Below are 57,503 nucleotides of genomic sequence, written 5' to 3'. Positions count from 1 at the left end.
ACCAATTTTTCGGAAGATGGAGGGAATCAGGTTTCTGACATTAACGAAACAAAGAATGGATTTGAAATCATCACGTCATTCCCCGATAGAGGATACTTTCAAAAAAAATACCTGATTACAAGCAATAAAAACGATTTTATTTTATTGAAAATTGAGACTGAAACTGAATCATGGCAAGATAGGTACACAGAGAAATGCAATCAGATCGTTAATTTTAATTTGAAAAGATCGACCGCGAAACTATTTGAAAAAATTGCTGAAACAAAAACTGATTGCACTAAAATAGCTGAAGCAGACTTAGAATAAAATACTCAGAATTTCGCGCTTAAACAGATCATAGATTGTTGCACAGTCATTATTTTGAAATTATGGAAATGTTAATCAAAGATTCCAGGTAAGTGGAAGGTTTCCTCGCTGAGCTTATTGTAAAGGTTTGGAAGCAAAAGAGTAGTATGCGGAGTAAAGATGTTTCAAAAAAAATTCCGAAACTAAATTAATACTGTATTACGATGGCTGTGAAATATCCCTGGAATTACAGAAAAATGATGATATGTTATAAGAGCGACACGTCAGAAGTATGGTTAAAGCTTGCGAAGAAAATAGCTTGTGGGTTTTGAAGAAGGATATTATTTTAAGCTAATTGTCGAAGAACTGGCATTTTCGTATACAATCCTAAAAAGCTTAATTGTTGCTTTGTCCACTTATTCGCTGCAATCCTCAATCTATTATAGAAGAAGTAGTTAAAATCACCAAAACAAAGTGACCAACCATGAAAATAACTTTACCATACAAAGTAAGCTACTATTATCAAAATGAGCGCGGACAGTGGATTTTTACGAAAGAAGAACTGATAAATACGCACTATGTGGAGTGAAATAATGTAAACACAGACTATGAAAGTTACAATTCCTTTGTTTTTAATCGTTGTTTTTTCAATGATCGCCTGTACGAAACCGAAGCTGCCTGTGCAAGCATCGTTGCCGACAGAAAATGCGCCGGCGCTCCAACTTAAGTTGGATGGTTTTACTGACGTTGACACTGCTTTTATAAAAAATGATCCACAGGTCGATTTCATTGTTTCCGGCTATCAACCCAAGGAGAGTAAATTTTTTGAATACTGGATTAAAGACAATAAATTGTCCGCAACCATCTCTTTTCCTATTTATGATACTAACTATCGCTGGTTACAGGACCTGGATGGAGATGGAAAATCCGAAATTATCCGGGCCCAGGGATTTGAGGATGGAATTGATTACAGCATTTCCAAATTTCAGGATGCGCAGCAGGTAGTGCTCTTGGTTTTTAATCCGGTACTGCGCGATCAAACCCGTCCGGGACAGTTCTTTTGGGGATATCCCTGGGATGTAAAAAATGTTGTAACTGATAAAGGTTATCAACTGTTGAGCTCGCTTGGCAATCCAGACGAAAGGGATGACAACTATTTTTTACCTGCCGGTCAAAAGCAATTACCCTATATATTATTTGAAGGGACAACCACGCAGCCTGATATGGTGGTTCAGGGAATTCAACCTTTTGAACACCGTACCTTAGCAACCATTTTGGAAGAGGTAATGTCAAAAAACTGGGATAAATCTATAAAAGAAGAAGCAACAAAACTTTTACTTTGGAAAGGAGCTTATAGTTGTAATTTTCTGCGGCTGCCCGAAGAACATGCTGATCCGCGCGCCTATGGTATGATCTATATTTTCATGCAGGAAAATATAGATCATTTAAATTGGATACCTACGTTGAAATTGTAGATAAAAAACTGGTCGTGGCGAATATAAATCAAAACACACTCTCGCTAATTGATCCGGCTGATGAATATTTTAAAATAATTATTGAGAAAAAAGCTGGACAATACAGGATGACCAGTTCGTGTATGAATAATTTGATGAAAAATTCAAACACATATGTTTTACAAAAAGAATAATGCCTCTCTATAATTTGAAAATGCGTATTGGACGAGTTATTCATCAAATCGTGCCATGTTATCTTACCCAAATTTTCGCGCGCAGCTGCAAGCACACAATTTGCACTTTGCCTAGCTGAAAAAAATGAAAAAAATTCTTCCCGTATTTTCCCTGTTACTTTTCATCTTTTCTCCTGCTCAACGCGACACTGTTTTTGTGTACGGCCCCGGCGGCCCTGCTCCCGCGATAAAAGAAATTGCCTCGCAATATAATAAGCAGCCTGCCTCCTTTGTGAAAGTAACTGCCGGACCTACCCCGCAATGGAAAAACCAGGCAATGCAGAACGCGCATGTGATTTACAGCGGCTCAGAACACATGATGACCGACTTTGCACAAATGATGACGCAAAACGTGTTGCAGATGCGTACGGTTTACTCTTTATATAAAAGACAACTGGGACTGCTCGTGCGCCCCGGAAATCCAAGAAAGATTAAAAAGATTCAAGACTTGGCGCAACCTGGTTTAAAGATTATGGTCGTGCAGGGTTCCGGCCTCACCGGCGCCTGGGGAGATATGCTTGGCCACCTGCCCATGAAAAGTTTTCGTGCGGTTCGCGCAAATATTACCGACTTTGCTGCCAACAGCGGTCTCGCCGAGAAGGAATGGGAAAATGGCAACGCTGATGTCTGGATTACCTGGAATATCTGGCAAACCCGAAACCGCGGCGCAGCTGATTTCGTTCATTTGCCAAAAAGACACCGTATTTATCGGGATACCGGCGCAGCGCTTACAGAACAGGGAGCAGATCATGCAGCAGCAAAACAGTTTTATGAATATCTGAAATCCGCTGAAGCAAAAGCCGTCTTTCTTAAGTGGGGCTGGGAATAATTTATAATAATCAGCATGATGAAAATAACTTTATTGCTCCTCTATGCCATCACTTTTTTATGGCTCGGTTCCTGTAAAAATGCGGTTGAACCAACTGCCGAGTTTTCGGTTGAAGCTGAGCCTATTCACACCGTTTCGGCGAATATAGCGGCTGCGGACAGCCTGCATTACAATACTGTTTTTTCGCTTGAAGACGGGAATGGGTTGTTTCGCATTTGGGTGAAATCAGGAGACCGCGACCGAAAATATTTTTATGCAGACTCAGTAAATGTATTAATTGCTGAAAATTATGGACGCATCAATGGTGCCTGGCGAAAACTCCGGCGGCAGATCCTAAATCGCGGTGAGTGGAACTATTTGAACATTGATTCGGCAAGCTTTAAAACTTTTAAACGAAAAGGTCAGACCTATTTTCTGTTTTCTGCCTTAAGTGCATTTCAGGGGAAAGCTATTCCGGACGAAAATATGTTTTTCTGGATGGTTAACACCGCCAATCCGCAGGAGGCATATTCCCTTTTATATAGTGGCTATCCAGATCCGATTTGTGATGGTTGCATTAAAGGCTCTTTTGCAGAAGATCCCGATTTGCCCGAATTCGCCCGAAAGGAATTATTGAAACTCGCTAAAAAATCAACATTTATTTATCAGCCGAGCGGCGCGGAGAAGAAGGTCTCCGACTATCGCAATTACCGTCAGAAATGGCAGGAAGACAACGCCAGAGATTCCAACTACGGTGCCGGCTACGAGGGCGAAATGGACACCATTTATTCAACCTATTATAAAGAAAACTTGTTCGCTCTTTCAAAAAGTACGGCCGAAGAGATTGAAAACGAGTATTATATAATCAAAAGTTTCTTCCGCGGTGAGCTGCTGGCGTACGATAAGAAAAAGAAGAAGTATTTCCCTGTCATCGTGGAATCTTGCGCACATTTCTGCAACAAGGAAGTTGATTTCGAAACGGATCATAGCATTAAAATCACCTACGAGGATAACCGCAGCTGGACTTTGGATTTGCGTCAGCTTATTTTTAATGAAAACTTCTAAAGTTAATTGCTGTTTTTTTTAAGGCATGTCCTTTGAAGCTTTGCTTCCTATGGCAGAACATAACGAAACGCTCAACAATAAGGTGCAGGTACGCGGTGCGCGCGAAAATAATCTGAAAGATATTAATGTTGATATCCCACGTGATGCGCTGGTAGTATTCACCGGCATTTCCGGCTCCGGAAAATCGTCACTCGCCTTTGGAACACTCTATGCCGAAGCGCAACGCCGGTATCTGGAATCGGTATCGCCTTACGCACGGCGTTTATTTCACCAGATGTCGGTCCCCGAAGTTGATATAATTAATGGTTTGCCGCCCGCGGTCGCCCTGCAGCAGCAGCGTGGGGGCGGGAGTACACGATCTTCGGTCGGCTCCGTAACTACTTTGTCCAATCTCCTGCGGATGCTTTATTCCCGTGCCGGAACTTATCCGCCCGGGCAGCCACTGCTGTACGCCGAGTCGTTTTCACCCAATACGCCGGAAGGTGCATGCCCGGAGTGTCATGGTCTGGGAAGAGTTTATGAAGTGACGGAAGAAACCATGGTTCCCAATCCGGATCTTTCCATTCGCGAGCGGGCAATTGCATCGTGGCCCACCGCCTGGCAGGGGCAAAACCTGCGCGATATTCTGGTTACGCTGGGTTATGACGTTGATGTTCCCTGGAAAGAACTACCCCAGAAAGACCGCGACTGGATTTTATATACCGATGAGCAGCCGCAGGTTCCGGTATACGCCGGCTTTACACCGCACCAAACGGCAAAGGCGCTTAAAGAGAAACGCGAACCAAGCTACATGGGAACGTACATGGGCGCCCGAAAATATGTATTGCACACTTTTGCGAATTCCCAAAGCGCTATGATGAAAAAGCGTGTTTCCCGTTATATGCGCGGTGCCGATTGTCCGCTTTGTCACGGTAAAAAACTGAAACCTGAATCGCTTTCTGTGCATTTCGCAGGCTTGGATATCGCGGGAATGTCGGCACAGCCGCTGAAAAATATGTATCAGATTTTTGAGCCGTATGCGGACGGAAGCGCACCTGAACTTCAACAATTAAAAGAGAAGCACGAAGAAAAAATCGTAGTGATTCAGCGTATTGCCGCTGATCTGCTGGCGCGACTTGATATTCTACTGGATTTGGGTTTAGGCTATCTCAGTCTGGACCGCACGACCCCTACCTTATCTCCCGGCGAGCATCAGCGGTTGCGGCTGGCAACGCAGGTTCGAAGCAATTTATTCGGAGTTGTGTATGTGCTCGACGAGCCTTCCGCCGGATTGCATGCCGCTGATACTTTGTCTTTATTAAAAGCACTGGACGGTTTAAAAGCCGCCGGCAATTCCCTTTTCGTCGTCGAGCACGACCTGGAAGTGATACGGAATGCCGACTGGATCGTGGATGTGGGACCGGACGCAGGAGAGGGTGGCGGTGAGATTTTGTACAGCGGCCCGCCGCGGGGATTACAGCAGGTCGAACGTTCGAGCACCCGCAAATATCTTTATGATCGTACGCTTCCGAATCAGCATACTTTGCGAAAACCAACCGGCTGGCTGGAACTGTCAAACGTTTCGGTCCATAATTTAAAAAACCTGGACGTGCAGATTCCCCTTGGTGTACTCACCAGCGTCACCGGAATTTCCGGTTCCGGCAAAAGCAGCCTCATCAGCAAAGCGTTGGTTGAACTGATGCGAAATTATTTGCAGCCGGATACTACGGCCTCAGCACAGGAGCTTGCCTCAGACCTGGAAAATGAAGAAACAGCTGTGGTTACCGGAACACTCAGTGGTGGTCAGCAGCATATAAAAAAGATGGTGTTGGTAGACCAAAAACCCATTGGGCGGACACCACGTTCCAACCTGGCGACTTATACCGGTCTTTTTGATCACGTCCGCAAACTCTTCGCTTCCACACCCCTGGCAAAAAAGAGAAAATACGATGCCGGCCGGTTCTCATTCAATGTGGGAAAGGGCAGGTGCCCTAACTGTGAAGGCGAAGGCTATGTGATGGTTGAATTGCTTTTCCTGCCGAGCGTCTATGCGCCATGCTCTGTTTGTAAAGGAACCCGCTACAAAGAATCAACCCTGGAAGTGACGTATCATGATCGTAATATTGCAGAAGTCCTGGCAATGACGGTGGATCAGGCCGCCGATTTCTTTATAGGAGAGCAGTCGGTGTACCGTGCCTTGAAGCTCCTCCTGGAAGTCGGCCTGGGTTATTTGCGGTTAGGCCAGCCGGCAACGGAACTCTCCGGCGGGGAAGCGCAGCGGATCAAACTGGCTACCGAGCTGCAGCGGCAGAGCCGGGGCCAGACTTTATTTATTCTGGACGAACCCACCACCGGTCTTCACCCCGCTGATGTGGAAAAACTGATGGCACAGCTTCAGGCACTCGTAGATCTTGGTAACACAGTGGTGCTTGTCGAGCATGATATGCGCGTGGTGGCCGCCAGCGATTATGTCATCGATATGGGCCCGGGCGCCGGCGATGAGGGCGGCAATATTGTGGTGCAGGGAACACCTGTAACAGTGGCCGCCTCTAAAAAAAGCCGTACCGCACCGTTTCTTAAAAATGTTTTAGACGTATAATAATTGCTGCGCAATACATGAAATAACGGGTTCAAATTTCGTAATATTTTAAAGAAGAAGGATTCGCCATTTAAGCTGTGCGAAAAATCACGTATCAGTCGTGCTTTTACTATCTTTAATGAATCAACAAACCGAAAACCTTCATGAAAAACTTTCTGTCGGGAATATTTTTTTTGTTCCTATCTACTTCTGTAAACGCGCAGACCACTTACCGGGTGCAAGACTTTTCCCCGAAATACTACGCCGAAGTTACCATTCCCGAAAACGGCGAAAATGATCTGATAACCCCAGGTGCCATCAATATTTATAATAAAAAAACGAACGCTCTTATACTCAGTCACGAATCCGAAGAATTGTCGCTTGATATTCAAAATCAGAATGTTGTGGCAAATGTAAAGCAACTGCCATATGGCGAACAAAGCGCCCTGATTTCGGAAGATTTTAATTTTGATGGGATGGCAGATCTGGCCTTACGCGACGGAAGTAACAGTTGCTATGGCGGACCCTCCTTCACCGTTTATCTGGCAACCCAAAACGGTTTCCGCAAAAGTCCTGAATTCACGGATCTTGCACAAAGTTATTGCGGGATGTTTTCTTTGGAGCCGGAAACTAAAACATTATCGACCATGACCAAAAGCGGCTGCTGCTGGCATCAGTTTTCCGAGTTTAAAGTCATCAATGATAAACCGGTGCCTATTTATATCACAGAAGAAGCAGTGGATGCCACCGGATTTACAGTCACCGTTACCGAGCAGAAAAGAGTGAACGGTAACATGCGGAAAAAGAGCCATCAGCTTTTACTGAAGGAGCAGCTTGAGCCCGTCTGCGAACTATCTTTTACCAATAAAAAAGAAATGGGACTGTATCAGTTTTCGAGAGATACAGCGGAGTTGCTGTATGTCTTTATGAATGCGGAAGGAGACGTAGAACTCATCTACGACGGATCTTTTATATTTAATCAGAAAAACCAAACGCTTTCTTTTAAAAATAAAGAAGTGACTTATACGCTAAAAGCAACTGGAATTTCAGTGCAGCTTCCTGCCCGCACGGTGAATATGTCGTCGACCGGAAAATGTTTTAAATGGAATAAAGAACAGTTTGGAAAGTTTTCTAATGTAACCGTACTGTAAATTTAATTACGTAGAATGAAATCCGCACACCATATGCTGAAAAGTGTACCTTTAATAAAATGATCATGCAAAAGATATTCTGCGTTAAAGCACCGGCAATTCTTATTTTAGTCTATTTCTTATTGACAGATTTACTGTTTGCGCAGCAACTACAAGTACGTTATACACTCACGTATCAGTTTGGAAACACAGACCGTAAAACGGATTATGTGCTGGATGTGCAAAATGAAACATCTGTATTCAGATCAGATATGCGGCGGGCATCTGATTCCATGGTCTGCCGGACCGGATTGGGACTTGGCTACAACCTGGATGCGGACTTTGAGTTGTATTTTATAAAAGACCATCAACAACAGCAGTACCGAAAAAGAATTGTTTTAGGAGCCGGGCGGGATGCGTACATGATCGTTATTGCAGAACCTTTACATTGGAAAATACTCCCTGAGAGACAGGAGGTAGGCGGCTATTCCTGTCAGAAAGCAACTGCCGACTACGGTGGCCGCCACTGGACCGCATGGTTTGCCTCGGATATTGCCGTTTCGGAAGGTCCTTATTACTTTCACGGGCTGCCTGGCTTGATTTTGAAAATAGAGGATGACACGAAATCCTATTCTTTCAGTGCTACTTCAGTTTCTGCAGTTTCTGACATGCCCTGCGTCTCCGCTCAAGGTCTTCAGGTAGACTGGCCGGCGTATCGACAGATATTCCTGGAGTTTTACTATAATCCATATCAATCAGTCAGAGCGAGAGGACAACGAGTGGTGCAGGATGACGGATCAGGCGGTTATCGCGATATAAATTATGCTGAACGTACGCGCGCCAACCAGCAACAGCTCCGAAAAAACTATAATCCGCTGGAAATTGCGGAAAAGGTGGAGTTAAAATAAATAATCGTAGCTGAGCAAGAGAAATCTATAAAATCAGCCATGAATAAATGCCGGAAAAGAGATGTATACAAACGCGCAAACTTGTCTCATGTAATTATAAAATAGACGAAAAACACACAATCGTATTCGGAAAAGTGCGACTATTATGAACTTCTCAATTCTTTTTCAGTGCTGATTCCTTGTGCGCTGCAATATGTTCGGTTTTGTCACTTTTGATTTCGTATTGTGGCTCATCCGGACTGGCGTGGTGCGTGTAGCCTTTGTACTGAAAATCTTTTGTGTGAACTTTAATAATGGTGCCGCTCACGTGGCCTGCTTCGGAGTTCCACGTTACGTGGTTTCCTTTTTTAAATTTGGTGCTCATGCCGGATTGCATGCAATTATGATGCAGAAAAGAAACGTAGACAAATTGCGATCATTTATGATTCTCGAAGTTCATCGGCACACAGTTAAATCAACTGGCACCTTGAACCCTGAACCCTGCACCCTGCATCTCGCATCTCAGCATCACCCCATTTTCAACTCCAACTTGCATGCGCGAATCGTTTCCACCGCCCGCCGATACAAATCCTTGTTACCGGATTTGATCACCGAAAGCAGCGTTTCCATTTCCCGCAGATATACCCGTGCAAAGTGTTTGTCGTGCGTTGTGATATCTACCGCGTTGCTGATGATATCTGCATATTTAATGGTTTGCGCCTTGGGTTCGGCCTTTGAAAGCCTTTCGTTTTCTTTATCTTTTCTCTGCCGCCGGTTCAGGTGAGGATACGCTTGCTTTGTGTACACATCGGTAAGGTCCACGGTAAGATTGAGGGTTTGTTTCGCCTCCGCTTGCGACATCAGTGGTTCCAGGAATACTGCAATGTCATGCTCCGTTACCGGCGTATCTTCCAGCACGTCGTGCAGCAAAGCAGCGGCTAGTACCGGCAATTCATCGGTGTATTCGCGGCAGATTTCCATTACTTCTTCCGGATGCACAATATACCGTTTTGGTTCATATTTACGCATTTGTTCGCCGTGCGCCTGATCTGCAAAGTCGCGCACTGCTTTTAAAATCTTATTCATTGATTCCATACATGTTGAATTTTTCTTCAAATGCTGCGCCATGTAATCGTTAGAGATTTAGAAGCAGGATTTGTATCTTCGGTAAAAATTCGCCCGTGTGTTATTTCGTTTCCAGCAAGCTTACCAATAACGATATTAAAAAAGTATTCAACGCAGAATATGAAAGCCCTGATTATAAAGGGAGCACCTTCATTAATGGTTTTGCCTTTCCGCAGCTGCTGGTGATTACAGATGAAAATCCGGATATAGCTGTCTTGGGTGACTGGGGTTTGGTTCCTCCCTGGAGTCGGGACGAGAATATCCGCAAGATGACGCTGAATGCGCGCGCCGAGACCATAACGGAGAAACCTGCTTTTAAAGCTTCTGTATCGCAACGGTGCCTGATTCTCGTTAACGGATTTTACGAGTGGAAATGGCTGGATCCGGCCGGTAAAAAGAAACAACGATATTATATTGAATTCAATAATGGACATCAGCCGTTTGCCATTGCCGGAATTTATAACCGCTGGCATAACCACGAAACAGGTCAGGATTTATTGTCGTTTTCATTGCTTACGACTAAAGCCAATGAATTAATGGCTGAAATTCATAATACCAAGCACCGCATGCCGCTTGTGCTTGGGCCTTCCGTACACAAAAGCTGGCTCGCGGGCAAAAGTGAAGAACTTTTTACCTTTCCGCATTATAACACCGAACTAATAGCAACGGAAGCATAATACATATAATAGCCGCTTTCCGATTTTTAAAATAGTTGTTTAGTACTACTGATGCGCTTATTTGTACCACTTTATAAGTAGTATGGGTCGTATTTTTGTGTACATCATGGAGGCAACAATACAAACCATTCTCGTTACGACCGATTTTTCGTCTAAATCTGATAATGCCGTAATTCTCGCGGCCCATATGGCAAAACGGCACCAGTCCCGCTTACTTTTGGCGCACAGCCAGCCATCGTATTATCTGATCGACCACGCCGGCAAACATCCGGTCGGCGGCACCCAACTGGAGGAAAATATCAAACAAACCCAGCAAAAACTGGAACAAATTTGCAGCGATTTGGTAACGAATTTTGGCATTATTGCTGAACCACGCCTGAGCACGCTTTCGTTACTTGAGATGGTGAATACTTTAATCAGACAGGAGGAAACAGATCTGGTTGTGGCGGGAACTTCGGGGCGCCAGACGATGAAAGAATTCGTCCTTGGTTCCAATTCCTATGCTTTACTGCAGCACAGTGCCTGCTCACTGATGCTCGTGCCGGAAGATTTCAACGGAACTGAATTTAAAAAGATTTTGTTTCCGGTGCGTTTCGAAGAAGGTCTACCCGAGAAAACTGAATTATCATTATTGATCGCCGCCCGAAACCAGGGAGAAATCAATGTGCTTGGCCTGGGGCGTACCGAGGATGTCATCCAGCTTCGCAAAGCGGTGCAGGAAACCCGCCGCCAACTTTTGCAGCAAGGCCATCCGACCGAAGGAGGATTTGCCGTGGGCACGGATAATGCTGCCATGATCGTACATCACGCCGGAGAAAGTGAGGCCGATATTGTACTGTTGGCCGATCAGGATGAAAATTCCTGGCGTTCCTTCCTGGGTGATAATTTCTTTAAAAAAATAATGAACGGAACCCGTGTGCCGCTGCTGGTCGTTAAATCACGGCTGTTGCGCGCGCATGATACCGAGCCGGACAATGATGCTGCCGGTTTCGATATGACCATGCCTGTACCGGGTTAATACCAAACAAACAATGATAAACATTACAACTTATTCTGAAAAGCAGCCGGCCGATGCCGCTGCTACCGATCATATTGTGTCTTTTTTGCACAAAAGCCTGGAGCAGTATGGCGATCCGGCCGATGACATCCGCAAAGCCATTTCTTACGCCTTTGGCGAAAACGGAAAAGCAGGTGGTGTCGTACTCACCGCTGAAAATGAAGAGGGACTCGTGGGTGCTGTGGTGGTCAACAAAACCGGCATGCAATCTTATATCCCTGAAAATATCCTGGTGTATATTGCCACAGATCCTGCCGTGCGCGGCCAGGGAGTCGGAAAAAAATTAATGCAGGCTGCGATTGCGCAAACAGAAGGCGCTGTCGCACTGCACTGTGAGCCGGATAATCCGGCGCGCCATTTATATGAAAAGCTGGGATTCACCAGTAAATATCTCGAGATGAGATTACAAAAATAATTATGTCTTATATTACTTTACATACCCGCAAACTTCGTCACAATTACCAGACACTGGACCGTTTATTCAGCGGCCACCAGATCGAGTGGGCAATTGTGGCCAAGATGCTGTGCGGAAACAAAACTTTTCTGCAGGAACTTCTGCAGGTAACCGACAAGGAAATTTGTGATTCGCGGCTGAGCAATCTGAAAATGATTAAGCAGCTTTCACCTGAAACACAAACTATTTATATTAAACCACCCGCGCAGCGTCTGGCCGCCAGCATTGTCCGGTACGCCGATGTTAGTTTTAATACGGAACTGGCCACGCTGGAAGTGCTGTCCCGGGAAGCCGTAAAGCAAAATAAAGTGCACCGTGTCGTGCTCATGGTGGAGATGGGCGAGCTTCGTGAAGGTATCATGGCGCGCAACCTGTTGCAGTTTTATGGCGAAGTGCTGCGGCTGTCTCATATTGAAGTGGTGGGATTGGGCACGAACCTTAAATGCCTGAACGGTATTTTGCCGGACGAGCGCAAACTTACCAAACTTAACCGTTTCAAAGAAATTGTCGAAGAGCACTCCGGGCGTCAGATTCCATACATCTCGGGCGGTTCCTCAGTCACCATACCGCTTTTGCTCCGAAATGAAATTCCGAATGAAATTAACCACTTCCGTATTGGCGAAACACTTTTCTTCGGAACAGATGTGTATGATAATTCCAGGCTGGAAGGAATGTATCATGACGTCTTCACACTCACAGCGGAGATTATTGAGATGCAGGAAAAACCCTGTGCGCCTTCCGGCAACTGCAGTACCAATCTGACCGGTGAAATGCCTGACTTTTCTGACCGGAACAAAAACGACTTTTCATTCCGTGCGATCGTGGATGTCGGCCTGCTGGATTTAGACCACCGCGATATCACCCCAATGCAGCCCGGCATGGAAATCATTGGTGCCAGTTCCGATATGCTGATCCTGGATCTTGCGGATAATCCCGCGGACTTGCAGGTGGGCGATACCGTAAAATTCGGAATGAATTATATGGCAGTCCTTCGCGCAATGAGTTCCGATTATATTGATAAGAACGTGGACGGTGATGAAGTAATAGTAGCCATTCAGCCCGATGGAATGTTTTCTTTAAATTAAGTATATAAACCCGCACTGACCATGCGGGTTTCATTTTGAATTATGTAAGTTTGTTTGCAAAGACAAGTGTTACCTCCAATTTTATAAAAACAGCGATGAATAGAAGTTTTCTAATATTTTTGATATTCGTAAGCAATTTTGCTTTTTCCCAATCTACTGATTTCAAAAACTATATTGAAACCTCTGACATTGATAGATTTTGGACTGCCTTTGATGCTGTTAAAAATTTAAAAGAAACAAACCATAAGTCAGAAGTTTTTAAGAAGATGTATGTTGACAATGCGTCAGAAGGTTTAAAAGATTTTATAAAAGCGAGAGAGTTAACACCCGGAGAATGGATTAAATCATTCGGAAAATATCCAAATTTCTGGACTTCAATTCGTTCGAAAACTGAAAATATTCACAAAGATTTTAAAAAGGTTGCAAAAATTTACAAAAAATTTAAAAGGGTTTATCCTGCATTTAATCCACCAAAAATTTATTTTACGATTGGTAATTTAAAAGGTGGAGGAACTGTAATTAACAACAATTTAATTATAGGTTCCGAACTGGCTTCTTCAGATAAATTTGTTGATTATTCCGAACTTCCACAAAACTATCAAGACAGAATGAAAATTAATTCGGGAATCATTTTTCTTACAACTCATGAACTTGTGCACACACAACAAAACTTAAGCAATACAGAAAAATCAAATTTGCTTGGTTCTTGTCTGAAAGAAGGTTCGGCAGATTTTGTTGCGGAATTAATTCTTAACAAAAAAGTGGAAGCGCCTTATATTGATTGCGGTATAAAAAACCAATGTGAAATTTGGAGAGATTTTAAAAAAGAAATGTATAGTTATGATTTTCGAAATTGGCTTTCAAATACAGCAACGATAAAAGAAAAACCAGCAGATTTAGGATATTTTATTGGCTACATTATCACAAAAAATTATTACAAAAATGCACTGAATAAAAAACAAGCTATAAATGATATTCTAACTCTTGATTTTGCTGACAAAAAAGCAACGGAAAACTTTCTTAAAAAGTCCAATTATGAATGTGAATAAAAAACTGCAGGTAAAATGGTATTTGCAAAAGGCAGTGTTAAATATTTAAAACTTCCACTCGTTCCCATTACCCGCAGCTTCTTTTCAATACCGGATTTTTTATTAATTTTAACGATCTGAAAAAACATCTGCTCCGATTGGTCGAAATTAAACTTTCTGTTAAATTTAGCCCGCCCTTCGCAAATACTTTTCCCTTATGGCACAATATTTTCTTCGCAGGCTGGCCGCCGAATTTCCTTCACCCTCCTTTAATCAGGAGTTTTTTGTGCTGCCACTTAACGATTTTATTGCCCTGTGCGCGAAGGAAAAGCCGGAACCGGTGCGCTCCTATATTTTGATTGCAGTACATAGCAGAGCAACCGGCCAGATCAATATTGATGAGCGGCAGCTGGACCTGCAACCACGAAGTGTTTTTCTGGTCGCCTATCATCAGATTTTTTCTTTTTCCCGCGAAGCTGTAGCAGAGGGGAGTGCACTCGTGTTTACCCGTTCTTTTTATAATTTAATATACACCGGCAACCGCCGTATTCGCCATGATACTGCCTTCGCCGGTCTGCCGCCTTTCGTGAAACCAGAGAAGAAGCAGTTTAGCCAATTCCGCCAAACCATCCTGAATATTAACGAAGAGTACCATAATGCAGCACAGGCTTCAAAAGAAATTATTTGCCTGGAATTGAAAGTGCTGGTGCTTCGGTATATGCGCAGCACCGGTGACACACGCTTCTCTGAACTGCGGACGGATCACAAACAAAGCTATGTCGAGGAATTTCGCCACCTCATTGACAAGCATTTTCGCGAACTGAAACGTACCAGTGATTACGCTGAAAAAATGGGCCTTTCGCCAAACTATCTGAATGCGCTGGTGCGTGAAAAAACAGATATGACCGCCGAGCGGCTCATTCGCCACCGTGTGATCCTGGAAGCCCAGCGTTTACTGCTGAACACGGATTACTCAGCAGCGGAAATCGGTTTTGAACTGGGGTTTTCGGACAAGTCACACTTCGGCCGTTATTTTAAAAGAATTACCGGCGAGAGCCCAAACAGTTTCCGGCAGAATTTTCCGGCCGGAGAAGTGGTAAAAGATGATGAAACTTCATCATAAATTACTCGTATAGAAACATTTTAATTGGTCTGTTTTTCGCTCCTGTTGCTGCCTATGGAATTTAATTTAAAAGAACTGCTGAATCACCGACTCTTTTCCATTGGCGGAACAGGCATTAATTTGTCATCGCTGCTGTTTCTGCTCCTGTTCATTATCGGGGTTTCACTGCTGCTGCGTTTTATCCGCAAGCTGATTTATAAAACCCAGAAACTTGATGAATCCCAGAAGTTCACCATTTTCAGCCTGACGAAATACATTACCATTGTCATATCGTTTATTCTGGGAATGAATATGATTGGCGTCAATGTTTCGGTGCTGTTAGGTGCGTCGGCCGCTTTACTGGTCGGGATCGGTTTGGGCCTGCAGAGCCTGTTCAGTGACTTTGTATCCGGAATCGTGTTGCTGCTGGATTCTTCGGTAAAAATGGGCGACGTTATTGAAGTGGATAAAATCGTCTGCCGCGTGCGCGAAATTAATTTAAGAACCACCACAGTGCTCACCCGCGATGACAAGTATATTATTTTGCCCAACACGGTGCTCACGAAAAACAGCCTGATCAACTGGACGCATAACCGCCAGAATTCGCGCTTTGAAGTTGACGTTCGTGTCGCCTACGGCAGTCCGGTACCGGAGGTGATGAAACTGCTGAAAGAGACCACCGAAAAGACTGCGCGGGTTTCGCGGGCACCGCAACCTTTTGTGCGTTTTACAGAATACGCCGAGTCGGGGCTGGTGTTTACTGTTTTCTTCTGGACCTCAGAAGTTTTCAGGGTAGAAAATGTGAAAAGCGATTTGCGAGTGGCAATATTCGAAGCCTTGCGGTCGCACCGGATCGAGGTGCCCTTGCCGCAACGGGTGCTCCATATCCGCGAAGGAAAAGGCGGGTCGTTATCTGCTGAATAAAGGCAGAAATATCCCGGGAGCTGTATCTAACAGTAAACCTGTTTAAAAAGCGCGGGCTGCCCAAGGGCAGCCCGCGCTCATCATTCCTATCTGATTTACGCCGTTTTCTTTGGGATATTGGCCAGAATATCTTTCAGGAAATCCCAAAATTTCTGCGTGGACGAAATACTTGCCCTTTCATCAGGCGAATGCGCACCGCGAATCGTCGGCCCGAAGCTCACCATTTCCATTTCCGGATAATGGGCACCAATCAGCCCGCATTCCAGCCCGGCATGGCAGGCTACGACTGCAGGTTGTTCTTCAAACTTCTGCTGATACAGTTTTTCCATAATCTGCACAATCTCAGAACCCGGCAGTGGTTTCCAGCCGGGATAGCTTCCGCTGAATTCTACTTCCAGCCCGGCAAGTTCATACACAGCCTGAAGCTGCTGTGCCACATCATCTTTGCTGGATTCTACGGAAGAACGGCTCAGATTCAGAATTTGCAACTTCCCGTCCTGCAGTTCTACCCGCGCAATATTATTGGACGATTCCACGAGATCTGCAACATCCGGTGACATGCGGTACACGCCATTGTGTGCACCTTTAAGCGCACGGATGATATTGGCTGAATCTTTTACGCTCAGTGCTTTATCGCTGTTTTCTGTCGTATTTATGGTAATGTTCAGGTCTTTTTCAATGGTAGCAAATTCTTCCATGATTTCCTTCTTCAGCGCTTCCATGACCTGTAAGGCTTCTTCCGGGTTATGGCTCACCATCGCTGCCATTCCTTCCCGCGGAATCGCATTACGCAGGCCGCCACTATCGATGCGTACAAGCTGCACATCTCCTTTTTGCAGTGCTGCATATAATAATCTGCCCAAAATGACATTGGCATTCCCGAAACCTTTGTGAATATCCATACCGGAATGACCGCCCTGCAAACCTTTCACGCGCAGTTCAAATGCCTGTCCGGTCGCTTCCGTTAATTCATATTGTTGTGAAGCAGTTACGTCGATACCACCTGCACAACCGATATCAATCTCGTCATCCTCCTCGGTATCCAGGTTCAGCAGGATTTCGCCGTTCAGTTCGCCGCCCTGCAGACCTTTTGCGCCGGTCATGCCGGTTTCCTCATCAATGGTGAAGAGTGCTTCCAAAGCCGGATGCGGGATATCGTTGCTTTCCAGAATACTCATGATGGCTGCTACTCCCAAACCGTTATCGGCACCCAGGGTGGTCCCTTTGGCGCGAACCCAGTCACCATCCACATACATCTGAATTCCCTGGGTCTCAAAATCAAAATCTACCTCGTTGTTTTTCTGGCAAACCATATCAAGATGCGATTGTAAAACAATTGGTTTACGATCTTCCATGCCAGCAGTGGCCGGTTTTGTGATGATAACATTTCCGGTTGCGTCCACTCTGGTAGGAAGGCCGAGTTTTTCACCAAACTCCTTCATAAAAGCGATAACGCGTTCTTCTTTTTTAGACGGTCTGGGAACCGAATTCAGGGCCGAAAAGTTTTTCCAGATCACCTGCGGTTCCAGTTGTGATAATTCCATACGTTTAATTTAAGAAATCAAATTTACAAATAAATCGCGGGCAGTTTTTCCTTTAGCAACCGCATTCGCCGTAAATGGGCGTCGTGATGGTTTGCCCGTTGCGGTGCTGCACCGTCATACTTCCTTCGAAGCGCATCACTTCTTCCAATTCGCTTACCTTTTTTCCGGTAATGGTAATATCAACTTCTTCATTACTGATGTGCTTATTGAAATTTTCCGGATCGAAATCGCCTTCTTCCATCTTCACGCGGATCAGGTTGCCACCGGTTTTCACAAATGCGTGATTTCCGTAATCATCAATGTAAATATATTTTTCGTTTTCAAAGTCTTCCTTGTTTTTACTGAAATAACAGCTGCAGCCTTCCACTTCCGGCGGAAAACCAAAAGTTTCGAGCGGTAGCGTTCCGATGGCGTCGGGCGTGTGGACGGCCACAGAGTCTTCACCTGCAACGGGTTCTGTTCCGGCCGAACTTATTTGTCCTTCTTTCGTGCAGCTTGCCAGCGCTAAGGGCAGCATAAGGATCCAGAGTTTTTTCATAAATATATCTGAGTTTAAATTTGCAATATCATATTTCGTTTTAAGAAATTTCAGGGCGTTTATTTTCTGTTTAATTGCCGTTTTTCCGCGAAATAATTTTTAAAGATAATAAATACAGTGCGACTTGCTGCTTCCTTTTTTTAAGTTTATTTTTGTAATATGGAGTACCCAAGTAAAGTCCTGGCAAAGGCAGTAGAGGAGATTTCCGGGCTGCCCGGGATTGGAAAAAAATCGGCGCTCAGGCTCGCTCTCTATCTCCTGAAGCAGCCGGAAAGTCAGGCATTAACGCTGGCTGAATCTTTAAAAAAACTGGTGAATGATATTCAGTACTGTCGTGAATGTCATAACTTCTCGGACCAGCCGGTATGCACCATTTGCGCCAGCGAAAAGAGAAGCGATGAGCAACTCTGCATCGTGGAGGATGTGCGTGATGTGATGGCAATTGAAAACACCGGGAAATACCGTGGTAAATATCTGGTGCTTGGTGGAAAAATTTCGCCGATGGAAGGAATCGGACCTAACAAACTCAATATCGGAACCATTGAAAAAAAGCTGCAAGAGGGACAAGTAAACGAACTCATCTTCGCTTTAAGCGCTACTATGGAGGGCGATACCACGGCGTATTTTATCTATAAAAAGTTCAAGGATGCGCCGGTCAAATTTTCTACCATTGCCCGGGGAATCTCGGTGGGCGATGAACTGGAATATGCGGATGAACTGTCGCTGGGACGCTCAATTCAAAACCGGTTGCCGTACAGCGAGAAAGATTGATGGAATGAATACACTCGCTGCTTCTGACCTGATTTCTGTTATTATTCCTGCCTACAATGCGCAGGAAACGCTGGTAACTGCACTGGATTCTGTGCGTAAGCAAACAGGTCATTTTCAGTTCGAAGTATTTGTAATTGATGACGGCTCCACTGATCATACGGCGGAAGTTGCACAAAAATATGCAGCACAGCATCCTGAATTCAATCTTATCATCTTGCAGCAGTTGAATCAGGGAGTGTCCGCGGCACGCAATGCAGGAATGGAGAGATCGTCTGGCGAATATATCGCATTACTGGATGCAGATGATGAATGGCTCCAAGAAAAAACGGAAAAGCAGATGCACTATTTTCACAGCGAACACCTCGATTTTATTGCCGCCCGGCGTACAGGTCAGCGATTGCTTTTTCCGTATAAATGTCAAGTAAACAAGCTGGCAAAGATTACATTTAGAAAATTGCTTTTCAGGAATGAAGCGCAACCGTCAACGGTGATATTTAGAAAAACTCTGATTCAGAAAACCGGAATATTCAACCAGGATCAACGGCATGCAGAAGATTTAAATCTGTGGCTGCGCATGTCGCTGAAGGGAAAGATGGCCATTTTAGATGAAGAACTTATTCTGGCCGGAAGCGGCAAACGAAGTTTCGGTGTGGCCGGACTTTCTGCTAATCTACCGGAAATGGAAAAAGGGTTCCAGCGCAGTCTGAAGGAACTGTACGAAGCGAAGCAACTCGGCCCGATGTCGTATATTGCTTATTCTGCCTTTTTTTCAGCAAAATATATTTTCAGAGTGTCGCGTAACCGCTATTTATTATGGAGAGGAAGATGAAGTTGTCCGTACTGATCGTCAACTATAACGGTACCCGCGTCCTGAGAAACTGCCTGCTTTCTCTGGAAAAATATATTACAGAAGTTACGTACGAAGTGATCGTGATCGATAATCTGTCGCCCGATCAGAGCTGGAAAAGTTTAATTAGTCAATTTCCACGCGTTCAGTTTATTGCTGCTGAAGAAAATGGTGGTTTTGCAAAAGCAAACAACCGCATTGCCAGATTGGCCAATGGTGAATTCATCCTTCTTTTAAATCCTGATACGGAGCTGGAAGATCAGTCGATGGCAGACCTGATTACATTTGCCGAATCACAGGATCATTTTGGCTGCCTGGGCGTTCGTCTGCATGACCTGAACGGGAATTTTCTGCCAGAAAGTAAAAGGATCGTACCGGATCCGCTCAGCTCTTTTAAAAAACTCTTTCTGATTGGCAAACAAAAAAGAACTTCATACTATCGTACAGACATTGGCGAGTATGATGTTGCGCCGGTTGAAGTGATTACCGGTGCGTTTCTGCTCACCCAAAAAGAGGTGTATCTCGCAATTGGCGGCTTGGATGAACAATACTTCATGTACGGGGAAGATATTGACCTTTGTTATACGCTGCTGCAGGCCGGCTACACCAATTGGTATTACGGCAAAGCCTCGGTGCTGCATATTAAAGGGGAATGTACCGTAAAAGACGACGTCTATCTCGAGCGTTTTTATGGTGCAATGCAGATCTTCGTAAATAAATATTACAGGTCAAATAGAATACTGCATACCGTTTTATCTTTAGGCTTAAAGTCGCGGCATTTTCTGGCCCGATGGCAACAAAAAAAGAACGCGCGGTAAACGCACGTTCTGTATTATTGAAATATCTTTTGCTGATTATGGAGCCGGCGTCGTCTCTGGAGCTACCGGTGCTGTTCCAGGGTTGTTGGTGGCAGGCGCTGTTTGCGGTGCACCTTTTTCAATTTGTGCGGGTGCAGTTTGAATCTTTTGAACCGGATTTGCAGTCAGGACTACGCTCAGGATAATCATCACTACAATCAGAATCCCCAGGGTCCAGGTTGATTTTTCCATGAAATCATTGGTACGCTGCACACCGAACTGTGCCGAAGAAGTACCGCCAAAAGTTCCGGATAAACCACCGCCTTTCGGGTTCTGTGCCATGACCACGATGATCAGTAACACACTGAGGATCATGATCAGCACCATAAATAAAGTAAATACTGTACTCATTATTGTAGCCTAATTTAGGGTGCAAATATAATACTTTTATTCTTTTTTAAGGATTTTTAGGAAAGATAATCCCACGTTACTTTTATAATATTTATAAGTTTCAAAGAGGGATATGCTTTCGGGCTTATAATCACGAGTGAAAATCTTCATTTTTAATAACCAAACTCAGCCGATCCATGTGGTTTCAGCAACCCACGGCTGCACTGCAGCGGTTTCAGAAAGGCGTGAAAATCTGTATCTTTGCGGCGAATCAAATTGGGAAAGATGGACTATTTAAAAGGATTGAATGAAGCACAATATAAAGCCGTAACCACACTCGAAGGGCCACTGATGGTGCTTGCCGGCGCAGGTTCGGGGAAAACCCGCGTCCTCACCATGCGGATTGCGCACCTCATCAACAATCTGGTAGATCCGTTTAATATCCTGGCACTTACCTTTACCAACAAAGCCGCCAAGGAAATGAAGGAGCGTATCGCTAAGGTAGCAGGGCAGAGTGAAGCCCGCTCGCTGTGGATGGGAACCTTCCACTCGGTCTTCGCGCGGATCCTGCGCTCCGAGGCACATTATCTGGGTTTTCCATCGAACTTTACGATTTATGATTCCCAGGATTCCCTTAATGTTTTAAAAAAGGTATTGAAAGATCTGAAACTCGATTCAGATTTATATAAACCTAAAAAAGTACTGTCGCGGATTTCCACCTACAAGAACAATTTGATTACCGTTAAAGCTTACTTTAATAATCCTGAACTCATTGAAGCGGATGAACGCACGAATATGAAACATATCGGCACCATTTACCAGAAATATGTGGAGGCCTGCTTTAAAAATGGGGCCATGGATTTTGACGATCTGCTTCTCCGAACCAATGAACTCCTGACACGCTTCCCCGAAGTGCTGGCAAAATATCAGGACCGCTTCCGGTATATTCTGGTAGATGAGTACCAGGATACCAATCATTCGCAGTACCTGATTGTGAAAGCTTTGGCTTCCAAGTTTGAAAACATTTGTGTGGTAGGAGATGATGCCCAGTCAATTTATTCTTTCCGTGGGGCGAATATCTATAATATCTTAAACTTTAAAAAAGATTACCCTGAAGCAGAATCAGTGTCACTGGAACAGAACTACCGGTCCACCCAGAATATTGTTAATGCGGCCAATGTGGTGATTTCCCGAAACGTGCAGCAGTTTAAGAAAAACGTCTTCAGTGAAAATGAAGAAGGCGAAAAAATCAAAGTGTACCGTGCCCTTTCCGATGCAGACGAGGCCAATTTTGTAGCATCGAACATCTGGGAACAGCATAACTCCAATCAGCGAAAGTTTACTGATTTTTCAATTTTATACAGAACCAATTCACAGACCCGCGCCTTTGAAGATGCGCTGCGGCGAAAAAATATTCCGTATCGGGTTTTTGGCGGTCTTTCGTTTTATCAGCGGAAAGAAGTCAAGGATTTAATTGCGTACCTGCGTTTGCTTATTAATGAAAATGATGGCGAAGCTTTAAGCCGGGTTATCAATTATCCCGCGCGCGGCATCGGTGAAACGACCCAGAATAAACTCACAGTTTTTGCAGATTCGCAGAATGTGTCCGTGGCTGAAGTATTATCTAATTTAGGATTTTATGCGCCGCGCCTTAACTTAAATAATGGGGTTCTGACCAAGCTCGGTGATTTCTGGGCCATGATTAAAGCCTTGCAGGTAATGCTGAAAGAGAACAATGCCTATAATGTGGCCATGGAAACTGCCAAACGCACTGGTTTAATTAAATTCCTGAAAGATGACCAGACGCCGGAGGGGATTTCGCGCGTGGAAAACGTGCAGGAATTAATGAACTCTATGCAGGGCTTCATCGAGGAACAACAGCAACTCGAAGACGGCGATCCGTCGCTGAGTAATTTCCTGGAAAATATTGCGCTGTCCGCGGATACCCAGGCAGAGAAGGAAGCAGATGGTGATATGGTGTCTCTAATGACGATTCACCTTTCAAAAGGACTGGAATTTCCGGTTGTGTATCTCGTAGGTTTAGAAGAAAACCTGTTCCCGAGCTTTATGAGTTCGTCCACCCGCGAAGAGCTGGAAGAGGAACGGCGGTTATTTTATGTCGCACTAACCCGCGCCGAGAAGCAGGCCTACTTTACCTATGCGGTTTCCCGCTTTCAATGGGGAAAAATTACCGATGCAGAACCGTCCCGTTTCTTGAGCGAAGTAGAGGAGCAGTATATCGATTTCATTAATCCTGCCACCGAAAGCCGTTTCATTAATCACTCCGGTTTGCGCTCCAGTATTTTTGATGATACACCGGCTGAGCCACGCTCTTTCCGCAAAAAAGCTGAAAAGAAACCACTGAAACGCGATGAAGATGTGCCGGTGCCGCAAAACCTAAAACCGGTAGCCACGGCCAAAATCATTAATCCCAGCGGTACTTCGTCGGAAGATATTGAAGTGGGTGACCGCGTGCGACATGACCGATTCGGGGTAGGAGAGGTCACTTTCCTGGACGGTACGGATCCTAAAAACATTAAAGCCAAAGTGAAATTTCAGCATGAAGGAGAAAAAAACCTGATTCTGAAATTCGCGAAACTTACCAAACTGGATTAAGTTACAGCACCAGCTCCCGAAATAAGCGATCGAAGGTTTCATCGAGCTGGTTACAGATTCCTGGGTGCGGGCGGGAAGTTTGCACCGTGGCACTGCGTACAGCGGTAAGCCACCGGAACCGTTCCGGCACATCGAGCATTCCGATCCTTCCGGCCTCTTTCCGGCCGGCAGCGATTGCCTGAAAATGAGCCAGGGTTTCTTCCAGTTCCCCTACTTCAATCGAAGGCTGAAACGCGGTAAATTTCCCGGAACAAATCTGATACTGTACCCGCAGGTAGCGGCTTCTTTTACAAAAAAGAATAAGTCCCACGTTTAAAAATTCCTCCCGTTCCACTTTCGGAACAAAACGAATCACCGCATATTCATAAAGATGCTGCTGCATTTTTCGCTTGATTTAAGAAATTAGAGGAATGTTCGAGTCTTGTCATCAGGAAATGGAAATAGGCAAGGCGCAGTTCATCCGGTGTTTGGCGGGAGTCTTCCCACTGCAGCCAGTCATCCGGTATTTGATTGGTAATGGTTTTTAATATTTCAGAGGTAAGTTTTTCGTGCCCGAAACGATCTGCCTCGTCGAGAAGCGTTGCCTGCGGAAGCAGCACATGATCTTTAATATAAGCGAAAGTACTTTTCGCGTGACGGTCAAGATCTTCCCAGGAATGATGAAAATAAAAGGAAGCGCCCTGATCGATCAGCCATAGTTCTTTATGCCACCAAAGCAGATTGGTGTTTTTAAAAGTACGGTCAATATTGGTGGTAAAGGCATCGAGCCAGACGATTTTGGAGGCGAGCAAAGGATCTACCTGGCGCATGCCGTCGTAGGCCAACGCGCCGGACAGGAAATGCAAGCCCAGATTCAAACCCTGTGATGCTTTCAGCAAATCCTGAATTTCCTCATCGGGTTCCGTACGGCCGAAGTCCTCACTAAGTTGCGCAAAAACAAGTTCGGGCACCGGCAGTTCCAGGGCTTTGGCGATTAAACCGCCCAGCAATTCGGAGATCAGCATTTTCACGCCGTGCCCGGCACCGCGAAATTTTAGAACATACGTGAAACCATCATCTGCCTCCGCCAGGGCCGGTAACGAGCCGCCTTCCCGAAGCGGTAGAATATAGCGTTGAACCTTAACGGTGCGCAGCGAAAAATCTATCATAAAGCAAAATTACATTTTATATAATTAGAGAAAATTGTTCGGGACTACTTTGATTTATTCCGGAAACTCTCATCCTTGAACAGGATATTGTACACCAGAAAAAGACCCAGCCCAATGGCCACTATAAAAAATACAAATGGTAATAAACCATATCCTAGGACAGAGTACGAGGAAGGAACCCGCATGAGCAGCGCCGCGCCAATAATCATTGCTGCCAGAACGAGGCCGGCCGTAATCCTGTTGGCTACTTTTTGAAAACCATCGGTGAGGCGTTTTTCATTAAAGGCATTAATTCTCACTTCCAGTTGACCGTCCGCAAGTTTAGAGGTAATGATGTCCAGCCGTCCGGGCAAATGCTCCAGGAATTTTTTATTGTCCAAAATAAATCCATACAGATCATCAGGTTTCAGATATTCTGCCATTTTCTGGCGCAGCACTTTTTCTGTAAAGCGGCGAATGGCCTGCTGCATATCATATTTTGGCGTAAGTTCCGCAATAATCTGATCGAGATTTAAAAGTATTTTTCCCAGAATATTCAATTCTACGTTGACTTTAATTCCTTCATTGGCGGCAATACGGTTGATTTGCAAAACAATGCGTCCGGTCTGCATATCGGCAGCGGTAGTGGTAAGGTTTTCCTGCACCAGCCGGTTCAGATTTTTGCGAAAGCGTACTAAAGCGTCTTCATCCTCATGATCGTATTCGCTCATCGCCAGCAAAGCGTCCGTCATTTCATCACCATTTTTATGCCCAATGGAAATCAAAAGTTTGGTGATTTTTTCCCGCAGTTGGGGACTGAATTTAGCAACCATGCCTAAATCCATAATAGCCAGCCTGTTATTCGGCGTGAGGTGAATGTTGCCCGGATGCGGGTCTGCATGCGCAAAGCCGTCAACAATAATTTGCTGCAGATAGGCTTCAATCAGTTGGTCGACCAGCGGCGAGAAATCAGTTTCCAGTTTTCGCAGGTTGCCCAGCGAGGTTATTTTTTTGCCAAAAATATAATCCATCGTGAGCACCTTGCCGGTGGAATAGGCGGGAACTGCATCCGGAATCATCAGCAGATCGAAACGCTCCAGATTGGTCCGAAGTAAGCGGAGATGCTGTGCCTCCTTTTCATAGTCCAGTTCATTGACCAGAATAAAACGCATTTCCTCCACAATGCTGTCCAGTGCATATTTGCGCGCATTTTTGGAATAGGAAACAGCAAGATCCGCCATTTTTTGCAGCGTCTGCAAATCTTCGAGAAACCGCTGGCGAACGCCGGGACGCTGCACCTTAACCACCACTTCGCGTCCGGACGGCAATACTGCGCGGTGGACCTGCCCGATGGATGCGCTGGCCAAGGGTTCCTTATCGAAACTTTGAAACGCCTTTGAAATACGGACCCCAATTTCTTCTTCAAATATCTCCTGGATTTCTTCGTAGCTGATGGTTTCTACATCGTCCTGCAGTTCTGCCAAGGCTTCCAAATACGGATCCGGTAAAAGGTCCGGGCGCGTGGACAGCAATTGGCCCAGCTTCACGAAGGTAGGACCCATCCTTTTTAAATCCTCTACGAGTTCTTTCGGCGTTTCCTTGAAGTCGTACTCATTTTCCGCCTGCAGTTCATTCAGCGCAGAGTCGGTGGTTGACTGTACCACACCGCTGTTATAATATTTCAGAATGAATGCGAAAAACCGGGAATAGTATTCCAATTGCTCCAGCGCCATGTGTAATTTTCGCAGGAAGATAGAAAAAAATGTACCACAACAGATGCGAATCGTCGCTTAATCATTGTGATACGGGCGGCCCTGCAAAATCTGGTCGGCGCGGTACAATTGTTCCGAGAAGAATAACCGGATCATCTGGTGGGTGAAAGTCATTTTGGAAAGCGATAATTTCTGCTTTGCCGCGGCATATACTTCATCAGAAAAACCATACGCACCACCAATGACGAAGGCGACATTTTTCACTGCATTTCCCTGCCAGTGATCAATCTTAGCAGCCAGTTCACGGCTGGTCCACATAGCGCCGTTTTCGTCCAGAAGAATGATCTGGTCACATCCTTCCAGTTGCGAGAGGATGAGTTTGCCTTCTTCCTTCTTTAACTGTGCCGGCGACAAGTTTTTAGCATTCCGTACATCCGGGATTTCCACAAAAGAAAAATTCCAGGCGCGCGGCAGCCGTTTAATGTAATAGTCCATCAGTGATTGAATTTCCCTGTCGGCGGTTTTACCGACACAAACCAGATTAATGCGCATTTCCTATCTTTGCTTGCAAATATAACGGAATGCGCCTGAACACGCCCGCCTTTCTTACACGGATTCGTAACTTCCTCGATGAGCTTCACATCCCTTTTTTAGGGATTTCTCTTTGGAAGATGTTCGAGGTGTACGGTCAGGGTGTTTTTAAAATGCAGATCGGGCGCAGCGCTGCGAGTATTTCCTGGAGCTTTTTCCTGAGCCTGTTTCCTTTTATTCTTTTTATGCTATCGCTGCTGCCGTATTTGCCGCATTATGACAAGTTGCAGTTTTACATTTTTGATGTATTGATGACCAATATTCTTCCGTCCAGAATTCAAAAGGATGTTTCGGGTTATATTCAGGAGTTTATTCTGCCGAACATGAAAAACATCAGCAACATCACTATTGTTTTTGCCATGGTTTTTGCGGTAAACGGTACCCACTCGCTGATCAACGGATTTAATCAGAATACGAATCTCAAACGCGGTGCCGTGAAGGAATATTTGGTCGCTTTTGTTATAACGATTGCCTTTATCGCCTTAATTCTGGCAACGCTGCTGGGGATTTATTACAGTGAAGTTGTGCTGAAACTGTTTACACCGCAGTTTAGCATTTCCTGGTTTGTCGATAATTTATCGAAGATGATCGGGTTTATTTCGTTTCCGCTGTTTTACCTGATATTGCTGACCCTGTTTTACTGGGTGGGATGCCTGAAGATTACCACCTTTCGCCAGGCGCTGCCCGGCGCCATTTTAACTACCATTCTTTTCGTGGTCGTTACCTATTTTTTCGCGATTTATGTCCGGAATTTTGCGCGGTATAATGTGCTGTACGGATCGATCGGCAGTATTATTCTGGTGATGATCTGGGTTAATATAAATATCATTTTAATTCTGTTGGGAAACGAACTCAACATTGCCATTAAAAAAGTACGGCTCGAAAAAATGATTGCTGATGAAATGATTGCTACCGAACTCAGTACCTATTCTTCTGCTAATGAAAAACTGCCCTCGGACAGAGATTCGCTGACGACTGATTAATCCTCAGCTTCCGCTTCTCTTTTCTTTCCGATGTATTTTAAAAGCACATAACCGGCAAAACCAGAAATGGCCGAGGCTACCAAAATGGCAAATTTCGCCTCGTCCTGAATATCTACTCTGCCTTTAAAGGAAAGAATGGATATGAAAATCGACATCGTGAAACCAATCCCGGCGAGCAGGCCGGCGCCCATCATCTGAGACCAGGAGGTATCCTGCGGTAAAGTACTTATTTTAAGTTTTATAAAAATCCAGGAAAAAAGGTTGATGCCGATGATTTTCCCCAGCACCAAGCCAAGTATAACACCGTAACCGAGGCTGGAAAAGAGACCGTCCACCATTCCTTCTTTAAACATAATATTGGTATTTGCCAAAGCAAAAAGCGGCATGATAAGGAAGTTCACCGGCAGGTGCAGCTTCTGTTCCATGATTTCCAGCGGCGAGGGAACTTCGGCCGACTCATTGGTCGGAATGGTGAAAGCCAGCAGCACGCCCGCAATAGTTGCGTGAATGCCGGAGTGATGCATGCAATACCAAAGTACGATCCCCGGCAGCACATACATGTATTTCCTCGTGACGCCTATTTTATTGAAGACCACCAGCAAAGCCACAATCGCCGCGCTGACCGCCAGGTAAACCCACTGCAGTTGATCGGTATAAAAAATAGCAATGACGAGAATGGCACCCAGATCATCCACAATGGCGAGAGCCGCCAGAAAGATTTTTAAGGATAAAGGCGCACGTTTCCCCAGCATGGAAATAATGGCCAGCGAAAACGCAATATCCGTTGCCATAGGGATCGCCCAGCCGTGTTCATATTCCGTATGGTTATTAAAAGCGAGGTAAATTACTGCAGGAACAAGCATTCCGCCGATGGCTGCAATAATCGGCAAAGAAGCGGATTTAAGGCTGGAAAGCTCACCCTCAATGATTTCACGCTTTATTTCCAAACCTACGAGCAGGAAGAAAATCGCCATCAGGCCGTCATTAATCCAGATCCCGACGGGATAGCGCAGGTGCATAAAATCTGTTCCGAGTTGGGTGTCCAGCAATTGCTGAAAAGCAGGCCCGGCTGATGAATTGGCGATCATTAGCGAAACGAGTACGCAGAAGATAAGCAGGAAACCGGACGATTGGGAACTGTGCAGAAATTTTTTAAAGTAGCGGGAAATAGGCGACATTGATTATATTTAAAGTCTTTTGACGCGTGACACGCCGTTGATGTTTTTAAGTTGCTTAAAGGTTTCTTCGAGCTGGCTGCGGTTCTTCACTTCGAGGTTAATGTTGCCGAGGAAAATACCGTTATTGGATTCAATGGACATACTTTTCATATCCATACTCATGGTATTACTAATGACTGCGGTGATGTCATTAATCATTCCCATGCGGTCCAGGCCTTCGATCTCGATTTTAATACGGTTGCGGAAGCTTTCTTCGTTTACCCATTTGGCCGGAAGCACGCGGTAATCGTATTGTGCACGCAGGTTGATGGCATTCGGGCAGTTGTCATTGTGGACTTTGATTCCGTCGGAAATGGTAATGAAACCGAAAATTTTGTCGCCCGGAATTACGGTGCAGCACTTAGCAAAAGAATAATTCATCTTTTCTTCATCTTTACCGAAGACAATCATATTCAGATTGGTTTCCGGTGTTTCAGTGAAGACATCGCTTTTGTTAGAGGACTTGCGCAGCCGCTGCAAAATATTGCTGAAAAGACCTTTGCCTTCGGTGTACTTTTTCACGTCACTGGCATCCAGCTGTCCGCTCTGGAACTTCAGGAATAATTCCTGCGAGGTTTTCAGGCCGAAGAATTTCTGCATCTTATTGATCTCGTCGTCATTGTAATTGATCTTAGCATGACGCATTTTTCGCTGCAGAATTTCCTTGCCTTCTTCGGTAAGCGCATTTTTTTCGGAGTTTAAAATCGCCTTGATTTTAGATTTGGCTTTGGAAGTCACCACGAATTCCAGCCAGTCCGGTTTTGGCTTTTGATTTTGGGAAGATAAAATGTCGACCTGATCGCCGTTTCGTAAAACATATGAAATCGGAACCAGTTTGCCGTTTACTTTGGCACCCAGACACTTGCTGCCCAGATCAGAGTGTACCGAAAAGGCAAAATCCAGCGCGGTGGAGCCGATCGGCAAAATTTTAATTTCTCCCTTCGGTGTGAAAACAAAAACTTCTTTGGAGTAGAGGTTAAGTTTAATGTCATCCAGCAATTCGGTGGTGCTCAGCGACTGCTGGTTTTCCAGCACTTCACGGATTTCCGTTACCCAGCGCTCAAAGTTGCGGTCATCGGAATTTTGGCGGTAGCCTTCTTTGTATTTATAGTGTGCCGCGACGCCTTTCTCGGCGATATCATCCATTCGCTCGGAACGGATCTGTACTTCAATCCATTTTTTATCCGGGCCGAGTATGGTCAGGTGCAAACTTTCATATCCGGTGGAACGCGGTTGCGAAATCCAGTCGCGCATGCGGTGCGGATTGCTGTGGTATAAATCGGTTACGATGGAATAAATTTTCCAGGCCAGGAATTTCTCGTTCTTGGCATCTGATTTATATATGATCCGGATGGCGTAATTATCAAAAACTTCCTCGAAGGTTACGCCTTGCTTCAGCATTTTCCGGTAAATCGAGGAAACCGCTTTTGCCCGGCCCTTGATGGAGAAGTTTAAACCTTCGGCTGATAATTGTTCTGAAACTTCCTTCTTAAACTCTTCAATGTATTTTTCCCGGTTTTCCTTGGCAAGTTCCAGTTTTTCAGATATGTCGTTGTAGACATCCGGATTATTAAACTTTAAGCTTAAATCTTCCAGTTCTGATTTTATATTATACAGACCCAGACGGTGGGCGAGTGGCGCATAAATATAAACTGTTTCGCTGGCGATCTTCTTCTGTTTATCCGGGCGCATGCTGTCCAGTGTGCGCATATTGTGCAGGCGGTCCGCAATTTTTATTAAAATCACCCGAAAATCGGTAGATAAAGTGAGTAGCAACTTCCGATAGTTTTCAGACTGAATGGAGATATTCTGGTGGTTCATCACCGAAATCTTGGTGAGTCCGTTGACAATATCCGCGATTTTCTGACCAAAGATTTTCTTTAAATCTTCGTAGGTATAATCTGAATCTTCAATCACGTCGTGAAGCAGGGCACAGGCAATGGAGGTTGCTCCCAAACCGATTTCATTAGCGACAATTTTTGCCACTTCAATCGGATGGTAGATGTAAGGTTCACCCGTTTTGCGACGCTGATCCTTGTGGGCATCCAGCGCAATATCAAAAGCCTTTCGGATTACTTTGTTTTGGTCCTCATCAAGCTTGCGGTAGGTATTGGAAATTAAATCTTTATACCGCGCCAGGATTTCTTTGTTTTCCTGTTCTAAATCATAAGCCATACTCAACGACATTTAGGTCTTGCAAAATACGAAAAATATGGCAGTTCAAAAGCTTTGCCGATTGATGTCAGCAACGGTTTGCGGTGATTATTTTATCTTATGTTTCCTGCTTCAAAAACCAAGTCCGGACGCCCGAAAAAACGATAATGTGTATATTTGAAAACACAATCTATCCATATGAAATATAAAATGCTGCTTCTGGTATTTTTCACAACCGTAACATGGCACGCGCAAACTGTTTCTCAGAAACTCGACGCAGCTGTACACAAACTTCTCAGCAATTCTGTGGCACAGTCTGCCAGCCTCTCTTTATATGTTGCAGATAAGAATGGCAAAATCATTTACGAATATCAGCCCAATATAGGTTTAAGCACGGCTTCCACACAAAAGATCTTTACGGCTGCGGCAGTGCTGGAAGAACTGGGACCGGAATACCGCTATTTTACCACTTTGTCATATTCAGGAAATCTGTCCAATGAAGTTCTGAAAGGAAACTTATATCTTTTTTCCACCGGAGATCCCACGCTCGGGAGCTGGCGCTACACCGGATTTAAACCGGAAGATTTTAAAAAAGATATTATTGCATCGCTGAAACAAAAAAACATTAAAGAGATTACCGGTGATCTGATTATCGATGATTCTTATTTTGATTTCCAGACGGTGCCCGGCGGATGGCCGTGGAATGATATCGGGAACTACTACGGCGCCGGCGTTTGGGGCGTCAACTGGAGAGAGAACCAGTTTGATGTGCAGCTGACTCGAGGTGAAATTAAAAGCATTAACATTCCTTTACCCGGCGTGCAATGGGTGAACGATGTGGAGGTAAGCGGAAATTATGATCAAAGCCTGATTTTTACGGCGCCGCACAGTCCGGTAGCCCATATCAATGGAAAACTGCCTGCAAAAAGCATCACCGTTTCGGGTGCAACGCCAAATCCACCTCTGTCCCTTGGCTACGAATTGAAAGACTGGATGCAGCAAGCCGGAATCAGCTTTTCGGGAACTATTACTTCCGCCTCCGAAGCACGCAGTGCCGGCACATCTATTCCGGCCGGCTCAAGAACAGAGATATTGAAATATTATTCCCCAACCCTGGAAAAAATGGTGTACTGGTTTATGCGAAAAAGCATTAATTTATACGGAGAGACCTTCGTGAAAACTTTAGCAAAAGAAAAAAAGAACGAAGGGAGTTTTTCCGTCGGTGTAGATTACCTTAAAAAATTCTGGACCAATAAGGGTATCAGCTCGGTGATGCTCAATTTTGCTGATGGCAGCGGGCTGAGTCCACAAAATTACGTGTCCGCCAAAGCGGAAGTACAGGCGCTCCAATGGTCGCAAAAACAAAGCTGGTATCCAATTTTCCTGGAATCCCTGCCGGTTCAGGGAAATGGAATGAAGATGAAAAGCGGCACCATGAAAAACACCAAATCCTTCGCCGGCTATCACACCTCTAAATCCGGAGAGCAATACACTTTTGCAATTATCATTAATAATTACCAGGGCAGCAACAGCAGTGATGCACTCTACCAAATCCTGAATAATTTAAAATAAATGAAAGCGGCCAGCTTCCTGTCTAAACTCAACAACTGGATTATTTACCTGCTGCTGACCACCGCCGTAGGTGCGCTGGTGGTGGCCTCGGTCATGGTAATCGATTATCTTCGGAAGGAAGAAATTAACCGGATCGAACTGTTTGCCACGGCAATGAAATATCAGCAGGAAGAAATGCTCGAAGATCCGAAAACGCTGGATCTGATTCTGCAGATTAACAAAGCAAATACGACGGTACCGGTCATCATCACCGATAAAAACAAAAAGCCGCTGGGTCCGGATTTCCAGGTGAATATTCCGGAATATATTCAGCAGGATCCGGAGCGCCTGAAAATACTGCTGCAGAAAATGGAAAGTTCCTACAAACCCATCGAACTGCAAATGCCCGACGGAAATAACCAATACGTGTATTACACCAACTCGGATCTGTTGAACAATTTGCGTTATTCACCGTATCTGCTGGGTTTATTGATTGTGGCGTATGTGTCTTTTTCTTTCTGGTTTTTGCGCACTATTAAAAAAACGGATGAAGGCTACGTGTGGGCCGGACTGGCCAAAGAAACAGCGCACCAGATCGGAACGCCGCTTTCGTCGATGATTGGCTGGATCGAAATTTTACGGCTGGAAAACGAAAACAGCGAAGGCGTTCGCGAAATCGAAAACGACATTAACAGGCTAAAAACCATCAGCGAAAGATTCTCAAAAATAGGTTCTGTGCCGGAACTTAATGACTTGAATATCAATGAAACCATTCAGCTCAATTACGATTATCTGAAATCACGAATATCCAAAAAAGTTCATTTTATGCTCCTCCTGCCGCGCGAGCAGTTGCTTGTGCCGCATAACCGGATCCTGCTCAGCTGGGTGATCGAAAACATGGTGAAAAACGCCGTGGATGCCATGCGCGGTGAAGGCCGGCTCGAGATTGAACTGTATGAAAAACACCGCAATATTGTCATTAATATTAAAGATTCCGGATCGGGCATGACACGCACCCAGGCACGAAATGCGTTCCGGGCCGGGTACTCCACCAAAAAAAGAGGGTGGGGCCTGGGCTTATCTTTGGCGAAACGCGTGATCCGGGAATATCATAAAGGAGATATTAAAATTGCGGCTACCGCTCCGGGGCACGGAACGACCTTCAGAATCACCATGCGAAATAGCTGACCGCAGTCCAGCAGCTATTATTACTTTTCCATGTAGTTAATATAATATTCTGCGCTGAACTGAACTGGTGCTTTACTTTTCAGTTTTACTGTTTGCCAATTTTCCGTCGGATGTAAAGTGATATCAGCATTTGCCGGTCGTACCGGCAAATGCAAATTGGGAACTGTGTTCTGGTAGCGATACTGCAGTTTTCGTCCTTTTTGTTTGTATTCCAGTACCGGGATTTGTACCGTGCGCAGATATTGATCAAACACCGTGGAAAAATCAAAACCAGCTGCCCGGGAAATATAATCCTCCACTTGTTTTGAAGTAACCGTCTGGTGATAAAACGTTTTGTTCAGCCCGCGCAGGATTTGCCGGAACTTTTCATCATTATTGATTACCTGGCGAATGGTATGCAGCATATTTGCGCCTTTATAATACATGTCTCCGCTGCCGGATTTCGCAACGCCGTAGGGTCCGATAATCGTTTTGTCGTTCTTAATATTTTGCCGGATTCCCTGCACATAGGTGCTGCCGGCCTGTTTGTTCATATATCTTTCGGTAAACAGCGTTTCACTGTAATTGGTGAAACTTTCGTGGATCCACATATCTGCCTTGTCCTGAGCTGTTATGTTATTGGCAAACCATTCATGACCGCTTTCGTGAACAATGATAAAGTCCCAGTTCAGCCCCACACCGGTACCCGATAAGTCCCGGCCCAGGTAACCGTTCGCATAGCCATTGCCGTACCCAACGCCACTTTGATGCTCCATGCCGAGATACGGCGTTTCGATCAATTTATAGGAATCTTCATAAAATGGATACGGCCCGAACCAGTACTCAAAGGCAGCGAGCATCGGTTTTACCTGCGTAAACTGCTTTTTCGCTTTTCCCAGATTTTCTTCCAGCACCCAATAGTCCAGATCGAGTGTCCCCTTTTCGCCTGAAAACTGCTCGCCGAAGTGAACATACTTTCCTACGTTCGGAACGATAGAGTACGCATTAATAGGATTGGTGACTTGCCAGGTAAATTTGTTTTTGCCATTGATTTTCTCCTGCCGGATCAGCCGACCATTTCCAACACCCGTAAGTTCCGGCGCGGTAATAATCGACATGACCATGCCCTGATCGGGCTCATCGCTCCAAAGGTCTTTAAGCGGTAACCACACCGAGGTACCAATTCCTTCCTGTGCTACGGACATCCACGGATTGCCCTCGGTATCTTTTTTCCACACCCAGCCGCCATCCCAGGGAGCATTCTTAGCTTCGGTGGGTTTGCCTTCAAAATAAATTGTGAAAGAGGCTGTTTCGCCTGCGCGGTAGTCAGTGTTTGATTGCAGGAAGATAAAATCACCGTCGCGGCGGGTAGTGTATTTTTTCTGATCTGCTTGTGCTAAGCTGAAATTCATTGGCTGCTGCAAATCAATCTGAAAAACAGGCTTTTGCACATCTTTCAAGAGTTTAAAAGAAATGGTATTGCTGCCGCGGAGTGTTTTGGTTTCAAACTGCGGTTCAACTTCAATTTCATATTTCTGCACATCCCAAAAATTGCGGTACACGATATTAGAACCTTTCAGCGTATCCGCTTTCGTGAAAGTTTGTGCACTAAAAATTACCGGAATCAAAGCGAGTGTCAGCAGCGTTTTTTTCATAATAGAAGAAGTATACCCGCAAAGATAGAAGTTTCCGCACAGCCGGATGATACACAGCAGGTGAATAAATTATAGTATTTTTACGAAAATTTTTACGTTGATGAAAGTCAGACATTTTGCCGTTGCGTGCCTTTTCTTGTTCGCGATCTCCTGTAACAAAGACCAGCAGGTCCTGGATTCCCTTTATGAATACAATGCATCCATGGAAAGCCAGGGATACCATTTCGGTGATACCCTCAAACTGCCTAAAAAGGTGACAGATAATGCAGAGACCATTACCATCAGTTTCGGTGATAAAGAAACAACCAGCTTGGTAATCGATCCGGCTTTCTATACGCTGGGCGATAATGCGGTCACGTTTGTGGTTAAAAAGAAGAATGGAGAAGAACTGACGCAGGATGCGACCATCAATGTATTCGCGCGCAATGCCGAAGTTTTACTGAAATATGAAATTGTGGCTGAATATCCGCACGATCCTCAATATTTTGTACAGGGATTTGAGTTGGAAGGCAATATGATTTATGAATCAGACGGCCAGTTTGGGAAGTCAAGAATTATGAAATATCAGCTGGGAACCACCAAACCCGTGGTGGAAACTGAGCAGACAGCCGATGTTTTCTCGGAAGGCTGCACCATCGTGGGGGATAAAATTTACCAGCTGACCTGGCAGAATAAAAAAGGGTTTATTTATGATAAAAATTCACTCAAGCTGCTCAGCGAATTCGACTATCCGAATGTGATGGGCGAGGGCTGGGGCCTTACGTATGACGGAAAGCATTTAATTGCCTCAGATGGAACCAAAAATATTTATTATTTAAAAGTGGACAATCCTTCAGAAATGGTAAGGCATTTCTCAGTAGCAGGAAAATCCGAAGCATACGACCAGTTGAACGAACTGGAATATAAAGACGGATTCATCTATGCCAATGTTTGGCAGAAACCGATTGTCATTAAAATTAATCCCGAAAACGGTGAAGTAGTGGCAAAATTTGATTTTAGTGAAATCGCGCGCAAGCATACCACCGGAAATGATGATGTATTGAATGGCATTGCTTTCAAAGGTGAGAACATGCTGATCACCGGCAAAAACTGGCCGGCGATATACGAGGTTAAAATTTTAAAATAATTCGTGAAAAAGCTGTCTGTCTTTTTTCTGTTGTTATGCAGTATGGTGTACGGACAGCAACAGATCGTTCCGGCCGATACCGTGGTATGGAAGGATATATCAGATGTTCAAATCGATGATCTGGGTTATTTTCTCCTTTATAATTCACAAAAACAAAGTTTTACAAAGTATGACGCCGCCGGATTGCCGGTTGCCACCATCGGGTTCCGGCATCCGTTTCGGATACCGTCCGTACAGAACAGCCTGCGTTATCCGGCCTTTTCACAAAATTTGCAGGAACTGTCTTTTTTGGATGCGCGGCTGGCCGTCACTGAAAAAATTAAATTTCCGCTAACGCTAGGTTTTATCCGCGCGGTGTTTGTGGAAGATTTGCAGGAAGCCTGGTTGCTGGAAGAAAGCAGGCAGCGCCTGATCCAATACAATTACCGGGAAGATCAAATCCTGCAGGAAATTCCCTTTCCCATTTCATTTGCAGAAGTGAATGATTTCCTAATCTACCGGCGGGAAATATTTTTGCTGACAAAAAACGCACTGCAGGTGTACAACCTACGCGGCCAGCTTTTAAAACAAATTCTGGTGGAAAATGCAAGACGCCTGCGACGAGAAAATAAAACCATTTTTGTGCTGACTGATCAGGCTGTTTTGCAACTGAGCGATGATCTCCTGCAAATTACCTTCACGTGCCCGCAATGCCGCTTTGTGGATAAAAACTCGACCGGCTATTTGGGAATGACTGAGGACAAACTCTATCTTTACCCGCTGAAAAAAGAAGCAGTGAAATAACTGTTTCCGCAGTCAGTACAACTTTTCATTTAAATATTTTTATATAATACTATGCATATCGCGGTCACCGGAAACATCGGAGCAGGCAAAACTACACTTACCACCATGCTGGCCAAACATTACGGCTGGGAAGCGCAGTTCGAAGATGTGGACCATAACCCATATCTCGAAGATTTTTATGCGGATATGAGCAAATGGAGTTTTGCGCTGCAGATTTATTTTCTGGGCAGCAGATTCCGACAGGTAAAAGAAATCCGCGAGAGCGGTAAAAACATCGTACAGGACCGCACGATTTATGAGGACGCGCATATTTTTGCCCAGAACCTGAACGATATGCAGCTGCTCACCGACCGCGACTACAGAAATTACTCGTCAATTTTCGAGTTAATGAAAAGTTTTGTGTCTGCACCCGAGCTGCTTATTTATCTGAAATCGGATGTGCCGAATCTGGTGAAGAAGATTTATAAGCGCGGCCGTGATTATGAAGCTACCATCAGCATTGATTACCTTTCTAAACTGAATCAGAAGTACGAACATTGGATTTCCAACTATAAAGAAGGAAAATTACTGGTGATTGAAGTGGACGATCTGGATTTCGTGGAACGGCCGGAAGACTTCGGATATATCCTGGAAAGAACCGAAGCCGAACTGCACGGCTTATTCTAAATTTTATTTTTTTAAAAAATTGTAACTTTGAACATAATATAACCATCATGCTCAAAGTATTACACAATCCGAGCTGTTCCAAAAGCCGCGGCATTCTGGAATTTCTGGATGAAAACGGAGTGCCTTTTGAAATTATTGATTTCATTGCGCATCCGCTCTCTTATACCGAACTGAGAACCTTGGTGAAAAAGCTGAATGTTCCCGCAGAAATGCTTCTTCGAAAAAATGAGGCTTTATTTAAGGAAAAGTTTGGGCAGGAAACATTGAGTGAAGACAGATGTTTTCAAATTCTGGCAGAAAATCCCTCATTGATGCAACGTCCGATTTTGATCAAGGAACAAATAGCCATGATTGCACGCCCGATGGAAGTGGCAAAACTCTTTATCGAAGATTAATTATACCAAATCCCGCAAGGCTGCCGACAGTTTCTTATATTTAAAACTAAAATCAGTGTTTTTAATTTTTGAGTTATCAGCGCGGGTTCCCGTGAGCAGTACCGCACTCGTATCTCCAAAAATAAGTTTCAGCACAAACGAAGGCACCGGAATCGGTAAAAATAATTTATGTCGTGCGTGTGCCAGCTGTTTCATAAAATCAGCATTAGTCGGAACTTCATCTGCAAGCGCGTTATAAGGGCCATCAAGCTTTCTATTTTCGATAGCAGCCACGTACATGTTGACCATGTCTTCCAGGTGAATCCAGTTCATCCATTGTTTACCGGAACCAACCGGCGCGGAGAGATTTAAATTCACAATCTGCAGCAACTGTGGCAAGGCGCCACCTTTATTACTGAGCACCATTGGGGTACGCAAATGAACCACTCTTTCCGCCACATCGCGAAACTGCTCGGCAGCCTGTTCCCAGACTACACATAAATCAGACAGAAAATCGTGGTGAACTACAGCGTCCGCTTCCGTAAGTATTTGATTATCCGTAAACGTCCCGTAATAATTAATTCCCGAGGCGGAAACAAAACTATCGAGCTGAATACCGGACTGATTCACATATTGATGAAGGAGATTGGCAGCATCCACGCGGCTGGCGTACATTTCACGCTTGTTTTTTTCAGTCCAGCGCTGGCTGATCGGCGCGCCGGCCAGGTGGACAATGGATTGTACACCTTCAAAGGTTGTTGGATCAATATATTTTTTAGTGAGATCCCAGCGTAACTCCTCCTGCGTGGCAGGTTCATGCCGTGTGAGCAGTTTTAAGACGTGTCCCTGCTGACGTAATTGATGACATAAAGCCTTTCCGACGAGGCCGCTGCCACCGGTGATGAGTATCGTCATTTCGTTAATGATATTAAAGCATCATAACACCATCGATTTTCCCTACTTCTTTATATATACGGATGACTTGGTCTGCATCCATCACAAAAGCGTTAATATTTAAGGAGGTGTATTTTCCGTTTTTGCTTTCGCGGCTGGACAGGGTGAACTTAATGCCATCGAAAACGCGGTAAATTTCTGTGTGTTTGGAGGGATCGTTATTGATGATGAATTTAAAAAGATAATCTTCGGGAAAATCATGGGTGGCTTCCAGTTTTTCTTTTAATGATTTATAAAATTCTTCGGGATTGGCGTTCTGGTCGTTTTCTATAATATTGAGCATAATAAATAATTCTTAAGTATTTCCGCGGATCGCGAGAACAGGTGTTTTATATAAAAGATGATTAGCGGTTCTGCTGTAAGGCATTTTGCAGCGTCACCGCATTTTGTTGTTCGTGCTGTTCGATAATATTAAACAGGCCATTAACCATCTGCTGAGCAGCCAGCCTGCTGATGCCCGACGTAAGGCTGTTCGAAGCGTTCTGCTGTCCTCCGAAAATGCTGCCGAACAAATTGTTTCCGGCCATGGCTGAGTTTAAGGTCTGCACAATTCCGTACTCATTAAGTTTTGCATCTACTCTGGGTGCAATGGCGGCCATGAGTTGGGTTTCAGTTTTCTCGCGCAGTAATTTGGTAGCAGTGCCGCTTCCGCCCTGTACGATGCGCGTCACATCTTCCGCCGTCAGCGAGTTTACCGCATTGACCAGTACCGGCCGGGACACATCTACTGTAAAGGCCGCCGCCTGCGCAATATATTCGCGTTCTTTTTGCACGAGATTTCCAAGGCCGATCTTCTCCAGCGTATTATTAAGTTCGCGCAACTGCGACGGCATGGCCGCATCAATCAGCCGGTTCGCTAAAAAGCTGTTTTTATCTGCAAAAATACCCAACCCTTTGGTAATACCGCCCAAAAGAACTTTTTTCAGTACGGCAATTCCCACGGCAGAGGTAGCCAGTGCCACACAACTTTGCGTGGTGGTCGCTGCCGCCACAACGGAAGCACTTGCAACTATGATGGTTTTTGTTCTCATTAGAATTAAAATTAAAAAATATGGAGAATTACTCAAATAATACGCCAAATCAGAACATACTTCTTATTTGTGACAGTCCGGCCTGGTTCAACTTGCAAGGAGGAATTTGTAGATTGCAAAACCGCCCTGCTGTGACATAACATGTATTTACCTAAGACAAGAATGATCGATGGTTTGTTTATAACTATAAAAAGCAGGCTAGCGGTATTAAAGACCTTGAGTTTCACGAAGGCAAAACATCCACTTTAACATCTATAAAAGGATGCCGCCATACTGCCATGGCAATATTTATGAGAGCCCGTTTTTAATACGGTGCATTAGTGTAAATATGCAAAATAGAACTATCTTTGTCAATAAAAATAAAAATAGAACAAAAGCGACGTTTTATCTTTATTAAGAGATTGGGCTTATAATTGATATAGAGATACAATCGGTGAGGAATTCGCAATGTATTATGATCAGCTAATAATCCTGATACTTTACTGCATATTAATTATAAGAAGTTGTATAACACCGCTTTACAATGAATAATAAGATAATAGAACTCATCAGTTTTAGGCTTTATCAAAATAAATCAAAGAGGCTTTTTTTGTCGGTTTATTATTGTTATTTTTGAACACTGAAAATTATTAAAAGAAATGAGAGATCAATTCATCAAATGGGGAGCTGTAATCCTGGTGGTGACCTGGGCGCTGTCGCTTGTTTTAAAGGCGCACCTCTGGATTCCTGTTCTTCTTACCTGCATCTATTTACTGGGAATTTATAACAGTTTCCAGACGAAACATGCCATCCTCCGGAACTTCCCGGTACTTGGTTACTTCCGCTACTTTTTCGAGGGTATTTCTCCGGAAATGCAGCAGTACTTTATTGAACGTGAAACCGACGGGAAACCCTTTCCGCGCAATGAGCGTTCTGCCGCGTACCGACGCGCTAAAAACTTAACCGATACCGTTCCTTTCGGAACGCAGCTCGATATTAATACCCGACGCTACGAAGGGATTAAGCATTCTATTTATGCTAAATCACCGATGGAAGAATTGCCGCGCGTGTGGGTAGGAGGTGATGATTGTACCCAAAAATACAATGCCTCTATTTTTAACATTTCTGCCATGAGTTTTGGTTCTTTGAGTGACCGTGCGGTCATCTCCTTAAACCGTGGAGCTAAGAAAGGACAATTTTACCATAATACAGGTGAAGGGGGAATCTCTCCTTACCACTTGCAGGGAGGTGACCTTTGCTGGCAGATCGGTACCGGATATTTCGGATGCCGTGATGAGGAAGGAAATTTCTCTCCGGACATCTTTAAGAAAAATGTGTCACTACCGACGGTGAAGATGATTGAAATCAAATTGTCACAAGGTGCTAAACCGGGACACGGAGGTGTGTTGCCAGGTTCTAAGAATACACCCGAGATTGCGGCAATTCGTCACGTACAGCCAGGGATGACTATTGTTTCTCCGCCATCGCACTCTGCTTTTTCCAATGCAGCCGGGTTGTTAAATTTTATTAAGCAACTTCGTGACCTGTCTGGTGGGAAACCGGTTGGTTTTAAACTTTGTATTGGTGATACCAGCGAGTTTGAGGACATCTGTGAGCAGATGAACATCCTGAAAATTTATCCTGATTTTATTACCATTGATGGTGCTGAGGGTGGTACCGGTGCTGCACCGCCAGAATTCTCCGATGGGGTAGGTATGCCTTTGGAGCCTGCTTTAATTTACGTAAACCGTACGCTGACCAATTACGGACTGCGTGACAAAATGAAACTGATTGCTAGTGGCAAAGTCCTGACTTCTTTGGATATTCTTCGTGCCATCGCGATGGGTGCTGATATGTGTAATAATGCGCGCGGATTTATGTTTGCACTGGGTTGTATTCAGGCCTTGCGTTGTAACACCAACACTTGTCCTACCGGGGTTGCTACGCAGGATAAAATGCTGATTAAAGGTCTGGATGTTACTGATAAAAGCGAACGTGTATACCACTTCCACAAGAATACACTGCGTACCTGCAATGAACTGATGGCAGCGGCAGGCCGCGCTTCTTATGATGATGTTGACGCTAGCATGTTCATGAGAGGAGATGAATTTGAACATCTTGCAGATGGTTACTTCCCTGAAGTGTTTACCAATCTGAAGAAAACTGAGCCAATGGCCAGCAAGTTTGAATAAGCGATAAAATTAATTGTACTAAAGCTCCGTTTTTCGGAGCTTTTTTTGTGCACATAGGGTTTGACACAGTATTTTCATTTGAATGATCATTACAGGCTTTAAAACAATCATTTATAGAAGCTATAAAACCCGTCATCATGTGACTGCCCAAGCTTTATAATTATGATGCTCTTCAGTCCGGTATTTCTATGTTTTGATTACTAGCGGTTTTCTGTCGGTATATTGTGGCTTGTGAATTCAGCTTGTTATCTGCCCGTTTTATTCTGTTGTGCAAACCTGAATTGCATTCCTGAATAAAAGTAAACCGCTGAAGTCAATTGGCATAAAAGCATTTTTAACAGCATATCTCCAAACACAAAAAATCCGAACCTTTCGAGTTCGGATTTAGTATTCAGTATAAAAGCTGATTATGCTTCTGTATTTTCTTCCTCTGTGGTAGCTTTAGGAGCAGCAGGAGCAGCCTTTTGTACAGGCTCTGCAGGAGCGTCAGATACTACTTCGAAATCGAAGTTGTGTTCTACATTTCTGTGCAGACGGATCAACGCGGTAAATTTACCGGTTCTCTTGATGTTGTTACCAGGAATTTTGATGTATTTTTTATCAACCTGAACGCCTGATTTAGAAAGCTCTTCAGAAAGATCTGCATTGTTGATAGAACCAAACAGTTTATCACCGGTACCCACTTTCGCAGCGATGGTAATATTGGTGTTTTTCAGTTGCTCAACCGTTGCGTTCGCAGCAGAAACCAATTTTGCTTCTTCTTCTTTTCTTGATTCCAAAGTTTCAGCAAGTGCCGCTTTGTTTTTTGGCGTAGCCAGTACTGCCAGGCCTTGTGGCAATAGGAAGTTACGTGCATAACCCGGTTTAACACTTACGGTATCAAACTCCAGTCCCAGGTTTTCTACGTCTTTTTTTAGGATAATGTCCATTGTTGTTGTCTTGTTTTTGTTTGGCAGAAGCAAATTTCATAAAGCTTCTTTAAAACAGTTAGAATATAAATTTAATTCAGCAACTTAAAAAAGAGGAAAACTGAACGCTTTCCTCTTCTCTTTGTTTCTTATTTTAAAAGGTCAGCAACGTAAGGCATCATAGCCAGGTGACGTGCTCTTTTGATCGCTGCAGAAACTTTACGCTGGTATTTCAGGGAAGTTCCGGTGTAGCGTCTTGGTAAAATTTTACCCTGCTCGTTCACAAACTGCAACAGGAAGTCAGCGTCTTTGTAATCAACGTGCTTAATTCCGTATTTTTTGAAACGGCAGTATTTTTTGTCGGATTTTGTATTAATATCTACAGGGGTCAGAAATCTTACTTCAGATTCACCACCTGCGGAGGCTTGTTTAGCCATATCATCGATTGCCATATCTGTATCTTTTTTTAAAATTATGCTTTAGCAGCTTTCAGTTTGTTTCTTCTGGTAACGGCATAGTCAATCGCATGCTTGTCCAGTTTTGTAGTCAGGTAACGGATCACTCGTTCGTCACGTTTGAAGGCGAGCTCCAGATCAGCTACCACAGTTCCTTCTCCCTTAAATTCGATCAGGGTGTAGAAACCATTCTTTTTCAGCTGAATTGGGTAAGCTAATTTTTTCAGTCCCCATTTTTCTTTGGCGACAATTTCGCAATTGTTTGAAGTCAACAGGTCTTCAAACTTTTTCACTGCTTCCTCCACCTGTGCGTCAGATAGAACGGGAGTTAAAATGAAAACAGTTTCGTAGTTGTTCATGATGTTAAATAATTTGTTAAATATTACAAGCTGCAAAAGTAAAGTTTATTTTGCAGTCTCACAACAAAAGAGAGTTCTAATTTGCTGTAAATAAAACAAGTTCTTTTTGAAACCGTAAACAAAAAAAGCCCGCTTACGCAGGCCCTCAATAATTATAATAAATGAAAAGATTACTTTTTCAAAATTTTCACTGTTTTGCTGCCGGCTTCGGTTTGAACAGTTACCACATAAACGCCCGGCGACAGTTTGCTCAGATTGATCTGATTTTTCTGTGCTGCCATTGTGTGACTCGATACAGCTTTCCCGGTCAGATCATGTACCGTTACGCCGGATAATTTGCTGTCTGAATCGATATTCAGCACATCTAGCACCGGATTCGGGTATACATTCAAATTCTGGCGATTCGCTTCGCTTGTGCCGAGTGTACCTACATTCACCGTATAATCTTCTGCCTGGCCATAACTTGCACCCATGCAAGGGTTAAGTAAATTAGTAGAGCCGAAAATCTTTTTAACACGCATTCTGGTAGAACCGGCAACTGCATCAGCTGGAACAGCGATATCCATTGTCACTTCCTTGCCATCCGTACCGGTTGAGTTTTGCAAGGCGGTCGGTACCTGGTACACTTCTCCTGCATCATCCAGTATTCCATTTTGGTTCCAGTCGATGAATACCACGAAGTTATTTTTGAAATTTCCTGATGTATTCCCTTGCAATTTAATCGTATATGTGTTTCCGGCCGAAACATTTCCCGTAATATTAATAAAGTCCTGGTGTCCTTCTGTATTAGAGGTCGCCGCAGGGGTCACATTATTAATACCTGCAAAATTTACTAACGTAATAGGCTCTGTTTTGGAGGTGAAATTCAGCGGTCCGCAATACGGCGCAAATGGATTTGCCATCGTGGTAAAACTGAATACCGTACAGCCTGTTGCAGCACCAACACTGTTTTTGGGAACTACTTTCCAATAATAGGTCTTATCAGCTTCCAGATTCAGTACGTTGTAGGACATTTCCGAAGTGGAGCCCAGTAAAGTAGTTGGGTCCGGGTTGGTATCCAGGTAAACGTCGTAAGCTGATGCTTCGCCACCCATTGTTGCTGCGGTCCATTTCAATGATAAAGGAACGTTATAATCAACTCCGGTCGTGCTGTTTGCCGGCGAAGTGAGCGTAGGGCATCCGGGCGCTTCTGTCGGAATATCCTTTACCAGAATATTGTCCAGCAGCAACACGAATTTATCGGTAGAATTATTTACAAAGGCAATGCGTACGCTGGTGCCGGCATAATCCGCCAGTGATGCCGTTCTTTTGATCCAGGCACCATTTTCAGCCGCTGTGCTGTAGAGCGTCACTGTAAAATCAGCCACCGTATTGCCACCGCTTGGAGCCAGCATTACTTTATATCCGTCGCGGAAATCCGGATCTTGTGCTTTGGCTTCCCAAGATAAATCAGCTCCTCCGGCAGGGATCGCAATAGCCGGCGAAATTAACCAGTCGTTGGAAGTGCCGGCCGGATCATACCAGGATGAACTGGCAGCTGCATAATTTCCATCGGGGCCACCATAATTGGGAGTCGGGCCGCCGCGGTCTACCCGAATCCAGGCACTCGCATCATACTGTGCCACTGCTTCAGCGTGTGGGAGGCCATCCACATCAATCTTTGTCCAGGCACCGATCCCCGGACCATTCCCATCAAAATCTTCCTGGAAGATTTGCGATGTTGCCAAAAATGGCATTGCCAGTAAAGAGGCAGTAAGTAAAGTTTTTTTCATAACATAAAATTTGGTTAGTTATCTGCCGAAGTTAGAAAAATATTTTTATATCAGCAAAACAAATTGCTTTTTATTATTAAATTATACAGGCTAAATAGAAATGCTTGCATAGATAATAATAACAGGTTGCAGTGCGGAACTGTGCCACATTCTGAGAAAAAGCATAATTCGGGGCATAAAAAAGCCCGCTTACGCAGGCTCCTTCATATAATATAAAATTCTTATTTCCCAAGTTTAATCCTCAGGTTTTTGAGCATATCTTCCGTCATCGATGCAATATCGAAATCATAACTTAGATTCCAGTCTTCCTTCGCACGGGAATCGTCAATGGAGGCCGGCCAGGAATCGGCAATCTGCTGCCGGAAATCAGGCTCGTAAGAAATCTCAAACTCCGGAATGTGCTTTTTAATTTCGGCTGCCAGCTCCGCCGGTGTAAAGGAGAGCCCGCCTAAATTGTATGAAGTATGTACGGTCAGGTTTTCCTTCGGAGCCTCCATTAGCGCCAGCGTCGCGTTGATCGCATCATCCATATATAGCATCGGCATCCCCGTGTTTTCAGAAATAAAACTTGTGTACTTTCCTTCATTAATCGCTTCATAGAATATTTCCACTGCGTAATCCGTTGTGCCGCCGCCTGCCGGTGTTTTCCATGAAATCAGGCCCGGATAGCGGATGCTTCGTACATCCACACCGTATTTATCAAAATAATATTCACACCATTTTTCACCTGCCATTTTACTAATGCCGTACACCGTCGTCGGATTCAGTACCACATCCTGACCTACGTCATGCTTGGGCAATCCTTTGCCGAAAACCGCAATCGAACTCGGCCAGAAAATTTTCTTAATTAGCCCTTCCTTTGCCATTTCACAGAAATGCAACAGGGGCTCCAGATTGAGTTTCCAGGCGAACAGCGGCTGTTTCTCGGAAGTTCCCGACAGTAAGGAGGCGAGGTGGTACACCGTTGTAATCTCATAATCCTGAATCACCTGCCGCACCAGCTGCGTATTGGTAACATCCATTCGTTCATAATGTCCCGCCGCAGTAATGCCTTTCTGAAAACGGTCCAGTCCCGAAGCTACAACACTATCGGCACCGTGTATTTCAACCAGCCGGTTCGTCAGTTCCGTGCCAATCTGGCCCAGCGCGCCGGTAATAAGAATCTTTTCTGATTTGGATCGCATAGTACTTTTTTATAATTTCCCACAAATTTACTCATTTGCATTGTGAATTTCAGCCGGCAGCGTCAGAATATTTATTTGGGCAACTAAATCCGTCTTCCGCTCCCGCTTCCCGCGCCTTCGCTGGCGCGGGAGAGCTCCGCTCAAGCCGGGTTGCAGTTCGGTTTGTCTCCGCGCGTTTTGTGCATTTTTAATTAAATTTGGTCAAATTTTGCAACCATGAAAAAATCAGTACTTCTCATATTGGCCGTTCCCGGCTTCCTGTTTGCGCAGTTCACCAATATCAAAATACAGAAACAGAACTCATCCGACACCGGCGGCATGGTGGTTTCCGCGCATCCGTTGGCAAGTGAAGCCGGCGCCGAAATTCTACGGAAAGGCGGCAATGCGTTTGATGCAGCAATTGCAGTTCAATATGCCTTGGCAGTGGTATATCCGCAGGCTGGCAACATCGGTGGTGGCGGCTTTATGGTGGCAACAAGGGCAAACGGTGAGAAGCTCGCCCTCGATTTCCGTGAAACCGCACCTGCGGCGGCCCATCGCGATATGTACCTGGATGATTCAGGTAATGCAAATACGGATCTTTCACAAAATGGGTCGCTGGCCGTGGGTATTCCGGGTACGATCGCCGGACTTTTTGCGACCCACCGCTACGCAAATCTGCCCATGGCCGAACTGATCCAGCCTGCCATTGATCTGGCGGAAAAGGGAGTTTCGCTCACAGTGCACGAAGCTGACCTGCTTAATGAACATGCCACAGATTTCGCAAAGTTTAATAGGCATCAAACGGCCTTTCAGAAAAACCGCACCTGGTATCCGGGAGATATTCTGAAACAACCCGAACTCGCGCAAACCCTGAGACGCATCCAGCAAGACGGTCTGGCAGGTTTCTACAGTGGCAAAACAGCTGATCTTATCGTGCAGGAAATGAAACGTTCCGGCGGCATTATCACCGCCGAAGATTTAAAAAATTATAAAGTACACGAACGCACGCCACTTGAAATACCGTACGACGGGCATCAAATCGTCACTATGCCATTACCGTCCAGTGGCGGGATTTTGCTGAGCCAGATGCTGCAAATGTCCGAGTTGGCAGGACTGCAGCACTACGCACAAAATTCCACAGAAGCCGTGCAGATCATGGTAGAAGCAGAACGCCGTGCCTTCGCAGACCGCGCAGCTTATATGGGTGACCCGGCTTTCATTACGGATGAAACTGAAAAACTCACCTCCCGGGAATATGTTCGCAGCCGCTGGAGCAGTTTTAGTTTTAAAAAAGCAACTCCCAGCGCGGACGTGGGCGATATTATACAACCCGTTACGGAATCTACTGAAACCACGCACATTTCCATCACGGACCGGTATGGCAATGCGGTGGCCGTTACGACTACTTTAAACGGCTTGTATGGAAGCAGGGTAGTGGTGCGTGGGGCTGGCTTCTTATTAAATAATGAAATGGATGATTTCTCCATCAAGCCCGGTGTACCGAATATGTTCGGTGCTGTGGGTGGTGAGGCCAATGCGATACAGCCCGGAAAAAGAATGCTGAGTTCCATGACGCCTACGGTTGTTCTTAAAAATGGAAAACCTTTTATGGTGGTTGGAACGCCCGGTGGCACGACTATTCCAACAAGCGTGTATCAAACGATTGTGAATGTCATTGACTTTGAGCTCTCACCGGCCGCGGCGGTAAATGCGCCGAAATTTCATCATCAGTGGCTGCCTGAAACAGTTTCGGTAGAGAAACGCTTTCCAAAGTCAGTCCGTCAAAAACTCGAAGATAAAAATTACACCGTCACTGAACGCGGTAATATCGGTCGTACCGAATTGATTTTGATTAAAAAAGATGGCGTCACCGGTATTGCGGATTGGCGGGGCGACGATTCGGCTGCAGCGGAATAAAACTTACTGACCGGCCAGTTTCTTCAGCATTCCGTTGAATATTAAACCGTGAAAAGGTAATACAGAATACCAATACAGCCTTCCGGAAATTCCCAGCGGCCGAAAGGTGGCTTCCTGATGCAAAATGCCGTCTTTAATCCTGAACTCCAGCCAGGCTTCACCCGGAACTTTCATTTCGGCAAACAGCAGCAGGCGATTCTCACTTTTGCTGGCATACAACACACGCCAGAAATCCACCGAATCTCCCGCCTGGAGTGTATTCGTATTCCGGCGGCCGCGGCGTAATCCCACACCGCCAAACAGTTTGTCCAGAAAACCCCGGGTACGCCACAGGAAGTCTGCATAGTACCAGCCGGTTTTACCGCCAATACTAAAGATTCTTTCCAAAGCTTTTTCCTCGTCGTCAACCTTCATCTCGCGGATATCCTTATAACAACCTTCATCCGGAACCTCCAGGTATTGCCATACTTTTCTTTTATGAAACTGGTTACTGAAAGAGTCAAACCAGCTGGAAAGCACATCGTTTTGCTTAATCTTGTCAAACGCCATGCGGATGGCTTCACAGTAAGAAAATACATGGATGTTGAGCCGCTCCGCTAAATTGTTGGGCTCGGCAACTACGTCCACTTTCATGCTGTCCACCAGATTCTTTGCTAACGGATAACTCGTAGAAGTCACAAAATACAGCCAGTACGAAGAAAATCGCGGAGACATCACGGGAATCGTGATAATCTTTCGCTTCAGGCCGCGAATTTTGGCATATTCCAGCAGCATCTGTTTATAAGTCAGTACATCACTGCCTGCAATATCATAATGCTGGTTATAAGTGAATTCCTGCCCGAGGACACCGGTCAGGAACTGCATCACATTCCGGATAGCGATAGGCTGGCATTGGGTGTTCAGCCATTTGGGCGTAATCATAACCGGAAGCTTCTCCACCAGATCACGGATAATCTCGAACGAGGCGCTGCCACTGCCCACGATGATGGCCGCCCGTAAACTCGTGAGTGCATAATGGCTGCTGTGCAGTGCTTCTTCCACATTTTTGCGGGACTGCAAATGCCGCGACAGCTTTTTCTCGTTGACGATACCTGTCAGAAAGATAACCTGCTTAACGCTTGTCTTTTCCAGTGCGCTTCTGAAATTCAACGCAGACTGTTTTTCTTTTTTTAAAAAATCACCTTTGCCGGAGGACATGGAGTGAACGAGATAGTATGCGGCATCGATATCCTCCGGGATGTTCTGAAGGGTATCCTCGATTAAAAAATCGTTTTCAATCACCTCAATCTGACTTAGGTTGTTTTTGAAAAGATCCGTACTGAACCGATGTTTATCCCGGACGGAACACACCACATGGTGCCCGTCTGCCACTAATTGAATTAGTAATCTTTTGCCGATGTAACCGGTAACGCCAGTGAGGAATATTTTCATGATGGAAAAAACTTTTGCAAAATTTCGTATCTGCTTTTGAAGATAAACTTTACCTTATTTGTTACGGAGCTGCCTGCAAGAAGGTCGCCAATAACCCCGAACGGTAATTTAAAATTCACAATGTCGGTCATTTTCACCTGCCCGTCCGGCATCTCTTCGAAATGGTGTTCATGATGCCACATCGCATACGGGCCAAACCGCTGCTCGTCCACGAAAAACCTGCGATCCTCCAGGTGCGTAATTTCGGTAATCCAATTGGATTTAACAAGCGGAAAAATTCCGATTTTATAGGTGATGATCTGGCCGCGATACGTGGTGGGCGGTGGGTTATTGGTAATATAAAATTTCATTTCCGGCGGCGTAATTTTATCCAGGTTCATGGGTACCGTGAAGAATGCCCAGGCTTTTTCAAGACTGACCGGTAAAATCTGCTCCGAGGTCAACGTATAAATGCCGGATTGCTTCTTTAAAACGATGTTCATGGCTGCACTGGAAATTTAGTTTTTAAATATTCAAATAATAAGGTAATGCTGTACAAAAGCGCAAAACAATAAAAGCTGTCCTCCACCGGAATGGTTCCCAACCTGATTCCCAGATTTTCATTATTGTCATAATACACCACCGGCTCTGCGGAATAACTGCCGGTAAGCGCGCCGTTCACAAAATAGAAAGGAATGAAGATGATAATAAAGCTCAGATAAAATCTTCGCGCCACTTCCCATTTGTAAATGAGCTGAAATAACAGCAGAATCGTAAAAAGGCCCAGGCAGACAAAAGTGTACAGCCTTTCATGGTATAAAACAGTTAAAGTAAGTCCTGTTAGAAATAAAATCCAGCTGATTACGCTGGTAGCTTTTTCGCTCAGCATTATTTTAGGGTAAAAATATTCCAGCGAGTAATGAATAAAAACACTGGCGTACGGAATTAGTAAAAAGAAAAGATACTCCTCCAGTGGCATCCCGAGAATTCGGAGTCCAATCAGATATTCATCATTAAAACCCCAGACCTGCTGATACGTGAAAAAAACATCCCAGGCTATAAAGAAAAATCCGACAATAATAATCGCCAGGAAATAAGGTTTCCAGTAGCGGATGAAATGCATGCGTTTTCGCTCGAAGCTAAAAACAAAAGGAATTAAAAAGCTAAAAACGTCGAGAAGTAAGTAGTAGAATGATTGCAAGATATATTATTTTTTGGTGGACAATCGTGCCTCTTTAAAGTATTTATAGGGAACATACAGCATTCCGAAGCATTCGCCATCGTGCTTGCCGAGATGCTTGTGGTGCATTTTGTGTGCTTTTCGTAAACCGCGGAAATACCAGTTATTGGTTTTATCAAACCATTTAAATCTGCGATGAATTAAAACATCATGGACCAGGAAATAACAAATTCCATAAATCAGAATACCGAGTCCTACAAAAAACATCCAGTTCAGGTCGCCACGGCTGCCGAAATAAAACAGCAGAATGCTGGGAATCGCGAAGATTACAAAGAAAGCGTCGTTCTTTTCAAAGACATGCGGATAGCCGGGCTGATGATGATCTTCATGAAGGTACCAGCCGAAACCATGCATCACATACCGGTGTGTAAGCCAAGTAATGCCTTCCATGGCTAAAAATACAGCCAGTGTAATCAAAATAAAATATGCCGTTTGCATCTTAGAGTTTTAATTTTTCTTTCATATATTTTTTAATTTCCGCGTCCTGTACGGTGGGGAAGGCTTTTTTCAGAAACTTTCTGTCCTCTTCAATATGCTGATGGTAGCCGAGCAAACTCGGAATGTTTTCCTGCGTAATGAGTCGCATCAGGCGGAGCTCCACATTATCCGGCGCGGCTTTAATCGCCTGTTCCATCAGTTGTTTTCCTTCTTTGAAGTAAGACATTTTTTTTAACGGATTAAAAACATGTTTCACCATTAGGAAATTTCCCGCTGCATGAAAACCCTGGTATAAGGCATTTCCGCTTTTGCTGTAAGCGGCTTCCGCTTTATTAATAAATGTTTTGGTCTCACTCTCGGAGTGCTGCGCTTTTTTAATCATTTCGCGGAACTGAACTGAGGATTGGGCATTACACATCTGGCCAAAAAGTAAAACGAAAAATAAATACCTGAGCTTCATCTGACTATATTTTTAAGTTTTCATCAAAGTAAATTTAGGTTTTTATTTACAATCATTTCCCCGAAGAGATAGATCTTCCGTGCATTGGAAACCCGGATGCGCTTCTGCATCAGCTGTTCTGCTTTGGTACGCCGGATTTTTTTAAATAAATTAAAATAATATTTATACGCCATAAAAACAGCAATTTTACTTGAGATCGGCAGCTGCGTAATCCCTTTTTTCGCGTGGGCAAAATCGCGGGCAATATCCTGCTCAATTTCCGCTTTATCAGCCGCTGAAAAATTCTTAAAATCAATATTCGGAAAATAGGTGCGGTCCAGATCATTAAAGTCCGCACTGATATCCCGCAGAAAATTAATTTTCTGAAAGGCAGCGCCAAGGCTTTGTGCATACGGTTTTAGCCGTTCGTACTCCGCATCATTGCCATCCACAAAAACTTTCAGGCACATAAGCCCGACCACTTCCGCAGAACCGTAAATGTATTCATTGTACCGCTCATCATTCAGGTTTTTAATTTTCCCTAAATCCATGCGCATGGAATGCAGAAAAGAGTCAACCAAATGCTGTGGAATGTTTTTCTCGCGCTGTGTACGGCAAAAAGAATTTAAAATCGGATTCAGCGAAATGCGGTTCTCTCTCGCTGCTTTATAACTGTCCTCAAACTCCTGCAACAGTCTGGATTTATCGTAATCGTGAAATGTATCTACGATTTCATCAGCCAGGCGCACGAAACCATAAATATTATAAATATGCTGGCGTATCTCAGCATGGAAAAGAGTAGAGGCACGGGAAAAAGAAGTGCTGTACCGTTCGGTTACCATCTGCGACGTACTGTTGCAGACATCCTGGTAAATAGCGAAATTGTTCATATGCTGAGAATTTTGTGTTTCTGTTTTTTGATGTATTCTGTCACCACCTTTCCGGAAATCAGTGCCGGCGGAACCCCCGGGCCCGGTACGGTGAGTTGTCCCGTGTAGAAAAGATTTTTAATTTTTTTGTTGGATATGCTCGGCCGCAGGACAGAGGTCTGAAGCAAAGTATTAGCCAAACCATATGCATTGCCGCGGCAGGAATGGTAGCGGTCTTTAAAGTCCTGAACGCCAAAACTTTTTTTGAATAATACAGATGGTCTCAGATCTATTCCTGTATTCTTTTTGATTCGATCCATAATTACCTCGAAGTATTGCTCATGAACTTCAGGGCTGTCTTCCAAATCGACCGCTACCGGAATGAGAAAGAAGCCGGTTTCCTTGCCCGCCGGGCATAAGGAATCATCGGTTTTTGAAGAAAAATTGGCGTAAAATAAGGGTTTTGCGGGTAATTGCGGTGTATCGTAAATTTCCGCTGCATGATGTTCAAAATCCGTATCGAAAAATAAATTATGATGCAGCAGTTCTGGTACGGGTTTATCAAAGGCAACGTAATATAGAAAGGAGGACGGCGCAAAGGTTTTCTTGTACCAATATTCTGTGGTATAGTTGCGCAGTTCCTTCGGCAGCAGCTGTTCGGTGTGCGCATAATCAGCACCGGAAACAATAACATCTGCGGAAAAAACACCTTGTGCGCATTCGACACCGGTTGCGTAACCGTCTTCACACCTTATTTTCCGCACTTCCTGATTACAGTGAAAGCGCACGCCGAGTTCTTCCGCCAGCTTCGCCATGCCCAGCGCCACAGCATTGAAACCACCTTTCGGATACCAGGTTCCCAGGCCGAAGTCTGCATGGTTCATAAAGTTATAAAAAGCCGGCGTTTTGTCTGGTTTCGCACCAAGGAACAAAACCGGAAATTCCAGAATGCTGCGCAGCTTCGGATTTTTGATGTTGCGACGAACCGTTTGTGAAATGTTTTGCACAAATAAGGGCAGGCGGGCAACCGTTTGCGGACTCACCAGTTCCAGCAAAGATTTACCGGGATTATAAACCAGGTCCTGCATTGCTATTTCGTAATTTCGTTTGGCTTCATCCATAAACTTACGAAGGTGCCTGCCACTGCCCGGTTCGATCTTTTCAAAAGTTTTTATGATTTCTTCCGGCTCATCAGAGATATCAATATAATCTCCTTTACCGAACACAACACGATAACCCGGCGAAAGCTTTTTCAATTCATAATACTGCGAAACTTCTTTCCCAAAGTCAGCAAAAAACCGTTCGAAAATATCCGGCATCCAATACCAGCTGGGCCCCATATCAAACCGGAAGCCTTCCATTTCCAGTATGGAAGCGCGGCCACCGATTTGTTCATTCTTCTCCAGCACATCCACAGCATAACCATCTTTTGCGAGATAGCAGGCAGCGGCCAGCGAAGAAAATCCGGATCCAATGACGACAGCATTTTTCATAATCTACATTTGTGATAGAACAAAACTATACTTTTATTTTCATATTAGAAAATATATTTACTAAATTTGTTTCATCAAAAACAAATTAATATGCATTCTTCTGAAATAAATCGTGAATTACTGATGGAGCTGTACGCAGATGTGGTGCTGAGAAATGGCACACCACCGGCCAGTGTTTATCAGTTCTGCCAACAACATCAAATAGCCGAGCCGGAGTTTTATGCTTGCTTTGGTTCTTTCCGAAACCTGGAACAAAGCTATTTTCCATTTTTTATGAAACGCACTCTTGAACTTATTTCTGGCCATCAGTATTCAACTGATGATGCAAAAGAGCGGCTGCTGACCTTTTATTTTACATTCTTCGAGCAACTTGCGATTAACCGCAGTCTGGTTTTATATCTGCTGCAGGAGAAACCGAGCCGTGCAGACCGGTGGCGCAACGTGCAATCCGCTAAAAAACTATTTTCTGACTATATCAAAAATCTTGCCCTTCCGCATTATATTAAAATGGAAGAGGTACGGTCGCTCAGCGATTTCCATAAAGTGCAAAGTCGTGCGACCGCCGATGTTTTCTGGGTACACCTGCTATCTGTTTTAAAGTTTTGGCTGGAAGATGACAGCCCGCGCTTTGAGAAGACCGATGTTTATATCGAAAAATCTTTAGACACAGCCTTTTCCCTGCTCGATATCAGTCCTGCGCGCAAGCTGGCTGACCTTGGTAAATTTCTGTATCACGAGAAAATCCGTCCGTTTATATGAAAAGCTTAGACCGAATTCCTGTTTCTAAAATTGAGCGCGCTGCCAAGATTTTGCAGACGGGTGCCAAGGTGGGCGTGAACTACCTTAAATATTATGGCGACCAGGTAACCGGCAGCCGCGAACAGGCGCGCGAGCAACTGGATCGCAATAACGCGTCGGATATTTATGACAGCTTGAAGCAAATGAAAGGCAGCGCGTTGAAGGTAGCACAAATGCTCAGTATGGAAAAAAATATGCTGCCAACCGCCTATGTTGAAAAGTTTTCGCTGGCACAGTTTCAGGTCCCGCCTCTGTCCGCGCCACTAGTGGATAAAATGTTTTCTGCTCAGCTGGGGAAACGGCCTCAGGAATTTTTCGATACATTCAATCGCCAGAGTACGCATGCGGCCAGCATTGGCCAGGTGCACGAAGCCACTAAAAACGGGCGCAAACTTGCCGTTAAAATTCAGTATCCGGGCGTTGCCGAAAGTATTTCTTCGGATTTGGCGATGGTAAAACCGCTGGCATTAAAGTTATTTAACATAAAAGCTGAAAATTCAGATCGTTATTTCCGCGAAGTAGAAGGAAAACTGCTGGAGGAAACGGATTACCGGCGAGAAATTCACCAGAGTATGGAAATGGCCGCGCAGTGCGTACACCTGCCCAATCTTCGGCTGCCACAGTATTACCCGCAATGGTCTTCTTCCAAAATCATAACAATGGATTGGATGGAGGGAATTCATCTGGCTGAGTTCACGAAGCAGAATCGCAGCCCGGAATCGCGTGCTCTGGTGTCGCAGACATTGTGGGATTTTTATATGTTTCAGATTCACGGTCTGCATCGCGTTCATGCGGATCCGCATCCGGGGAATTTTTTAGTAGACCGGAATGACAGCTTAATTGCACTTGATTTTGGGTGTATGAAGCACATTCCTGCGGAATTTTATAATCCCTACTTTGCCTTGTCGAAACCGGAAAATCTGGATGATCCTGCACGTTTTGAAGAACTGATGCATGAACTGGAACTGTTATCAGATGAAGACAGCGAGGAAGACCGCGTGTTTTTCAGTGATTTATTCCATGAATTGTTTACGCTGTTTTTCACGCCTTTCCGCTATGATTACTTTGATTTTAGAGATGCGGAATTTCTCAATGCTCTATCGGACCTGGGCCAAAAGTATGCGAAAAGCGCTGAACTGAGAAACCGGAGTGCAGACCGGGGTTCACGGCATTTTATTTATATGAACCGTACGTTTTTCGGGCTCTATAGTTTGATGAATAATCTGCACGGCGGACCTGTTCGCGTGTATAACTACCAGCAATATCTTAACTAATCATTGGAAGTACCATCAAAATCTGTTCATATGAAAAATATTCTCATCATCGGGGCCGGCAAAGGAATCGGGCTGGCGTGCGCCTGGAAACTGCGGGAAAACAACCTGATCACAGTTTCGCGACATGAAACACCTGAGCTGGCAGCGCTGAACACAAAATTTATCCCGCTGGATGTGGTTAAAGATTCTCTGGAAACTCTTGAAGTGCCCGAAGTATTGCATGGGCTGATTTACTGTCCCGGGTCCATTGTGCTAAAACCTTTTCAGCGGTTAACAGAAGATGATTATCGTGCAGATTTTGAACAAAATTTTATTGGTGCAGTAAAGGT

General features: G+C 44.6%; 57 protein-coding genes (2 of these 57 cut by a window edge). 30 read left to right on the top strand and 27 right to left on the bottom strand.

From position 1 onward, the window contains the following. The 7 genes from MVI27_RS07140 to MVI27_RS07110 form a co-directional block, all read left to right on the top strand. On the top strand, nt 1-306 hold the final stretch of the coding sequence (locus MVI27_RS07140) for a hypothetical protein (RefSeq protein WP_246960124.1). 624 nt of this gene lie to the left of the window's left edge; only the last 306 of its 930 coding nucleotides appear in the window; the start codon falls outside the window, past its left edge; it ends in the stop codon at nt 304-306. 587 nt (nt 307-893) lie between these two features. Beyond that, nucleotides 894-1,760: a nitrogenase component 1 family protein gene (locus MVI27_RS07135; RefSeq protein ID WP_246960123.1), complete on the top strand. Its 867-nt coding sequence runs from the start codon at nt 894-896 to the stop codon at nt 1,758-1,760. A 297-nt stretch (nt 1,761-2,057) separates the two neighbouring features. After that, entirely contained in the window at nt 2,058-2,801 is a 744-nt protein-coding gene (locus MVI27_RS07130; protein ID WP_246960122.1) for a substrate-binding domain-containing protein, read from the top strand. Between the two features lie 15 nt (nt 2,802-2,816). Next, entirely contained in the window at nt 2,817-3,845 is a 1,029-nt protein-coding gene (locus tag MVI27_RS07125; protein ID WP_246960121.1) for a hypothetical protein, read from the top strand. Between the two features lie 49 nt (nt 3,846-3,894). Continuing rightward, the gene (uvrA, locus tag MVI27_RS07120) at nt 3,895-6,423 is read left to right on the top strand and encodes an excinuclease ABC subunit UvrA (RefSeq protein WP_246960120.1); all 2,529 of its coding nucleotides are present in this window, start codon (nt 3,895-3,897) and stop codon (nt 6,421-6,423) included. Nucleotides 6,424-6,566: 143 nt separating this feature from the next. Continuing rightward, nucleotides 6,567-7,553 (top strand): XAC2610-related protein, encoded by a 987-nt coding sequence (locus MVI27_RS07115; protein WP_246960119.1) that lies wholly within the window; start codon nt 6,567-6,569, stop codon nt 7,551-7,553. Between the two features lie 65 nt (nt 7,554-7,618). Beyond that, entirely contained in the window at nt 7,619-8,440 is an 822-nt protein-coding gene (locus MVI27_RS07110) for a GLPGLI family protein (RefSeq protein ID WP_246960118.1), read from the top strand. A gap of 154 nt (nt 8,441-8,594) precedes the next feature. Here MVI27_RS07110 and MVI27_RS07105 read toward each other — a convergent pair whose 3' ends face one another. Both MVI27_RS07105 and MVI27_RS07100 read right to left on the bottom strand, forming a co-directional pair. Then, nucleotides 8,595-8,804: a hypervirulence associated TUDOR domain-containing protein gene (locus MVI27_RS07105; protein WP_246960117.1), complete on the bottom strand. Its 210-nt coding sequence runs from the start codon at nt 8,802-8,804 to the stop codon at nt 8,595-8,597. A 143-nt stretch (nt 8,805-8,947) separates the two neighbouring features. Next, complete coding sequence (locus MVI27_RS07100; RefSeq protein ID WP_246960116.1) at nt 8,948-9,514, bottom strand: HD domain-containing protein; 567 nt, start codon at nt 9,512-9,514, stop codon at nt 8,948-8,950. A gap of 86 nt (nt 9,515-9,600) precedes the next feature. Between MVI27_RS07100 and MVI27_RS07095 the strand changes: the two genes are divergently transcribed. The 7 genes from MVI27_RS07095 to MVI27_RS07065 all read left to right on the top strand — a co-directional run bounded on the left by MVI27_RS07095 (nt 9,601) and on the right by MVI27_RS07065 (nt 15,871). Beyond that, entirely contained in the window at nt 9,601-10,221 is a 621-nt protein-coding gene (locus tag MVI27_RS07095; RefSeq protein WP_246960115.1) for an SOS response-associated peptidase, read from the top strand. Nucleotides 10,222-10,303: 82 nt separating this feature from the next. Continuing rightward, a complete protein-coding gene (locus tag MVI27_RS07090) occupies nt 10,304-11,239 on the top strand; it encodes a universal stress protein (protein ID WP_246960114.1) in 936 nt (311 codons plus the stop codon). 13 nt (nt 11,240-11,252) lie between these two features. Then, the gene (locus MVI27_RS07085; RefSeq protein WP_246960113.1) at nt 11,253-11,693 is read left to right on the top strand and encodes a GNAT family N-acetyltransferase; all 441 of its coding nucleotides are present in this window, start codon (nt 11,253-11,255) and stop codon (nt 11,691-11,693) included. 2 nt (nt 11,694-11,695) lie between these two features. After that, on the top strand, nt 11,696-12,817 hold the full coding sequence (locus tag MVI27_RS07080; protein WP_246960112.1) for an alanine racemase: 1,122 nt from the start codon (nt 11,696-11,698) through the stop codon (nt 12,815-12,817). A 95-nt stretch (nt 12,818-12,912) separates the two neighbouring features. Beyond that, a complete protein-coding gene (locus MVI27_RS07075; RefSeq protein WP_246960111.1) occupies nt 12,913-13,866 on the top strand; it encodes a gliding motility protein GldB-related protein in 954 nt (317 codons plus the stop codon). A gap of 196 nt (nt 13,867-14,062) precedes the next feature. Next, nucleotides 14,063-14,968 carry a helix-turn-helix domain-containing protein gene (locus MVI27_RS07070; protein ID WP_246960110.1) on the top strand — a complete coding sequence of 302 codons (906 nt, stop codon included), beginning with the start codon at nt 14,063-14,065 and terminating at the stop codon, nt 14,966-14,968. A 54-nt stretch (nt 14,969-15,022) separates the two neighbouring features. Then, complete coding sequence (locus tag MVI27_RS07065) at nt 15,023-15,871, top strand: mechanosensitive ion channel family protein (protein WP_246960109.1); 849 nt, start codon at nt 15,023-15,025, stop codon at nt 15,869-15,871. 95 nt (nt 15,872-15,966) lie between these two features. Here the strand turns inward: MVI27_RS07065 and MVI27_RS07060 are convergent, their stop codons facing one another. After that, entirely contained in the window at nt 15,967-17,415 is a 1,449-nt protein-coding gene (locus MVI27_RS07060; protein ID WP_246960108.1) for an aminoacyl-histidine dipeptidase, read from the bottom strand. Nucleotides 17,416-17,467: 52 nt separating this feature from the next. Further along, nucleotides 17,468-17,953: a hypothetical protein gene (locus MVI27_RS07055; protein ID WP_246960107.1), complete on the bottom strand. Its 486-nt coding sequence runs from the start codon at nt 17,951-17,953 to the stop codon at nt 17,468-17,470. 159 nt (nt 17,954-18,112) lie between these two features. Here MVI27_RS07055 and recR point away from each other — a divergent pair, with 159 nt between their 5' ends. From recR to MVI27_RS07040, 3 genes are read left to right on the top strand one after another with little or no spacing between them, the layout of a single operon-like run. After that, entirely contained in the window at nt 18,113-18,724 is a 612-nt protein-coding gene (gene recR, locus MVI27_RS07050) for a recombination mediator RecR (protein ID WP_246960106.1), read from the top strand. Between the two features lie 4 nt (nt 18,725-18,728). Further along, nucleotides 18,729-19,553 carry a glycosyltransferase family 2 protein gene (locus MVI27_RS07045; RefSeq protein ID WP_246960105.1) on the top strand — a complete coding sequence of 275 codons (825 nt, stop codon included), beginning with the start codon at nt 18,729-18,731 and terminating at the stop codon, nt 19,551-19,553. Beyond that, entirely contained in the window at nt 19,550-20,389 is an 840-nt protein-coding gene (locus MVI27_RS07040) for a glycosyltransferase family 2 protein (RefSeq protein ID WP_246960104.1), read from the top strand. The genes MVI27_RS07045 and MVI27_RS07040 overlap by 4 nt, the downstream gene beginning before the upstream one ends. Nucleotides 20,390-20,425: 36 nt before the next feature. Here MVI27_RS07040 and secG read toward each other — a convergent pair whose 3' ends face one another. Then, a complete protein-coding gene (gene secG / locus MVI27_RS07035; protein WP_246960103.1) occupies nt 20,426-20,779 on the bottom strand; it encodes a preprotein translocase subunit SecG in 354 nt (117 codons plus the stop codon). A gap of 264 nt (nt 20,780-21,043) precedes the next feature. Here secG and MVI27_RS07030 point away from each other — a divergent pair, with 264 nt between their 5' ends. Further along, entirely contained in the window at nt 21,044-23,374 is a 2,331-nt protein-coding gene (locus MVI27_RS07030; RefSeq protein WP_246960102.1) for an ATP-dependent helicase, read from the top strand. A 1-nt stretch (nt 23,375) separates the two neighbouring features. Here the strand turns inward: MVI27_RS07030 and MVI27_RS07025 are convergent, their stop codons facing one another. Genes MVI27_RS07025 through MVI27_RS07010 form a run of 4 tightly spaced genes read right to left on the bottom strand, consistent with a single transcriptional unit; the run spans nt 23,376 to nt 26,765 of the window. Continuing rightward, nucleotides 23,376-23,756, bottom strand: a complete 381-nt coding sequence (locus tag MVI27_RS07025; RefSeq protein WP_246960101.1) for a DUF3037 domain-containing protein — start codon at nt 23,754-23,756, stop codon at nt 23,376-23,378. Next, entirely contained in the window at nt 23,737-24,522 is a 786-nt protein-coding gene (locus MVI27_RS07020; RefSeq protein WP_246960100.1) for a HipA family kinase, read from the bottom strand. The genes MVI27_RS07025 and MVI27_RS07020 overlap by 20 nt, the downstream gene beginning before the upstream one ends. 44 nt (nt 24,523-24,566) lie before the next feature. After that, a complete protein-coding gene (locus MVI27_RS07015) occupies nt 24,567-26,234 on the bottom strand; it encodes an ABC1 kinase family protein (RefSeq protein ID WP_246960099.1) in 1,668 nt (555 codons plus the stop codon). Nucleotides 26,235-26,291: 57 nt separating this feature from the next. Then, nucleotides 26,292-26,765, bottom strand: coding sequence for a 23S rRNA (pseudouridine(1915)-N(3))-methyltransferase RlmH (locus tag MVI27_RS07010; protein WP_246960098.1), 474 nt, complete (start codon nt 26,763-26,765; stop codon nt 26,292-26,294). A 29-nt stretch (nt 26,766-26,794) separates the two neighbouring features. Here MVI27_RS07010 and MVI27_RS07005 point away from each other — a divergent pair, with 29 nt between their 5' ends. Continuing rightward, a complete protein-coding gene (locus MVI27_RS07005) occupies nt 26,795-27,787 on the top strand; it encodes a YihY/virulence factor BrkB family protein (protein WP_246960097.1) in 993 nt (330 codons plus the stop codon). Here the strand turns inward: MVI27_RS07005 and nhaA are convergent. Then, nucleotides 27,784-28,965: a Na+/H+ antiporter NhaA gene (gene nhaA, locus MVI27_RS07000; RefSeq protein ID WP_246960096.1), complete on the bottom strand. Its 1,182-nt coding sequence runs from the start codon at nt 28,963-28,965 to the stop codon at nt 27,784-27,786. The genes MVI27_RS07005 and nhaA overlap by 4 nt on opposite strands. A gap of 9 nt (nt 28,966-28,974) precedes the next feature. Continuing rightward, nucleotides 28,975-31,179 (bottom strand): RelA/SpoT family protein, encoded by a 2,205-nt coding sequence (locus tag MVI27_RS06995; RefSeq protein WP_246960095.1) that lies wholly within the window; start codon nt 31,177-31,179, stop codon nt 28,975-28,977. A 177-nt stretch (nt 31,180-31,356) separates the two neighbouring features. Here MVI27_RS06995 and dacB point away from each other — a divergent pair, with 177 nt between their 5' ends. Together dacB and MVI27_RS06985 are read left to right on the top strand one after the other, a co-directional pair. Beyond that, on the top strand, nt 31,357-32,730 hold the full coding sequence (gene dacB, locus MVI27_RS06990) for a D-alanyl-D-alanine carboxypeptidase/D-alanyl-D-alanine endopeptidase (protein ID WP_246960094.1): 1,374 nt from the start codon (nt 31,357-31,359) through the stop codon (nt 32,728-32,730). Further along, on the top strand, nt 32,731-33,897 hold the full coding sequence (locus MVI27_RS06985; RefSeq protein WP_246960093.1) for a sensor histidine kinase: 1,167 nt from the start codon (nt 32,731-32,733) through the stop codon (nt 33,895-33,897). It abuts the gene before it with no gap. 20 nt (nt 33,898-33,917) lie between these two features. Here the strand turns inward: MVI27_RS06985 and MVI27_RS06980 are convergent, their stop codons facing one another. Then, entirely contained in the window at nt 33,918-35,531 is a 1,614-nt protein-coding gene (locus MVI27_RS06980) for a M1 family metallopeptidase (protein WP_246960092.1), read from the bottom strand. A gap of 100 nt (nt 35,532-35,631) precedes the next feature. Here MVI27_RS06980 and MVI27_RS06975 point away from each other — a divergent pair, with 100 nt between their 5' ends. Genes MVI27_RS06975 through MVI27_RS06960 form a run of 4 tightly spaced genes read left to right on the top strand, consistent with a single transcriptional unit; the run spans nt 35,632 to nt 38,501 of the window. Next, a complete protein-coding gene (locus MVI27_RS06975) occupies nt 35,632-36,657 on the top strand; it encodes a glutaminyl-peptide cyclotransferase (RefSeq protein ID WP_246960091.1) in 1,026 nt (341 codons plus the stop codon). A 3-nt stretch (nt 36,658-36,660) separates the two neighbouring features. Beyond that, nucleotides 36,661-37,440, top strand: coding sequence for a hypothetical protein (locus MVI27_RS06970; protein WP_246960090.1), 780 nt, complete (start codon nt 36,661-36,663; stop codon nt 37,438-37,440). 51 nt (nt 37,441-37,491) lie between these two features. Beyond that, nucleotides 37,492-38,106: a deoxynucleoside kinase gene (locus tag MVI27_RS06965; protein ID WP_246960089.1), complete on the top strand. Its 615-nt coding sequence runs from the start codon at nt 37,492-37,494 to the stop codon at nt 38,104-38,106. Nucleotides 38,107-38,153: 47 nt separating this feature from the next. Beyond that, nucleotides 38,154-38,501, top strand: coding sequence for an ArsC/Spx/MgsR family protein (locus MVI27_RS06960; RefSeq protein WP_246960088.1), 348 nt, complete (start codon nt 38,154-38,156; stop codon nt 38,499-38,501). On the opposite strand, the gene MVI27_RS06955 is transcribed toward MVI27_RS06960, so the two are convergent. From MVI27_RS06955 to MVI27_RS06945, 3 genes are all read right to left on the bottom strand, one after another. Next, nucleotides 38,502-39,395, bottom strand: coding sequence for a TIGR01777 family oxidoreductase (locus MVI27_RS06955; protein ID WP_246960087.1), 894 nt, complete (start codon nt 39,393-39,395; stop codon nt 38,502-38,504). Nucleotides 39,396-39,408: 13 nt separating this feature from the next. Continuing rightward, a complete protein-coding gene (locus MVI27_RS06950) occupies nt 39,409-39,717 on the bottom strand; it encodes a DUF493 domain-containing protein (RefSeq protein ID WP_246960086.1) in 309 nt (102 codons plus the stop codon). A gap of 61 nt (nt 39,718-39,778) precedes the next feature. Further along, complete coding sequence (locus tag MVI27_RS06945; protein ID WP_246960085.1) at nt 39,779-40,465, bottom strand: DUF4197 family protein; 687 nt, start codon at nt 40,463-40,465, stop codon at nt 39,779-39,781. Nucleotides 40,466-41,103: 638 nt separating this feature from the next. Between MVI27_RS06945 and MVI27_RS06940 the strand changes: the two genes are divergently transcribed. Beyond that, nucleotides 41,104-42,636: an FMN-binding glutamate synthase family protein gene (locus MVI27_RS06940; protein ID WP_246960084.1), complete on the top strand. Its 1,533-nt coding sequence runs from the start codon at nt 41,104-41,106 to the stop codon at nt 42,634-42,636. 407 nt (nt 42,637-43,043) lie between these two features. Here the strand turns inward: MVI27_RS06940 and rplI are convergent, their stop codons facing one another. The 5 genes from rplI to MVI27_RS06915 all read right to left on the bottom strand — a co-directional run bounded on the left by rplI (nt 43,044) and on the right by MVI27_RS06915 (nt 47,314). Further along, complete coding sequence (gene rplI / locus MVI27_RS06935) at nt 43,044-43,565, bottom strand: 50S ribosomal protein L9 (RefSeq protein ID WP_246960083.1); 522 nt, start codon at nt 43,563-43,565, stop codon at nt 43,044-43,046. Between the two features lie 128 nt (nt 43,566-43,693). Continuing rightward, nucleotides 43,694-43,996: a 30S ribosomal protein S18 gene (gene rpsR / locus MVI27_RS06930; protein WP_246960082.1), complete on the bottom strand. Its 303-nt coding sequence runs from the start codon at nt 43,994-43,996 to the stop codon at nt 43,694-43,696. A gap of 20 nt (nt 43,997-44,016) precedes the next feature. Next, nucleotides 44,017-44,358, bottom strand: a complete 342-nt coding sequence (gene rpsF, locus MVI27_RS06925) for a 30S ribosomal protein S6 (protein WP_246960081.1) — start codon at nt 44,356-44,358, stop codon at nt 44,017-44,019. Nucleotides 44,359-44,528: 170 nt separating this feature from the next. Beyond that, nucleotides 44,529-46,130 carry a T9SS-dependent choice-of-anchor J family protein gene (locus MVI27_RS06920; RefSeq protein WP_246960080.1) on the bottom strand — a complete coding sequence of 534 codons (1,602 nt, stop codon included), beginning with the start codon at nt 46,128-46,130 and terminating at the stop codon, nt 44,529-44,531. Nucleotides 46,131-46,351: 221 nt separating this feature from the next. Continuing rightward, nucleotides 46,352-47,314: an NAD-dependent epimerase/dehydratase family protein gene (locus tag MVI27_RS06915; protein ID WP_246960079.1), complete on the bottom strand. Its 963-nt coding sequence runs from the start codon at nt 47,312-47,314 to the stop codon at nt 46,352-46,354. Between the two features lie 216 nt (nt 47,315-47,530). On the opposite strand from MVI27_RS06915, the gene ggt reads away from it, so the two are divergent. Beyond that, nucleotides 47,531-49,213 carry a gamma-glutamyltransferase gene (ggt, locus tag MVI27_RS06910; RefSeq protein ID WP_246960078.1) on the top strand — a complete coding sequence of 561 codons (1,683 nt, stop codon included), beginning with the start codon at nt 47,531-47,533 and terminating at the stop codon, nt 49,211-49,213. 3 nt (nt 49,214-49,216) lie between these two features. On the opposite strand, the gene MVI27_RS06905 is transcribed toward ggt, so the two are convergent. From MVI27_RS06905 to MVI27_RS06875, 7 genes are read right to left on the bottom strand one after another with little or no spacing between them, the layout of a single operon-like run. Beyond that, nucleotides 49,217-50,644, bottom strand: coding sequence for an SDR family oxidoreductase (locus MVI27_RS06905; RefSeq protein WP_246960077.1), 1,428 nt, complete (start codon nt 50,642-50,644; stop codon nt 49,217-49,219). Then, nucleotides 50,641-51,126 carry an SRPBCC family protein gene (locus tag MVI27_RS06900; RefSeq protein ID WP_246960076.1) on the bottom strand — a complete coding sequence of 162 codons (486 nt, stop codon included), beginning with the start codon at nt 51,124-51,126 and terminating at the stop codon, nt 50,641-50,643. Before MVI27_RS06900 ends, MVI27_RS06905 begins: the two co-directional genes overlap by 4 nt. Next, complete coding sequence (locus MVI27_RS06895; RefSeq protein ID WP_246960075.1) at nt 51,123-51,824, bottom strand: lycopene cyclase domain-containing protein; 702 nt, start codon at nt 51,822-51,824, stop codon at nt 51,123-51,125. Before MVI27_RS06895 ends, MVI27_RS06900 begins: the two co-directional genes overlap by 4 nt. Before the next feature lie 6 nt (nt 51,825-51,830). After that, nucleotides 51,831-52,301, bottom strand: a complete 471-nt coding sequence (locus MVI27_RS06890) for a sterol desaturase family protein (protein ID WP_246960074.1) — start codon at nt 52,299-52,301, stop codon at nt 51,831-51,833. 1 nt (nt 52,302) lies between these two features. Continuing rightward, nucleotides 52,303-52,761: a hypothetical protein gene (locus MVI27_RS06885; protein WP_246960073.1), complete on the bottom strand. Its 459-nt coding sequence runs from the start codon at nt 52,759-52,761 to the stop codon at nt 52,303-52,305. A gap of 23 nt (nt 52,762-52,784) precedes the next feature. Next, the gene (locus tag MVI27_RS06880) at nt 52,785-53,630 is read right to left on the bottom strand and encodes a phytoene/squalene synthase family protein (RefSeq protein WP_246960072.1); all 846 of its coding nucleotides are present in this window, start codon (nt 53,628-53,630) and stop codon (nt 52,785-52,787) included. Further along, nucleotides 53,627-55,102, bottom strand: a complete 1,476-nt coding sequence (locus tag MVI27_RS06875; RefSeq protein ID WP_246960071.1) for a phytoene desaturase family protein — start codon at nt 55,100-55,102, stop codon at nt 53,627-53,629. Before MVI27_RS06875 ends, MVI27_RS06880 begins: the two co-directional genes overlap by 4 nt. A 90-nt stretch (nt 55,103-55,192) precedes the next feature. Here MVI27_RS06875 and MVI27_RS06870 point away from each other — a divergent pair, with 90 nt between their 5' ends. The 3 genes in view from MVI27_RS06870 to MVI27_RS06860 are tightly spaced (at most 30 nt apart) and all read left to right on the top strand, a layout consistent with a single transcriptional unit that may run on beyond the window. Continuing rightward, on the top strand, nt 55,193-55,861 hold the full coding sequence (locus tag MVI27_RS06870) for a TetR family transcriptional regulator C-terminal domain-containing protein (RefSeq protein ID WP_246960070.1): 669 nt from the start codon (nt 55,193-55,195) through the stop codon (nt 55,859-55,861). Continuing rightward, nucleotides 55,858-57,174: an ABC1 kinase family protein gene (locus MVI27_RS06865; RefSeq protein ID WP_246960069.1), complete on the top strand. Its 1,317-nt coding sequence runs from the start codon at nt 55,858-55,860 to the stop codon at nt 57,172-57,174. The genes MVI27_RS06870 and MVI27_RS06865 overlap by 4 nt, the downstream gene beginning before the upstream one ends. Nucleotides 57,175-57,204: 30 nt before the next feature. Next, a protein-coding gene (locus MVI27_RS06860) for an SDR family NAD(P)-dependent oxidoreductase (RefSeq protein ID WP_246960068.1) crosses the window boundary here: on the top strand, nt 57,205-57,503 show its start. The gene runs 397 nt beyond the window's last position; 299 of the gene's 696 nt are visible here — the first part of the coding sequence; its start codon is at nt 57,205-57,207; its stop codon lies beyond the right edge, outside the window.

The organism is Chryseobacterium salipaludis (assembly GCF_022968825.1).
Classification (GTDB): Bacteria; Bacteroidota; Bacteroidia; order Flavobacteriales; family Weeksellaceae; genus Kaistella; species Kaistella salipaludis.
Note: the sequence above shows the minus strand (reverse complement) of the source record. Positions and strands in the feature narration are given on the sequence as shown.

Bases quoted from the DNA above. Each gene is read 5' to 3' on its own strand.
- MVI27_RS07025 (WP_246960101.1), bottom strand. From the start codon at position 23,756: ATGCAGCAGCATCTTTATGAATATGCGGTGATTCGTTTTGTTCCGAAA.
- MVI27_RS06975 (WP_246960091.1), top strand. From the start codon at position 35,632: ATGAAAGTCAGACATTTTGCCGTTGCGTGCCTTTTCTTGTTCGCGATC.
- MVI27_RS06985 (WP_246960093.1), top strand. From the start codon at position 32,731: ATGAAAGCGGCCAGCTTCCTGTCTAAACTCAACAACTGGATTATTTAC.
- MVI27_RS07055 (WP_246960107.1), bottom strand. From the start codon at position 17,953: ATGAAAAAACTCTGGATCCTTATGCTGCCCTTAGCGCTGGCAAGCTGC.
- MVI27_RS07075 (WP_246960111.1), top strand. From the start codon at position 12,913: ATGAATAGAAGTTTTCTAATATTTTTGATATTCGTAAGCAATTTTGCT.
- MVI27_RS07105 (WP_246960117.1), bottom strand. From the start codon at position 8,804: ATGAGCACCAAATTTAAAAAAGGAAACCACGTAACGTGGAACTCCGAA.
- nhaA (WP_246960096.1), bottom strand. From the start codon at position 28,965: ATGTCGCCTATTTCCCGCTACTTTAAAAAATTTCTGCACAGTTCCCAA.
- dacB (WP_246960094.1), top strand. From the start codon at position 31,357: ATGAAATATAAAATGCTGCTTCTGGTATTTTTCACAACCGTAACATGG.
- MVI27_RS06995 (WP_246960095.1), bottom strand. From the start codon at position 31,179: ATGGCTTATGATTTAGAACAGGAAAACAAAGAAATCCTGGCGCGGTAT.
- MVI27_RS07125 (WP_246960121.1), top strand. From the start codon at position 2,817: ATGATGAAAATAACTTTATTGCTCCTCTATGCCATCACTTTTTTATGG.
- MVI27_RS07045 (WP_246960105.1), top strand. From the start codon at position 18,729: ATGAATACACTCGCTGCTTCTGACCTGATTTCTGTTATTATTCCTGCC.
- rpsR (WP_246960082.1), bottom strand. From the start codon at position 43,996: ATGGCAATCGATGATATGGCTAAACAAGCCTCCGCAGGTGGTGAATCT.
- MVI27_RS07040 (WP_246960104.1), top strand. From the start codon at position 19,550: ATGAAGTTGTCCGTACTGATCGTCAACTATAACGGTACCCGCGTCCTG.
- MVI27_RS07135 (WP_246960123.1), top strand. From the start codon at position 894: ATGAAAGTTACAATTCCTTTGTTTTTAATCGTTGTTTTTTCAATGATC.
- MVI27_RS06915 (WP_246960079.1), bottom strand. From the start codon at position 47,314: ATGCGATCCAAATCAGAAAAGATTCTTATTACCGGCGCGCTGGGCCAG.
- MVI27_RS06955 (WP_246960087.1), bottom strand. From the start codon at position 39,395: ATGACGATACTCATCACCGGTGGCAGCGGCCTCGTCGGAAAGGCTTTA.
- MVI27_RS07130 (WP_246960122.1), top strand. From the start codon at position 2,058: ATGAAAAAAATTCTTCCCGTATTTTCCCTGTTACTTTTCATCTTTTCT.
- MVI27_RS07070 (WP_246960110.1), top strand. From the start codon at position 14,063: ATGGCACAATATTTTCTTCGCAGGCTGGCCGCCGAATTTCCTTCACCC.
- MVI27_RS07085 (WP_246960113.1), top strand. From the start codon at position 11,253: ATGATAAACATTACAACTTATTCTGAAAAGCAGCCGGCCGATGCCGCT.
- MVI27_RS06880 (WP_246960072.1), bottom strand. From the start codon at position 53,630: ATGAACAATTTCGCTATTTACCAGGATGTCTGCAACAGTACGTCGCAG.
- recR (WP_246960106.1), top strand. From the start codon at position 18,113: ATGGAGTACCCAAGTAAAGTCCTGGCAAAGGCAGTAGAGGAGATTTCC.
- MVI27_RS07100 (WP_246960116.1), bottom strand. From the start codon at position 9,514: ATGGAATCAATGAATAAGATTTTAAAAGCAGTGCGCGACTTTGCAGAT.
- MVI27_RS06965 (WP_246960089.1), top strand. From the start codon at position 37,492: ATGCATATCGCGGTCACCGGAAACATCGGAGCAGGCAAAACTACACTT.
- MVI27_RS07015 (WP_246960099.1), bottom strand. From the start codon at position 26,234: ATGGCGCTGGAGCAATTGGAATACTATTCCCGGTTTTTCGCATTCATT.
- MVI27_RS07020 (WP_246960100.1), bottom strand. From the start codon at position 24,522: ATGATAGATTTTTCGCTGCGCACCGTTAAGGTTCAACGCTATATTCTA.
- MVI27_RS06945 (WP_246960085.1), bottom strand. From the start codon at position 40,465: ATGAGAACAAAAACCATCATAGTTGCAAGTGCTTCCGTTGTGGCGGCA.
- MVI27_RS06865 (WP_246960069.1), top strand. From the start codon at position 55,858: ATGAAAAGCTTAGACCGAATTCCTGTTTCTAAAATTGAGCGCGCTGCC.
- ggt (WP_246960078.1), top strand. From the start codon at position 47,531: ATGAAAAAATCAGTACTTCTCATATTGGCCGTTCCCGGCTTCCTGTTT.
- MVI27_RS06950 (WP_246960086.1), bottom strand. From the start codon at position 39,717: ATGCTCAATATTATAGAAAACGACCAGAACGCCAATCCCGAAGAATTT.
- rplI (WP_246960083.1), bottom strand. From the start codon at position 43,565: ATGGACATTATCCTAAAAAAAGACGTAGAAAACCTGGGACTGGAGTTT.
- MVI27_RS06885 (WP_246960073.1), bottom strand. From the start codon at position 52,761: ATGAAGCTCAGGTATTTATTTTTCGTTTTACTTTTTGGCCAGATGTGT.
- MVI27_RS06920 (WP_246960080.1), bottom strand. From the start codon at position 46,130: ATGAAAAAAACTTTACTTACTGCCTCTTTACTGGCAATGCCATTTTTG.
- rpsF (WP_246960081.1), bottom strand. From the start codon at position 44,358: ATGAACAACTACGAAACTGTTTTCATTTTAACTCCCGTTCTATCTGAC.
- MVI27_RS07060 (WP_246960108.1), bottom strand. From the start codon at position 17,415: ATGGAATTATCACAACTGGAACCGCAGGTGATCTGGAAAAACTTTTCG.
- MVI27_RS07090 (WP_246960114.1), top strand. From the start codon at position 10,304: ATGGGTCGTATTTTTGTGTACATCATGGAGGCAACAATACAAACCATT.
- MVI27_RS07065 (WP_246960109.1), top strand. From the start codon at position 15,023: ATGGAATTTAATTTAAAAGAACTGCTGAATCACCGACTCTTTTCCATT.
- MVI27_RS07010 (WP_246960098.1), bottom strand. From the start codon at position 26,765: ATGCGCATTAATCTGGTTTGTGTCGGTAAAACCGCCGACAGGGAAATT.
- MVI27_RS06900 (WP_246960076.1), bottom strand. From the start codon at position 51,126: ATGAACATCGTTTTAAAGAAGCAATCCGGCATTTATACGTTGACCTCG.
- MVI27_RS06960 (WP_246960088.1), top strand. From the start codon at position 38,154: ATGCTCAAAGTATTACACAATCCGAGCTGTTCCAAAAGCCGCGGCATT.
- MVI27_RS07110 (WP_246960118.1), top strand. From the start codon at position 7,619: ATGCAAAAGATATTCTGCGTTAAAGCACCGGCAATTCTTATTTTAGTC.
- MVI27_RS06980 (WP_246960092.1), bottom strand. From the start codon at position 35,531: ATGAAAAAAACGCTGCTGACACTCGCTTTGATTCCGGTAATTTTTAGT.
- MVI27_RS07030 (WP_246960102.1), top strand. From the start codon at position 21,044: ATGGACTATTTAAAAGGATTGAATGAAGCACAATATAAAGCCGTAACC.
- MVI27_RS06905 (WP_246960077.1), bottom strand. From the start codon at position 50,644: ATGAAAATATTCCTCACTGGCGTTACCGGTTACATCGGCAAAAGATTA.
- MVI27_RS07080 (WP_246960112.1), top strand. From the start codon at position 11,696: ATGTCTTATATTACTTTACATACCCGCAAACTTCGTCACAATTACCAG.
- MVI27_RS06940 (WP_246960084.1), top strand. From the start codon at position 41,104: ATGAGAGATCAATTCATCAAATGGGGAGCTGTAATCCTGGTGGTGACC.
- MVI27_RS06870 (WP_246960070.1), top strand. From the start codon at position 55,193: ATGCATTCTTCTGAAATAAATCGTGAATTACTGATGGAGCTGTACGCA.
- secG (WP_246960103.1), bottom strand. From the start codon at position 20,779: ATGAGTACAGTATTTACTTTATTTATGGTGCTGATCATGATCCTCAGT.
- MVI27_RS06875 (WP_246960071.1), bottom strand. From the start codon at position 55,102: ATGAAAAATGCTGTCGTCATTGGATCCGGATTTTCTTCGCTGGCCGCT.
- uvrA (WP_246960120.1), top strand. From the start codon at position 3,895: ATGGCAGAACATAACGAAACGCTCAACAATAAGGTGCAGGTACGCGGT.
- MVI27_RS06890 (WP_246960074.1), bottom strand. From the start codon at position 52,301: ATGCAAACGGCATATTTTATTTTGATTACACTGGCTGTATTTTTAGCC.
- MVI27_RS07005 (WP_246960097.1), top strand. From the start codon at position 26,795: ATGCGCCTGAACACGCCCGCCTTTCTTACACGGATTCGTAACTTCCTC.
- MVI27_RS07115 (WP_246960119.1), top strand. From the start codon at position 6,567: ATGAAAAACTTTCTGTCGGGAATATTTTTTTTGTTCCTATCTACTTCT.